At 64.8% G+C, this 57,671-nt stretch carries 49 protein-coding genes and 1 pseudogene (2 of these 50 only partly in view); 26 read left to right on the top strand and 24 right to left on the bottom strand.

All coding sequences use genetic code 11. From position 1 onward, the window contains the following. The 3 genes in view from H9K76_RS02435 to H9K76_RS02425 are tightly spaced (at most 24 nt apart) and all read left to right on the top strand, a layout consistent with a single transcriptional unit that may run on beyond the window. Positions 1–157 carry the 3' portion of an Hsp70 family protein gene (locus H9K76_RS02435; RefSeq protein ID WP_187598011.1) on the top strand. 1,745 nt of this gene lie to the left of the window's left edge, so 157 of the gene's 1,902 nt are visible here — the last part of the coding sequence; its start codon lies off the left edge, out of view; its stop codon occupies positions 155–157. 24 nt (positions 158–181) lie between these two features. Then, positions 182–814, top strand: coding sequence for a hypothetical protein (locus H9K76_RS02430; protein WP_187598010.1), 633 nt, complete (start codon positions 182–184; stop codon positions 812–814). Further along, positions 814–3,720: an Hsp70 family protein gene (locus H9K76_RS02425; protein WP_187598009.1), complete on the top strand. Its 2,907-nt coding sequence runs from the start codon at positions 814–816 to the stop codon at positions 3,718–3,720. Before H9K76_RS02430 ends, H9K76_RS02425 begins: the two co-directional genes overlap by 1 nt. A gap of 76 nt (positions 3,721–3,796) precedes the next feature. Here the strand turns inward: H9K76_RS02425 and H9K76_RS02420 are convergent, their stop codons facing one another. The 3 genes from H9K76_RS02420 to ruvA all read right to left on the bottom strand — a co-directional run bounded on the left by H9K76_RS02420 (position 3,797) and on the right by ruvA (position 8,144). After that, a complete protein-coding gene (locus H9K76_RS02420; RefSeq protein WP_187598008.1) occupies positions 3,797–5,710 on the bottom strand; it encodes a trypsin-like serine protease in 1,914 nt (637 codons plus the stop codon). A gap of 204 nt (positions 5,711–5,914) precedes the next feature. Beyond that, on the bottom strand, positions 5,915–7,408 hold the full coding sequence (locus H9K76_RS02415; RefSeq protein WP_187598007.1) for a trypsin-like serine peptidase: 1,494 nt from the start codon (positions 7,406–7,408) through the stop codon (positions 5,915–5,917). 163 nt (positions 7,409–7,571) lie between these two features. Further along, positions 7,572–8,144, bottom strand: a complete 573-nt coding sequence (ruvA, locus tag H9K76_RS02410) for a Holliday junction branch migration protein RuvA (RefSeq protein ID WP_187598006.1) — start codon at positions 8,142–8,144, stop codon at positions 7,572–7,574. A gap of 57 nt (positions 8,145–8,201) precedes the next feature. Between ruvA and H9K76_RS02405 the strand changes: the two genes are divergently transcribed. The 3 genes from H9K76_RS02405 (at position 8,202) to H9K76_RS02395 (ending at position 10,555) form a co-directional block, all read left to right on the top strand. Then, on the top strand, positions 8,202–9,155 hold the full coding sequence (locus H9K76_RS02405) for a PhoH family protein (RefSeq protein ID WP_187598005.1): 954 nt from the start codon (positions 8,202–8,204) through the stop codon (positions 9,153–9,155). Positions 9,156–9,181: 26 nt separating this feature from the next. After that, a complete protein-coding gene (gene ybeY, locus H9K76_RS02400; RefSeq protein ID WP_187598004.1) occupies positions 9,182–9,643 on the top strand; it encodes an rRNA maturation RNase YbeY in 462 nt (153 codons plus the stop codon). 147 nt (positions 9,644–9,790) lie between these two features. Continuing rightward, positions 9,791–10,555, top strand: a complete 765-nt coding sequence (locus tag H9K76_RS02395; RefSeq protein WP_187598003.1) for a sulfite exporter TauE/SafE family protein — start codon at positions 9,791–9,793, stop codon at positions 10,553–10,555. Between the two features lie 53 nt (positions 10,556–10,608). Here the strand turns inward: H9K76_RS02395 and H9K76_RS02390 are convergent, their stop codons facing one another. The 6 genes from H9K76_RS02390 to H9K76_RS02365 form a co-directional block, all read right to left on the bottom strand. Then, positions 10,609–11,517, bottom strand: coding sequence for a LysR family transcriptional regulator (locus tag H9K76_RS02390; protein WP_187598002.1), 909 nt, complete (start codon positions 11,515–11,517; stop codon positions 10,609–10,611). 108 nt (positions 11,518–11,625) lie between these two features. Then, the gene (locus H9K76_RS02385) at positions 11,626–12,789 is read right to left on the bottom strand and encodes an acyl-CoA dehydrogenase family protein (protein ID WP_187598001.1); all 1,164 of its coding nucleotides are present in this window, start codon (positions 12,787–12,789) and stop codon (positions 11,626–11,628) included. A 54-nt stretch (positions 12,790–12,843) separates the two neighbouring features. Then, positions 12,844–13,233 carry a cupin domain-containing protein gene (locus H9K76_RS02380; protein WP_187598000.1) on the bottom strand — a complete coding sequence of 130 codons (390 nt, stop codon included), beginning with the start codon at positions 13,231–13,233 and terminating at the stop codon, positions 12,844–12,846. A 6-nt stretch (positions 13,234–13,239) separates the two neighbouring features. Beyond that, entirely contained in the window at positions 13,240–14,226 is a 987-nt protein-coding gene (locus H9K76_RS02375; protein ID WP_425489662.1) for a Bug family tripartite tricarboxylate transporter substrate binding protein, read from the bottom strand. A 115-nt stretch (positions 14,227–14,341) separates the two neighbouring features. Then, positions 14,342–14,788 carry a D-aminoacyl-tRNA deacylase gene (gene dtd / locus H9K76_RS02370; protein ID WP_187597999.1) on the bottom strand — a complete coding sequence of 149 codons (447 nt, stop codon included), beginning with the start codon at positions 14,786–14,788 and terminating at the stop codon, positions 14,342–14,344. Position 14,789: 1 nt separating this feature from the next. Next, complete coding sequence (locus H9K76_RS02365) at positions 14,790–15,797, bottom strand: cation diffusion facilitator family transporter (RefSeq protein WP_187597998.1); 1,008 nt, start codon at positions 15,795–15,797, stop codon at positions 14,790–14,792. Positions 15,798–15,931: 134 nt separating this feature from the next. Here H9K76_RS02365 and H9K76_RS02360 point away from each other — a divergent pair, with 134 nt between their 5' ends. Next, a complete protein-coding gene (locus tag H9K76_RS02360; RefSeq protein WP_425489661.1) occupies positions 15,932–17,398 on the top strand; it encodes an AMP nucleosidase in 1,467 nt (488 codons plus the stop codon). Positions 17,399–17,465: 67 nt separating this feature from the next. Here H9K76_RS02360 and H9K76_RS02355 read toward each other — a convergent pair. Next, a pseudogene (locus tag H9K76_RS02355) lies at positions 17,466–19,060 on the bottom strand (GMC family oxidoreductase). A gap of 129 nt (positions 19,061–19,189) precedes the next feature. Here H9K76_RS02355 and H9K76_RS02350 point away from each other — a divergent pair. From H9K76_RS02350 to H9K76_RS02335, 4 genes are all read left to right on the top strand, one after another. Continuing rightward, positions 19,190–20,038 (top strand): 3-hydroxybutyryl-CoA dehydrogenase, encoded by an 849-nt coding sequence (locus tag H9K76_RS02350; protein WP_187597996.1) that lies wholly within the window; start codon positions 19,190–19,192, stop codon positions 20,036–20,038. A gap of 191 nt (positions 20,039–20,229) precedes the next feature. Then, the gene (locus H9K76_RS02345; RefSeq protein ID WP_187597995.1) at positions 20,230–20,991 is read left to right on the top strand and encodes a metallophosphoesterase family protein; all 762 of its coding nucleotides are present in this window, start codon (positions 20,230–20,232) and stop codon (positions 20,989–20,991) included. Between the two features lie 4 nt (positions 20,992–20,995). Continuing rightward, positions 20,996–22,465 carry a bifunctional serine/threonine-protein kinase/universal stress protein gene (locus H9K76_RS02340; RefSeq protein WP_187597994.1) on the top strand — a complete coding sequence of 490 codons (1,470 nt, stop codon included), beginning with the start codon at positions 20,996–20,998 and terminating at the stop codon, positions 22,463–22,465. 49 nt (positions 22,466–22,514) lie between these two features. After that, positions 22,515–23,522, top strand: coding sequence for a serine/threonine protein kinase (locus H9K76_RS02335; RefSeq protein WP_187597993.1), 1,008 nt, complete (start codon positions 22,515–22,517; stop codon positions 23,520–23,522). Between the two features lie 14 nt (positions 23,523–23,536). Here H9K76_RS02335 and H9K76_RS02330 read toward each other — a convergent pair whose 3' ends face one another. From H9K76_RS02330 to htpG, 4 genes are all read right to left on the bottom strand, one after another. Next, positions 23,537–24,316 carry an ankyrin repeat domain-containing protein gene (locus H9K76_RS02330; RefSeq protein ID WP_246475257.1) on the bottom strand — a complete coding sequence of 260 codons (780 nt, stop codon included), beginning with the start codon at positions 24,314–24,316 and terminating at the stop codon, positions 23,537–23,539. A 41-nt stretch (positions 24,317–24,357) separates the two neighbouring features. Next, complete coding sequence (locus H9K76_RS02325; protein ID WP_246475255.1) at positions 24,358–25,047, bottom strand: exosortase H-associated membrane protein; 690 nt, start codon at positions 25,045–25,047, stop codon at positions 24,358–24,360. Between the two features lie 51 nt (positions 25,048–25,098). Continuing rightward, entirely contained in the window at positions 25,099–25,719 is a 621-nt protein-coding gene (gene xrtH, locus H9K76_RS02320) for an exosortase H (RefSeq protein WP_187597992.1), read from the bottom strand. A gap of 253 nt (positions 25,720–25,972) precedes the next feature. Next, positions 25,973–27,922, bottom strand: a complete 1,950-nt coding sequence (htpG, locus tag H9K76_RS02315) for a molecular chaperone HtpG (protein ID WP_187597991.1) — start codon at positions 27,920–27,922, stop codon at positions 25,973–25,975. A 728-nt stretch (positions 27,923–28,650) separates the two neighbouring features. Between htpG and H9K76_RS02310 the strand changes: the two genes are divergently transcribed. From H9K76_RS02310 to H9K76_RS02295, 4 genes are all read left to right on the top strand, one after another. After that, positions 28,651–29,178 carry a Csu type fimbrial protein gene (locus H9K76_RS02310; RefSeq protein ID WP_187597990.1) on the top strand — a complete coding sequence of 176 codons (528 nt, stop codon included), beginning with the start codon at positions 28,651–28,653 and terminating at the stop codon, positions 29,176–29,178. Between the two features lie 60 nt (positions 29,179–29,238). Continuing rightward, positions 29,239–30,018, top strand: coding sequence for a fimbrial biogenesis chaperone (locus tag H9K76_RS02305; protein ID WP_187597989.1), 780 nt, complete (start codon positions 29,239–29,241; stop codon positions 30,016–30,018). 196 nt (positions 30,019–30,214) lie between these two features. After that, positions 30,215–32,458: a fimbria/pilus outer membrane usher protein gene (locus tag H9K76_RS02300; RefSeq protein WP_187597988.1), complete on the top strand. Its 2,244-nt coding sequence runs from the start codon at positions 30,215–30,217 to the stop codon at positions 32,456–32,458. Positions 32,459–32,465: 7 nt separating this feature from the next. Continuing rightward, positions 32,466–33,491 (top strand): Csu type fimbrial protein, encoded by a 1,026-nt coding sequence (locus tag H9K76_RS02295; RefSeq protein WP_187597987.1) that lies wholly within the window; start codon positions 32,466–32,468, stop codon positions 33,489–33,491. 8 nt (positions 33,492–33,499) lie between these two features. On the opposite strand, the gene H9K76_RS02290 is transcribed toward H9K76_RS02295, so the two are convergent. The 4 genes from H9K76_RS02290 to H9K76_RS02275 all read right to left on the bottom strand — a co-directional run bounded on the left by H9K76_RS02290 (position 33,500) and on the right by H9K76_RS02275 (position 38,182). Then, positions 33,500–34,579 carry a pseudouridine synthase gene (locus H9K76_RS02290; RefSeq protein ID WP_246475253.1) on the bottom strand — a complete coding sequence of 360 codons (1,080 nt, stop codon included), beginning with the start codon at positions 34,577–34,579 and terminating at the stop codon, positions 33,500–33,502. Between the two features lie 73 nt (positions 34,580–34,652). After that, positions 34,653–35,477, bottom strand: coding sequence for a Crp/Fnr family transcriptional regulator (locus tag H9K76_RS02285; RefSeq protein ID WP_187597986.1), 825 nt, complete (start codon positions 35,475–35,477; stop codon positions 34,653–34,655). 114 nt (positions 35,478–35,591) lie between these two features. Further along, positions 35,592–36,380, bottom strand: a complete 789-nt coding sequence (locus H9K76_RS02280) for a general secretion pathway protein GspB (protein ID WP_187597985.1) — start codon at positions 36,378–36,380, stop codon at positions 35,592–35,594. An 8-nt stretch (positions 36,381–36,388) separates the two neighbouring features. Continuing rightward, on the bottom strand, positions 36,389–38,182 hold the full coding sequence (locus H9K76_RS02275; RefSeq protein WP_187600414.1) for an AAA family ATPase: 1,794 nt from the start codon (positions 38,180–38,182) through the stop codon (positions 36,389–36,391). Positions 38,183–38,480: 298 nt separating this feature from the next. Between H9K76_RS02275 and H9K76_RS02270 the strand changes: the two genes are divergently transcribed. The 8 genes from H9K76_RS02270 to H9K76_RS02235 all read left to right on the top strand — a co-directional run bounded on the left by H9K76_RS02270 (position 38,481) and on the right by H9K76_RS02235 (position 48,490). Then, complete coding sequence (locus H9K76_RS02270) at positions 38,481–40,406, top strand: AMP-dependent synthetase/ligase (protein WP_187597984.1); 1,926 nt, start codon at positions 38,481–38,483, stop codon at positions 40,404–40,406. Between the two features lie 26 nt (positions 40,407–40,432). After that, positions 40,433–41,221, top strand: coding sequence for an ABC transporter ATP-binding protein (locus H9K76_RS02265; protein WP_187597983.1), 789 nt, complete (start codon positions 40,433–40,435; stop codon positions 41,219–41,221). A 23-nt stretch (positions 41,222–41,244) separates the two neighbouring features. Then, positions 41,245–42,174 (top strand): branched-chain amino acid ABC transporter permease, encoded by a 930-nt coding sequence (locus H9K76_RS02260; protein ID WP_187597982.1) that lies wholly within the window; start codon positions 41,245–41,247, stop codon positions 42,172–42,174. A gap of 35 nt (positions 42,175–42,209) precedes the next feature. Beyond that, positions 42,210–43,286, top strand: coding sequence for a branched-chain amino acid ABC transporter permease (locus H9K76_RS02255; protein WP_187597981.1), 1,077 nt, complete (start codon positions 42,210–42,212; stop codon positions 43,284–43,286). A gap of 98 nt (positions 43,287–43,384) precedes the next feature. Next, positions 43,385–44,695, top strand: coding sequence for an ABC transporter substrate-binding protein (locus H9K76_RS02250; RefSeq protein ID WP_187597980.1), 1,311 nt, complete (start codon positions 43,385–43,387; stop codon positions 44,693–44,695). Positions 44,696–44,906: 211 nt separating this feature from the next. Next, positions 44,907–45,716: an ABC transporter ATP-binding protein gene (locus tag H9K76_RS02245; protein ID WP_187597979.1), complete on the top strand. Its 810-nt coding sequence runs from the start codon at positions 44,907–44,909 to the stop codon at positions 45,714–45,716. Between the two features lie 166 nt (positions 45,717–45,882). Continuing rightward, on the top strand, positions 45,883–47,130 hold the full coding sequence (locus H9K76_RS02240; RefSeq protein ID WP_187597978.1) for a phenylacetate--CoA ligase family protein: 1,248 nt from the start codon (positions 45,883–45,885) through the stop codon (positions 47,128–47,130). 370 nt (positions 47,131–47,500) lie between these two features. Continuing rightward, the gene (locus H9K76_RS02235; protein ID WP_187597977.1) at positions 47,501–48,490 is read left to right on the top strand and encodes a tripartite tricarboxylate transporter substrate-binding protein; all 990 of its coding nucleotides are present in this window, start codon (positions 47,501–47,503) and stop codon (positions 48,488–48,490) included. A 127-nt stretch (positions 48,491–48,617) separates the two neighbouring features. Here H9K76_RS02235 and H9K76_RS02230 read toward each other — a convergent pair whose 3' ends face one another. Both H9K76_RS02230 and H9K76_RS02225 read right to left on the bottom strand, forming a co-directional pair. Beyond that, positions 48,618–48,956 carry a DUF1840 domain-containing protein gene (locus tag H9K76_RS02230; protein ID WP_187597976.1) on the bottom strand — a complete coding sequence of 113 codons (339 nt, stop codon included), beginning with the start codon at positions 48,954–48,956 and terminating at the stop codon, positions 48,618–48,620. Between the two features lie 55 nt (positions 48,957–49,011). Next, entirely contained in the window at positions 49,012–50,310 is a 1,299-nt protein-coding gene (locus tag H9K76_RS02225; protein WP_187597975.1) for a class I SAM-dependent methyltransferase, read from the bottom strand. A gap of 424 nt (positions 50,311–50,734) precedes the next feature. On the opposite strand from H9K76_RS02225, the gene H9K76_RS02220 reads away from it, so the two are divergent. Next, positions 50,735–50,905 (top strand): hypothetical protein, encoded by a 171-nt coding sequence (locus H9K76_RS02220; RefSeq protein WP_187597974.1) that lies wholly within the window; start codon positions 50,735–50,737, stop codon positions 50,903–50,905. 218 nt (positions 50,906–51,123) lie between these two features. Here the strand turns inward: H9K76_RS02220 and H9K76_RS02215 are convergent, their stop codons facing one another. Further along, on the bottom strand, positions 51,124–51,789 hold the full coding sequence (locus H9K76_RS02215) for a DNA-3-methyladenine glycosylase I (protein ID WP_187597973.1): 666 nt from the start codon (positions 51,787–51,789) through the stop codon (positions 51,124–51,126). Positions 51,790–51,843: 54 nt separating this feature from the next. Here H9K76_RS02215 and H9K76_RS02210 point away from each other — a divergent pair, with 54 nt between their 5' ends. After that, a complete protein-coding gene (locus H9K76_RS02210; protein WP_187597972.1) occupies positions 51,844–53,022 on the top strand; it encodes an aminopeptidase in 1,179 nt (392 codons plus the stop codon). A gap of 159 nt (positions 53,023–53,181) precedes the next feature. Here H9K76_RS02210 and H9K76_RS02205 read toward each other — a convergent pair whose 3' ends face one another. From H9K76_RS02205 to H9K76_RS02195, 3 genes are all read right to left on the bottom strand, one after another. Beyond that, the gene (locus tag H9K76_RS02205) at positions 53,182–53,439 is read right to left on the bottom strand and encodes an acyl-CoA-binding protein (RefSeq protein WP_187597971.1); all 258 of its coding nucleotides are present in this window, start codon (positions 53,437–53,439) and stop codon (positions 53,182–53,184) included. Positions 53,440–53,572: 133 nt separating this feature from the next. Continuing rightward, positions 53,573–54,682 carry a M14 family metallopeptidase gene (locus H9K76_RS02200; protein WP_187597970.1) on the bottom strand — a complete coding sequence of 370 codons (1,110 nt, stop codon included), beginning with the start codon at positions 54,680–54,682 and terminating at the stop codon, positions 53,573–53,575. Between the two features lie 123 nt (positions 54,683–54,805). Then, positions 54,806–56,014, bottom strand: coding sequence for a M20 aminoacylase family protein (locus H9K76_RS02195; RefSeq protein WP_187597969.1), 1,209 nt, complete (start codon positions 56,012–56,014; stop codon positions 54,806–54,808). Positions 56,015–56,319: 305 nt separating this feature from the next. Between H9K76_RS02195 and H9K76_RS02190 the strand changes: the two genes are divergently transcribed. Next, a protein-coding gene (locus tag H9K76_RS02190) for a molybdopterin-containing oxidoreductase family protein (protein WP_187597968.1) crosses the window boundary here: on the top strand, positions 56,320–57,671 show its 5' portion. Its footprint extends 784 nt past the window's final position; 1,352 of the gene's 2,136 nt are visible here — the first part of the coding sequence; the start codon lies at positions 56,320–56,322; the stop codon falls past the right edge of the window.

The following is a 57,671-nucleotide window of genomic DNA, read 5'->3' as shown; positions in this document are numbered from 1 at the left end:
CGTGACACTGCTCGCCCGCGTGACCGACATCGGCACGCTGGAGCTGAATGCCGTGCCCGTGGGCGGCAGCGAACGCTGGAAGGTGGAGTTCGACGTGCGCGCCGAAGCCTCCGGCGACATCACTGGCGAAGCTGCCTCTACTTCGCCCGCCATCTGACCCGCCAGACACTCAAGCGCCACCATGCACTCCGCACTGCTCGACAGCCTCGTGTATCTGGACAGGGACTTCGTCGCCGATCGCTACGAAGCCTGGTCCGGCCAGAGCGCCCAGACCACCCTCTCGCGCATTCCTGCTCAAGGCACTCCGGGTCATCCGACCGGTGTGCCCATGCTGCCGTTTTCCGCGGGAACCGGCACGCAGGAAACGCGGGCGTACGCCGTCTCGACGCGGCACATGCTCGGCGAACTCTGGCCCGAACTGGCCCGGCAGCCCGCGGTCAACGTGAGCGAGTACGCCGAGCGCTCTGCCACCGAATTCGGCTGGGTGCAAGGCACGCTCTCCACCTTTCAGGTGCGCAGCAAGACGCAGCGCGACGGCCAGGAGGTCGCTGTCCCCCAATCGAGCCACTTCCAGCTGCGCGGGCTCGAGCATGGGCGCTACGTGGACCTCATCACCACGCCCGACTACTTCGCCTCGGGCTTCGGTGCGCTGCTGCCTCTGCAGATGACGCTGCTCGCCAGATTCGCACTGCCGGTATGCATGTACCTGCGGCTGCTGCCCGCGCGCGACCACGCCGACAACTGGATTGCCGTGCCGCTCGTGATCGTTGAATCCCGCCCCGCGCTTCTGCGGGACATCCAGGCTCTGTACTGATGACAAACGCCCCGGCCGCAGCCCGCTTCGTGGTCGGCATCGACCTGGGCACCAGCAACACGGTGGCGGCATTCGCGCCCCTCGCAGACAGGGGTGGCGGCATCGAACTGCTGCCCATTGCACAGCGTAGCGCGGCCGACGAGATCACCGAGCAATCCTTGCTGCCCTCCGTGCGCTACCACGGCGCGGCAGGCGAACTGGGCGATGCGACGTGGCAGAAGCCGTGGCCGGCCCTCGGAGCCGATGCGCAGCATCCCGCGCTCATCGGCCGATGGGCGCGCGATCTGGGCGCCGCCGTACCATCGCGCCTGGTGGCCAGCGCCAAGAGCTGGCTTTCGCACGGCGGTGTGGACCGCAGCGCCGCCATCCTGCCCTGGGGCGCCCCGGAAGAGGTACACAAGATTTCGCCGGTACAGGCCTCTGCCGGCTATCTCGCGCATGTGAAGGCCGCCTGGAATGCACGGCACCCGGATGCGCCGCTGGCGCGCCAGATCGTGGTGCTCACCGTGCCTGCGTCGTTCGACGAAGGCGCGCGCGCGCTCACGCTGCAGGCGGCGGAGCAGGCGGGCCTTCCACGAGTCCATCTGCTGGAGGAGCCCAAGGCGGCGTTCCACGACTGGCTGGTGCTGCAGGGCGAGCAGCTCGCGCAGAGGCTCAGGGACAGCCGGCTCGTGCTGGTCGTCGACGTGGGAGGTGGCACCACCGATCTCACGCTGATCCGCGTGGAGCACGACGCCTCCCAGGCTCGCGCCCATGCACTGCCCACGCTCACGCGCATTGCCGTCGGCGAACACCTGATGCTGGGTGGCGACAACATGGACCTGGCACTGGCGCATCGCCTCGAGGCACAGTTCCTGAACGCGGGCGAACAGCGGCTGGCTCCCGCGCGATTCGCCCAACTGGTGCAGCGCTGCCGCCTCGCCAAGATCCAGCTGCTGGCCGCCGACGCGCCGGACTCCGTCTCCGTCACGCTGCTTGGCAGCGGCTCGCGGCTGATGGCGCAGACGCGCTCCGCGGCGCTGTCGCGGGACGAGGTGCGATCGTGGATCGTCGAAGGCTTTCTGCCGCTGGCGGCCCGCGGCGACGTACCGCAGCGGCGCCAGGGCGCGCTGCGCGGCTTCGGCCTGCCCTACCCCGCGGATGCGGCAATCTCCCGGCACCTCGCGCAGTTTCTCGCGCAGCACGCCCGGGAGGAACTGCCCGACACGGTGCTGCTCAACGGCGGCGTATTCCATGCGCATGCGCTGGTGGAACGCCTCACGCAGCAACTGAGCACCTGGCGCGGCGATGCCGTGCGCGTTCTGCACAACCCGCATCCCGACTGGGCCGTGGCGCGCGGCGCGGCGGCCTATGGATTGACGCTCGACGAAGCCGAAAAAGCCCGTGAGGCCCAGGGCGCGCCCGCCGTGGCACTGCCGCGCATCGGCGGCGGTGCCGCGCGCAGCTACTGGCTGGTGCTGCGTGGCCAGGACAAGGCAGGGAGCTTGCCGCAGGGCCTGTGCCTGCTGCCGCGCGGCACCCAGGAAGGCACGCGCATCACGCTCACTGGGCGGCGCTTCGCGCTGCGGCTGGGGCAGGCGGTTCGGTTCGACATGGTCGCAGGCAACCACAGCGACCAGGTGTTCCAGGCCGGGCAACTGCTCGATCTGCAGGGCGACGGCTGGGTGCAACTGCCCCCGCTCGCCACCGTCCTGCAGCCGCCCCATGGCGCGCAGGACAACCGCGACCATCGCAGCTCCGTCGAGGTACAGCTGCAGGCCTGCATGACGGAGGTGGGCACGCTCGAAGTGCGCTGCATCGCTGTCGACGGCACGCCACAGAACACAGGGGAACATTCGGCACAACAAGCCCTGCAGCAGCAGTGGCTGCTGCCGTTCGACCTGCGCGCACAGGCCCCGGACGTCACAGGCGACGATGCGCATGATGGCGCGATGGGCCGCGCGATAAGCCGCCAGTCCGCAGCCCGGCAGGCGGCCATTGCACAGATCGAGCGCATCTTCGGCAATCTGGCGCAGGACGTGGGCGCCAAGGAAGTACGGCAACTGCGCCAATCGCTGGAGCGAATCCTGGGCCCCCGCGAAAGCTGGGACGCACCGCTGCTGCGCGCGCTGTTCGATGCGCTCCTCGCACGCGCCAAGCGCCGCCGCAGATCGGCCGAGCATGAGCGCGTGTGGCTCAATCTGGCGGGCTGGTGCCTGCGGCCCGGCGTGGGTGCGGAACTGGATGCATGGCGCATCGAGCAGGTCTGGCAGCTCTACGAGCAGGGCATCGCACATGCCAGGGACGCCGCCAACTGGACCGAGTGGTGGGTGTTCTGGCGCCGCGTGGCCGCGGGCCTGAACGAGGCACAGCAGATGCAGGTTCTCGAAGACGTCGCGGGCCAGATGCAGAAGGCTGTGCAGCAGACCACGCAGCGCAGCGGCGGCAAGTCAACACACGGCAGCTACGAAGACATGCTGCGCCTGTTCGCCGCGATGGAAGCCGTGCCGTGGCAGTACCGCCAGGAGATGGGCCAATGGATGCTGGGCCGCCTGCAGCGCGCGGGCGAAACCCCGCAGACCTGGTGGGCCATCGGCCGCCTTGCGGCGCGCCTGCCGCTAGCGGCCAACGCCCATCTCACGATGCCGCCACAGGCCGCCACCGAGTTCCTCGACGCCACGCTGACCGAGGACTGGCGCCGCAACGAAACCGCCATGTTCGCCGCTGTGCAGATCATGCGCATGAGCGGCGACCGAGCCCTCGATTTCCCCGACGCGCAGCGCGAGCAGGTGCTCGCGAAGCTCAGGGCATCGGGTGCACCGGCGCGCTGGATTCAACTGGTGCAGAGCGTGCAGGACATGGATGCCGATGACCGCAAGCGCAGCCTGGGCGACAGCCTGCCGCCGGGGCTGACCTTGCTGCACTGATGGAACGTCCGAAGGCCTGAACGCGTAGGGGAACCAAGGCGCGGGGCAGGCCGGCATGGCCCGGCCCCGGCATGGTTCACGGTGTGGTCCAGATGTAGTACGCGATCGCTTCGTAATGGAAGTCCTTGAACTCGGCGATCACGAAGTCGCGCTCCGCAGCGCTGGCCGAATAGAAATGCGCTCCGGTCTTGACGTTGTAGAAGCGGTAGATCGGCGTGGCCGTATTGCCCGGGCCGGTCTGCGCATACCAGGCCGGTGCCTCGTACTTGAAGTCCTTGAAATCCGAGATCACATAGTCGCGCTCGGGCTGGCTGATTGTGTAGAAGTGCGCGCCGGTCGTGGCGTTGTAGAAACGGTAGACGGCACTCATGCCCGCCGTCGGTTGCGGGTAGGCATAGAACACGGCGTTCTCGTACTGGAAGTCCGGATACGCGCTGATCACGAAGTCGCGCTCGGGCGCACTGATCGTGTAGAAGTGCGCGCCGGTCTTCACGTTGTAGAAACGGTAGACGGCGGAGCGTTGGCCGGTGCCGGGCGTGGGCGTCGTGGGTTCGGCCCAGAGCCACTGCCGGATGGCCGGATAGACAGCGTCGAACCGCGCATAGAAGGTGTAGGACTGGCCGGTCGTGCAGACGGCGTTGCCTGCCGTGAGCGTGCCCGTGAGCTTGCCGCCCACGAACATGCCGGAGCCGCTGCTTCCGCCTTCGGTCGTGCCCTGGAGCCAGCGCACGCGGTAGTAGGTGCCGTTCATCGACGTCGCGCTATCGCTCACGCAGCGCACGCCGCCGAGTCCGTTGGACGTGCAGTTCGCTGCGCCATCCAGGAGTCCAAGGCTCACTTTCAGCAGATCGCCGCGCGGGTGGTGGATACCGACCACCGGTTCGTTGCGTGTGCGGCTTGCAGAGTCCCAGCCCGCGAATACCGCGCCTGCGGGAGGCGCATCGTTGAGCCGCAGCAGCGTGGTGTCGGGAGTCTCCGCGCCATACAGGAAGGTGGCGCCATTCTTGAGCGTGCGCGTGGCCGAAGAGAGCACCTTCGCATTGCAACTGGGCGAGCGGTAGAACCAGTAGGTCTGCAGCGTCGAGGCCACGGTCTGGTCGGCGATGCAATGGTTGGCCGTCAGAAAGTACGGCGTGGCGCTGCTCGCCTTGTCGTTGACCAGCGTACCGGTACACAGGTAACCGCCTTCAGCCGTCACATAGATCATGCGCGCCACGGCATTGCGCTGCGCGTCATATTGGTCGTAGCAGGTGGCATCGAGCTCGCAATAGGCGGACTCGCCGATCTTGGCTTCCGATGCCTGCGGCTGCGTGCTGCCGTCATCGATCGGCAACGACAGGTTTTCGTAGAAATGCAGTACCGATGGGATCGACATCTGCACGGTGCTGGCAGGGATACCCGGCGGCAGCTCGATTTCGAGCGTGATCTCTTCGCCATCCACTCCAGGCGTCCACCAGGTACGGCCTGCAGGGGAGTTGTCGCCCGCCCGCTGGTTGAGCTCCAGCGTCTGCAGCACGCGCTGGCCTGCGATCTGGAATGCTCCCTCGCGCTGCCCCTGCGCATACACGCGCAGCAGGGCGCTGCCGGGCAGCTTGTCGATCTGCACGCCCAGGCGCACGCCGAAGGCGCCACGCGTCACGAAGCTCACGGCGGCCACCTGGCCACCCTGGGACAATGTCTGCCATTGCAACTGCCTGCCAAGTGCTCCGACGTCGGCCGTCGCCGTGCTGGCACGCTTGGCGCCGACCTGCAGCATGCCTTCGCGTGGCGGGGTGGATCCCGCCTTGTCCGGCACCCATTCGCCGAGGTCCACCCGTGCGGGCGCAACCTGCACCGCAAGCGCCTTCTTCGTCAGCGGGACGAACTCATCGGGCGTATCGGCGGGCTGCACATAGGCCTCGACACCGTCCTGCGAACCCGGCCCCCATGAAGGGAACGCCACCTGGGCCATCGCGACCCCCATGAACAGGGCACACAGCCCCGATACCATGGCCGCCCTGCCGGCCTTAGACAAGGCGCTCTTTGACGCGCTACGCATGGGGACTCCTCCGCTGTAATAAATGCAACAAATGATTCTATATCGTCGATAGCCAGCAAGCCCGGGGGCTACGGCCATCGACGATCCGACCCATCAATGCATGGGCAACGGGGAGCGCGACGTCATCACGTCAGGTCATTCGGCCGATTCGTGCGCTCAGGGATTGAGCCACTGCTTGATGCTGGCGCGATAGGACAGATCAAAGCGGCCGTAGTAGTCGCTGCCGGTCGGGTTGCTGCAGGATGCGCGGCCGCCATACAGCTGCCCCATCACGTAGCGCTGGTTGCCGATGCCGAAGAACGCGGCCGAGCCGCTGCTTCCACCCTCGGTCGTGCCCTGGCTCCACTTCACCTCGTAGAAGGTGCCGCTGGCGTCGTTCACATTGCTGCAGCTGTCGTCAGCGCAGACACCGAGCCCGTTCACCTTGCCGAAGCTGATCTTTTCGAGATCGCCCTGCGGATGGTGCAGTCCGACAACGCCGGAGCCTGCAGGCACGGTGCCGCCATAGAACGATCCCGCATAGAGCACGCCGGCCGGTGGCGCCTCGTTGAGCCGCAGGAACGAGGTATCCGTGCTGACCGTGGCGTACAGCAGGGTCGCACCCTTGGTCAGCTGTCTTACGCCCGTGCCCACGGTGCCCGCGTTGCAGGCGGACGCGCGATAGAACCAGTCGGTCATCAACGTGGCAGCCTTTGCCTGTGTGTTGATGCAATGATTGGCGCTCAGGAAGTAAGGCGTGCCGCTGGACTTGGCGTCGTTGAGCAGCGTGCCCGTGCAGTAGTAGCCCCGGCCGTCTTCCGCGGTGTACCGCATGCGCGCCACGGAGCGCGCCTGGGCCAGGTAGTCCGGCTGGCACATCGCATCGATGTTGCAGCTTGCAGAACCTGCCTTCTCTTCGATCAGTTTCTCCATCTGTTCGGCGCTGTGCGTGAAGTGGGAGACACGCGGCACGGCGACCTGCACATCGGCCACGTTGGCGCCCGCCGGTACCTCGATCTCCATCACGGTCTGCGCGCCGCCGAAATCGGGGCTCCAGTAAGTGGTGGCTGTCTGCTCATCCGCCCCGCTGTCCCGGATGCGCTGCGCCTGCGCTGCAAGCTCGGCGGCGGTCATCTCGGTGGCAGGGCCGCCTGCCGCGCCATAGAAGCGCAGCGTCGCGCCTGCGGGCAGTCGCGTGACCCGCACACCCAGGCGCACGCCCTGCGCCGTGGGCGACTCGAATGCGATCGCAGCCAGCCGGCTGCCGCCGGAGGTGGGCTGCCAGTTCAACAGGGCTTGCGTGAGCGGCACCGTGGCGGCGGCCGCCACATCCCGACTCACCGCCATCTGGATCGGTGTGCCGGGTCGGGTGGCATCGGCCGCTGCTGCGGCCTCGGTCTTCTGCAGCAGATTGTCGGCAGGCGCCGAGAGAGCCACCTTGCGGATGAACGGCGCCCCGGCCAGGCCCTGCACGGACGGCCCGGCCTGCGACTTCAAGTCGGCGGAGACCGACTTGGTCTGGGTGTCATAGGGCTCGATGCGCTCGGCCAGATTCGGCTGCGACGGAGTCGTGCCGGGATCCGTGTTGTCGTCACCGCCTCCACCACCGCCGCATCCGGCTATCGCCAGGACCAGTCCGCCTGCTACCCACCAATGTGTCTGCTTTGCCATCACTTACTCCTATATGACGGCTTGATTATTCAATACTTCTTTGATGCTCCGCAGACGATGCCCGACCCGTTACGCAGGAGTACGGGGTGAACGTCCACCATCGTTAACAAACTCGCGCGACCTCGGGCAGCGGATCGCAGGCTGCGCGCCGTGCCGGCAGCGATCATTTGGCCAGCGATTTCAGGGCCATCTTGATGCCTTCGCTCACCCCGATGTCGGCCGGCAGTGCCTTGAGCGCAAGCGCCGCCTCCTTGTCGTTGTAGCCCAGCGCCAGCAGTGCCTGCAGGATGTCGGCCTGATCGTCATTGACTGCCTGCGCCTTGATGCCGGTGTCCGCGCCCAGCTTGCCCTTGAGCTCCAGCAGCAGGCGCTCCGCCGTCTTCTTGCCGATGCCGGGAACCTTCACCAGGCGCCCGGCCTCCTGCAGCGAGACCGCCTGCGCCAGGTCCCCCACGCCCATGCCCGAGAGAATCGACAGCGCGGTGCGCGGCCCCACGCCCGAAATCTTGATCAGCTCGCGGAATGTCTGGCGTTCCTCGTGCGATCCGAAGCCATAGAGCAACTGCGCATCCTCGCGCACGATGAACTGCGTGAGCAGCGCCACCCGCTCGCCGATGGCGGGCAGGTTGTAGAACGTGCTCATGGGCACCTGCACCTCGTAGCCCACGCCATGGCAGTCCACCAATACCTCGGGAGGGTTCTTTTCCAGCAGGGTGCCGGTCAATTTGCCTATCATTGGAATCCTTTGCCGCGAAATGCGGCGCAATAACCGAACAATAACCAAATTATCCGCGTGATCCTGCGCCACACCTTCACCCCACACAACAACCTCCGCCTGACCCATCTGTGCGGCCCCGCAGACGCGCACCTGCGCACGATCGAGGATTCCCTCAAGGTCAAGATCGCGCATCGCCACGAGCAGTTCAAGGTCGACGGCCCCAAGGCCAAGGCGACCGAGGCCATGGAGCTGCTGCAGGCGCTCTACGAACTCGCGGATCGACCGATCAAGGAAGAGCAGCTCCAGCTCATGCTGGCCAGCGACAACTCCATGCTGGACGAGGGCAACGTGGACGGCGGCATTTCGCTGACCACCCGCCGCGCCGACCTGCGCGCACGCACGCCCACGCAGTCCACCTACCTGGAGAACATCGCCAGCCACGACATCACCTTCGGCATTGGGCCGGCGGGCACCGGCAAGACCTACCTGGCCGTTGCCTGTGCGGTCGACGCGCTGGAGCGCAGCCACGTGCAGCGCATCGTTCTCACGCGGCCTGCCGTCGAGGCGGGCGAGCGCCTGGGGTTCCTGCCCGGCGATCTCACGCAGAAGGTCGATCCCTACCTGCGCCCGCTGTACGACGCGCTCTACGACCTGATGGGTTTCGACAAGGTCCAGAAGGCCTTCGAGCGCAACCAGCTCGAGATCGCACCGCTGGCCTTCATGCGCGGGCGCACGCTGAACAATGCCTTCATCATCCTCGACGAGGCGCAGAACACCACGCCCGAACAGATGAAGATGTTCCTCACCCGCATCGGCTTCGGCGCCAGGGCGGTGGTCACCGGGGACGTGAGCCAGATCGACCTGCCCAAGGGCGCGATGAGCGGCCTGATCGATGCGGAGCGCGTGCTCAAGCGCGTCAAGGGCATTGCGGTCACGCGCTTTACCAGCGCCGACGTGGTACGCCATCCACTGGTCGCGCGCATCGTCGATGCGTATGACGCACAGCGCAAGCCCGGCGCGCGCGGCTGAAGAGGCATTGCAGAGAACCGCATACCATGTCACTGAATCAACTCACCCTCTCCCTGCAGTTCGCCAGATTCGACGGCGCGGCGGACCACCGCGCCGTGCTCTCGCGCAGCAAGGTCACGCGCTGGATCCGCCATGCGCTGGCCGTCGACGCGGAGATCACCGTGCGCATCGTCGGCAGCGAGGAGGGGCAACGGCTCAACCGCGAGTTCCGCCACAAGGACTACGCGACCAATGTGCTGACCTTCGACTACCAGCAGGAACCCACGGTGCTGGCCGACCTCGTGCTCTGCGCCCCCGTCGTGGAACGCGAGGCGAAGGAGCAGAACAAGTCCCTGGAAGAGCACTACGCGCACCTGCTGGTGCATGGCACGCTGCACGCCCAGGGCTGGGACCACGAGACCAGCGCCGAGGATGCCGATGAGATGGAGGCCTACGAAACCGACATCATGCAGGAGCTGGGCTTCGAGGATCCCTACGCTGCGGGCTGAGGCGCCGCAGCGGCAGTGTTAAGCAGTAGTGCGCCCAGGTTGCATAACGCAGACCCGATCTGCGCCTAACATCCATGCATCATCGCGCCCCGCTGTGCCCATCGAGGGCGCGGGCCTGATCACCATCACAACGAGAGACGACAACGCATGGATTTCTTCAGCCACTGGGGCCTGCTGCTCTTCGCCGCCTTCGTGGCCGGCGCACTCAACTCGGTGGCCGGCGGCGGCAGCTTTCTGACCCTGCCGGCGCTGGTCTTCACCGGCGTGCCGCCCGTGGTTGCCAACGCCACCGGGACCGTGGCCCTGTTTCCGGGCTATGTGGCGGGTGCCTGGGGATTCCGCGAGGACATGCAGCCGCCTCCAGGCCTGTCGATGCGCACGGTGGTGATCGTCTCGCTGATCGGTGGCATGGCCGGCGCCGCACTGCTGCTGTTCACCCCCGACGCCGTGTTCCGCAAGGTCGTTCCCTGGCTGCTGCTGGTGGCCACGGCCATGTTCGCCTTCGGACCGCAGATCCGCGCCTGGGCGGCCAAGGAAGCGCATCCCGGCCAGCCCGCCTCCGCCGTCAAGGGCATGCTCGGCATGCTGGCGGTGGCGGTGTATGGCGGGTATTTCAATGGCGGCCTGGGCATCCTGCTGCTGGCGCTGTTCGGCCTGCTCGGACAGACACAGCTCAACGCGATGAACGGCATGAAGAACCTGGTCTCCGCCCTGCTCACCGCGATCGCGGTGGCCATCTATGCGGTGGGCGGGCTCGTGCAGTGGCAGCAGGCGCTGGTGATGATGGTGGCCGCGACGCTGGGGGGATACATCGGCGCGCGGGTCGCACGCAAGCTGCCGGCGGCCTGGCTGCGCTGGGGCATCGTGGCGACGGGGCTGGTGATGTCCATTCTGTTTTTCCTGCGGGGCTGAGCCCGCCCGGCAGTCTCCAAACCGCCTTCTCGCGAACCGGTTTCACCGGGTTCCTATGAGCCGGATCGCGGCCCGTCCGTCAGGGTCAGGCATTCCCGGACCGTCTCGATGAGCGCCGACAGCAGGGCCCGGTCATCATTCCTGCGCCATGCCATGATGGCCGGCGTCTGCATCCTCACCCCGCGCAGCGGCACGAACCGCACGCCATTGATTCCTGCGCGCTCCATGCACGCAGGCACCAGCGCCACGCCGCACCCCGTGGAGACCAGCGCCACCACCGTGAGCCACTGCCGCGCCGCGTGCGTGGTGCGCGGATGGATGCCGGCCTGGTGCATGCATGCGATCACGTTGTCGTAGTTGGCCGGCGACACATCGCGCGCGAACATCACGAAGTCCTCGTGGGCCAGTTGCTGGAGATCGAGGTCGGCATCGCCCGCCAGCGCATGGCTTTGCGGCAGGCAGGCCACCAGCGTCTCCGACTCGAGGGGCAGCAATTCCAGCTCGTCCGGTGGATAGCCGATGTTGAGGAAACCCACGTCGATGTCGCCCGATGCCAGCGCCCGCAACTGCTCGCCGGTGGACATCTCGTGCATGCACAGCTCCACCTGCGGCCTCCTGAGCTGGAACGCATTGCAGTACTGCGGCACGTTGCGATAGACCATCGATCCGGTGATGCCCACGTCAAGCCGGCCCTCTGCCCCCTGGGCCACGCTGCGCACCACATCGGCGGCGCGCTGCATCTGCGCCAGCACCTTGCGTGCCTCCAGCAGGAAGGCATCGCCCGCAGGCGTGAGCATGACGTGCTTGGCATCGCGCTCCACCAGGACCACGCCCAGGTCTTCCTCCAGCGTCTTGAGCGCGGTAGATAGCGGCGGTTGGGTGATGCACAGCCGCTGCGCCGCGCGGCCGAAGTGGCGCTCCTCGGCCAGCACGACGAAGTAGCGCAGCAGATGGGTTTTCATGAACGCGATATCTTGCATCCATCCCGCGTTTTTGCCCATGCGCTGCGAACTGGCGTTTTCCCGGACGTGCTTCACGATGGCTGTGCTCCGCGTGCTCCAGGCATGCTCTCAGTACGACTTGGGAAGCCCCAGTACCTTCTCCGCGATGAAGTTCAGGATCATCTGCGGACTGACGGGCGCGAGCCGTGGAATCCACGATTCGCGCATGTAGCGCTCGACGTGGTATTCCTTCGCATAGCCCATGCCGCCGAGCGTGAAGATCGCCGCCTCGCATGCCTTGCCGCAGGCCTCCGCCCCCAGGTATTTGGCCGCGTTGGCCTCCGCTGCGCAGGGCAGGTGCCGGTCGTAGAGAAATGCGGCCTTCTGCACCATCAGATGCGCCGACTCCAGCTGCATCCACGACAGCGCCAGCGGGTGCTGGACGCCCTGGTTCTTCCCGATGGGCCGGTCGAACACGACGCGCTCGTTCGCATAGCGCGAGGCCTTTGCCAGCGCCGCACGCCCCAGGCCCACGGCCTCCGATGCGATCAGGATGCGCTCGGGATTGAGCCCGTGCAGGATGTAGGAAAACCCCTTGTGCTCCTCCCCGATGCGGTCCTCCACGGGAATGCGCAGGCCATCGATGAACACCTGGTTCGAATCCACGCACTTGCGCCCGAGCTTGTCGATCTCGCGGATCTCCATGGTGCTGCGGTCAACGTCGGTATAGAACAGGCTCAGCCCCTCCGTTCCCGCGCACTCTTCAACAGGCTTGGTGCGCGCGAGCAGCAGGATCTTGCTTGCCACCTGTGCGGTGGAGATCCACACCTTCTGTCCATGCACGACATAGTGATCGCCACGGCGCTCGGCGCGCGTCCTGAGCCTGAGCGTGTTCAGCCCCGCGTTGGGCTCGGTCACACCGAAGCAGGCCTTGTCCCGGCCCGCGATGAGCGGGGGCAGCCAGCGGCGCTTCTGCTCATCGGAGCCGAACACCACCACCGGGTGCAGCCCGAAGATGTTCATGTGCACCGCCGATGCGCCCGACAGGCCCGCACCCGTGGCCGCGATGGTGTGCATCATCAGCGCGGCCTCGCTGATGCCCAGGCCCGCGCCTCCGAACTCTTCCGGCATGGCGATGCCCAGCCAGCCCGCATCGGCCAGCGCCTGGTGGAAATCATGCGGAAAGCCACCTTCGCGGTCCTTGTTCAGCCAGTAGTCGTCATCGAATGGAGCACACACGCGCTCGATGGCGTCGCGTATCTGCTCCTGCTGCTCGTTCCAGAGAAAGTCCATGCTCTTATTGCTCCACTCCACCAATCCGTCGGGCTACGCTCGCCTCAGCGGCTTCTATGGCTGCTGCCGCCTCACCCGCGCCGGGTTCTCCGCATACGGAGGGCTGTAGATCACCAGCAGGCGCACCGGCGTGTCGCTCGTCACCCGGAAGACATGCATGCTGTCCTCCGGGAAGAAGCAGGTGTCTCCAGGCTCCATGCCGAAGCACTCGCCCTCCACCTCGACCTCCGCCGTGCCCTCGAGCAGATAGCACGCCTGCTCCATGCCGGGATGCGCGTGCGGCAACGCACCACCGCCCTTGTCGAGCGTGCCCAGCACGACCTCCATGTGCCTCGCGCCGACATTCGCCGCGCTGATGAGCCTGCGGTTCACCGTACCGTGGTGATTGGCCGGGCTGTAGCCCTCGATGTCGCTCTCGCGGACCAGAAATCGGGGTCGGGACATGCCGCGTCACTCCTTCTCGATGCCGGCCTGCTTGATCAGCTTGCCCCAGTAGGCGAGCTGATCATTCACATAGGCCGCGAACTCCTCGGGCGTGCGGGTAGGCCACACCTCGAACCCGACTCCCGCCAGTTGCTCCTGGACGGCCTTGTCCGCCAGGATCACCTGCAGCTCGGCGTTGATGCGGTTCACCACCTCCCTGGGCGTGCCGGCCGGCGCGAAGATGCCGTTCCACGAGGTGAGGTCGAAGCCGGGAAGCGTCTTCGCGATCGGCGGCACGTTCGGCAACAGGCGGGACCCCTTCGCCGCTGTCACGCCGAGCGTGCGCACGCGGTCGGTCTTGAGCATGCTCCAGCTCGATCCCAGGTCGGCCACGTACATCTGGATCTGATTGCCCATCAGATCGGTCAGCGCCTGCGGGCTCGACTTGTACGGCACCTTGGTCATCTGCGTCCGGGTGACGTACTTGATCGTCTCAGAGGCCACTTCCGACGTGCTGTTGGGCGTGCCGTAGGAAAGCTTGTCGGGATGCGCCTTCGCGTAGTCGATCAACTCCTGCACGCTGCTCACCGGCAGCGCCGGATGGACCACCAGCGCAAACGGCAGTTCGCCCACGCGCGTGATCGGCGTGAAGTCCTTGACGGGGTCGTACTTGAGACTCTTGATCAGCCAGGGATTCGCCGAATGCGACGTGTTCGTCGTCATGAACAGCGTGTAGCCATCGGGCTTGGCCTTCGCCACGAACTGGGCGCCGATCTGCGCGCTGGCGCCCGCGCGGTTGTCCACGATGACCGACTGCTTCAGCCGTTCGCCCAGCTTCAGCGCCACCACGCGCGCCACCGCATCGGTACCGCTGCCGGCCGCGAAGGGCACCACCAGCGTGATCGGTCCGGCCGACGGATAAGGCGCCTGCGCCCATGCCAGCGGCGCTGCCAGCAGCGCCGCGCCCGCCGCAGCGAACATTCTCAGGAAAGCGGAACGCTTCATCATCTTCATGGGCTTGTGTCTCCTTGGAGTGAACGCCGTGTGTCCGGCATCCACTGCATGGTCAACCCATCAAGCATTCACGTCCAATTGCTTTTGGATCTTCGAGAATTCGTTTCGGAAATGATCAGGCGTCGCGCATGGTCATCGGAATCGTCACCGGCCCATCATTGATGAGGTGCACCTGCATGTCGGCGGCAAACCGGCCGGTCTGCACCACGGGATGGGCCGTACGGGCCTGCGCCACGAAGTACTCGTACAGGCGCCGCCCTTCGTCCGGCGCCGCCGCATTCGTGAAGCTCGGCCGATTGCCGCCCCGCGTATCGGCAGCCAGCGTGAACTGGCTCACCACCAGCAGGCCTCCGCCCACGTCCTGCACGCTGCGATTCATCTTGCCCGCGTCATCGGTGAAGATGCGCAGCTTGAGGATCTTGGCCAGCAGCTTGTCCGCCAGCCTGTCGTTGTCGCCCTGCTCCGCGCACAGCAGCACGAGCAGTCCCTGTCCGATCTGGCCGACGACCTCGCCAGCGACCTCCACACGTGCCTCGCGCACGCGTTGCAATACCGTGATCACTTCACTTTCCTTCTGAATCCGATGGTTCCCGTCCCTGCTCCGACCCCAACCCTTGTGCGTTGCGGGACTCCACGGTCTCGAAGACAGTGGCCTGGCCGAGTGGCAGGATTTCAATGGCCGCGCGCAGATGGGGCACGGCCTGCATGAGGGCAGCCTCCACCTCGGTGCGCAGCTGCGCCGCCCGGCCCAGCGTCCACTCCGCAGGAACATGCATGTGCACGTCCACGAAATTGCGGCCGCCAGCGCGGCGCGAGATCAGGCTGTCAAAACGCACGGCACCCTCGCTGGCCACGCTGCGCTCGTCGAGCACGGCCTGCACGCGCTGCAATTGCTCGGACGGCAGCGCCTCATCCATCAGGCCTTGCGAAGACTCCCATAGCATGGAACCTCCTTCGCGCAGGATGTTGAGCGCCACGAGAATGGCCACCACCGGATCGAGCCAGTGCCATCCCGTCCATGCCGCGCCGGCCAGCCCGACCAGTACGCCGGCCGAGGTCCAGACGTCGGTCAGCAGGTGCCGCGCATCGCCTTCCAGGGCCTTGGAGTGGTGCACGCGCGCCGCACGCAGCATGTACCAGGCCAGCACGCCATTGCAGGCACTGCTGAGCACCAGCAGCACCGAACCCCAGCCGACCTGCTCAAGCTCCTGCGGATTCAGCAGCCGCGAGACCGAGGCCCAGAGAATGGCGATGCTCGCACCGATGATCAGGATGCCCTCGAAGCCCGAGGAGAAGAATTCCGCCTTGTGGTGGCCGTAGGGATGGTCCTCGTCCGCAGGGCGCCTGGCGATCGTCACCATTGCCAGCGCAAACACCGCCCCCGCCAGATTCACGAAGGACTCGAGCGCATCGGACAGCATGCCGACGGAACCCGTCACCCACCAGGCCAGCGTCTTGAGCACAATGGTCAGGATGGCAACGCCCACCGAGACCTTGAGCAAGGTACCGGGTGTCATCCAGGCAGGGACGGCCGTGCGGGCGGCGGGGCTGGGTTCTTGCGCGTTGGGCATGCACCGGATTATCACCAGCATTGCCGGTTGCTCGCCGGCGCGGTGAATTTCCGCCACGCCGCCCGTGAAATGTCCCGGTGCATGCGAATGTCATCCGGGCGTGGACAATAGCCATCCATATGTCATCCATTCCCATGTACACAGAACCGACGCAGCACACCGATCCGGCCGACGCGCTGGCGCAGGTGCAGCGCATTTATCAACAGCAGATCAATCTCCTGCGCGATGCGATGCAGCGCTTCGTTGCAGGGGAGACACCCGTGGAGCATGTTCGTGCTTACTATCCGTTTGTGCGAATGCAGACAACCACAGTGGCTCGCAAGCCCTCCCCGTTCGCCTACGGATTCGTCGAAGGGCCGGGCCGCTACGAGACCACGCTCACACGTCCCGACCTGTTCGCCAACTACTACCTCGAGCAGTTCCGCCTGCTGCGCGCCAGCCACGACGTGGAGCTGGAGGTGGGACTGAGCTCGCAGCCCATCCCGATCCATTTCTCGTTCGCAGAGCACGACCACATCGAAGGCTCGCTCACGCCCGAGCGCCGCATGCTGATGCGCGACGTGTTCGACCTGCCGGACCTGTCCGCCATGGACGACGGCATTGCCAACGGCACCTGGGAACCCAGGCCGGGCGATGCACAGCCGCTGTCCCTGTTCACGGCGCCGCGCGTTGACTACTCGCTGCATCGCCTGCGCCACTACACCGGCACGCAGCCCGAGTGGTTCCAGAACTTCGTGCTGTTCACCAACTACCAGTTCTACATCGACGAGTTCGTGCGCCTGGGCCAGGCCGAGATGGCCCGGGAAGACAGCGAGTACATCGCCTTCATCGAACCCGGCAACGTGGTCAAGCGCCGCAAGGGCCTGGCATCGAAGCCCGGCGACGAGCTCGGCGTGGCGCCGCCGCGCCTGCCGCAGATGCCGGCCTACCACCTCGTGCGCGCGGACGGCAGCGGCATCACCATGGTCAACATCGGCGTGGGCCCGGCCAACGCCAAGACCATCACCGACCACATCGCGGTGCTGCGGCCGCACGCATGGATGATGCTCGGCCACTGCGCCGGACTGCGCAACAGCCAGCAGTTGGGCGACTACGTCCTGGCCCACGCCTACGTGCGCGAGGACCACGTGCTCGATGAGGAACTGCCCCTGTGGGTACCGATCCCGGCCCTGGCCGAGATCCAGATGGCGCTCCAGCAGGCCGTCGCCGACGTGGCCCAGGTTCCGGAAGACCAGCTCAAGCGCATCATGCGCACGGGCACCGTCGCGAGCACCGACAACCGCAACTGGGAGCTGCTGCCAGACAACATGCCCCAGCGCCGCTTCAGCCAGAGCCGCGCCGTCGCACTGGACATGGAAAGCGCGACCATCGCGGCCAACGGCTTCCGCTTCCGCGTGCCCTATGGAACGCTGCTGTGCGTCTCCGACAAGCCGCTGCATGGCGAGATCAAGCTGCCCGGCATGGCAAACCACTTCTACCGCGAGCGCGTGGACCAGCACCTGCGCATCGGCATGCGTGCGGTGGACATCCTGCGCGAAGGCGGAACGCAGCGCCTGCACAGCCGCAAGCTGCGCAGCTTTGCGGAGGTAGCGTTTCAGTGACAGGTGCGCGTGCCGTTGCCGCCATGCCCCTGGCGAGCCCGGTGCGCCACCAGCACCGTCAGCGCCATCACATGTCGCGCTGACGAATCAGGTCCACGGCCTTCTCCGCAATCATGATCACCGGCGCATTCGTGTTGCCGCTGACGATACGCGGCATGATGGATGCGTCCACCACGCGCAGGCCGTCGATGCCGTGCACCCTCAGCTTTGCATCGACCACGTCCATCGGGCCGGAGCCCATCCGGCAGCTTCCGACCGGGTGGTAGATCGTGTCGGCGTAATCGCGGACGTAGGCGGCGATCTCCTCGTCGCTTTGCGCGTTCGCCGAGTACGCCAGCTCCTGCCCCCCGAAAGCCTGCAGCGCGGGCTGCGAGAGAATGGCCCGCATCAGCCTGACCGCGCCGATCATCTTGTGCATGTCCTCGGGATCGGAGAGGAACGCGGGATCGATCAGCGGCGGCGCAAGTGCATCGGCGCTGCCCAGGGTGACACGTCCGCGGCTGCGTGGCTGCAGCAGGCACATATGGCATGAATAGCCGTGCCCCCATACCGTCTTGCGCCCGTGGTCGATGAGCTTGCCGACCACGAAGTGCAATTGCAGGTCGGGGATCGCTTCCTGGGGGCTGCTGCGCAGGAAGCCGCCGGCTTCGGCGAAGTTGCTGGTAAGCATGCCGGTGCGACGCGATTTCCACTCGAACACCGAACGCATCAGGCTGGCGGTCCCCCAAGGGACATGCCGAAGGACTGGCGATTCGATGGCGTGTCCACCACCGTCACGATGTCCGGGTGATCATGCAGGTGCTCGCCCACACCGGGCAGGTCGTGCACCACGTCGATGCCCAGCTTCTGCAGCATGGCCCCCTGGCCGATGCCCGAGAGCATCAGCAGCTGGGGCGAGAAGAAGGCACCGCCGCACAGCAGCACCTCGCGCGTCACGCGCTCGGAATGCACCGCCCCATCCTGCCAGTACTGCACGCCCACCGCACGGCGACCCTCCATGAGGATGCGCGTGACCTGGGCTCCGGTGACCACCTGCAGGTTGGGCCGCGTGGGCACGTGGGGCGTGAGATAGGCCTTGGCGGCGCTGAAGCGCTCGCCGTTGCGGTGCGTGACCTGGTACAGCCCCACGCCCTCCAGGCGCTCGCCGTTGAAATCCGGGTTGCGTGCATGGCCGGCCTGCACGCCCGCCTCGACAAAGGCGTGCGCCAGAGGGTTGGGACTGCGCAGGTCGGTCACGTTGAGCGGGCCGCCCGTGCCATGCCATGCATCCGCGCCTCGCTCGTTGTTCTCCGCCCGCTTGAAATAGGGCAGCACGTCGCTCCACCCCCATCCGGCATTCCCCTGCCCGGCCCAATGGTCGTAGTCGCTCGCATGCCCGCGCGCATAGATCATGGCGTTGATCGAACTCGATCCCCCCAGCACCTTGCCGCGCGGCTGGTAGCCCCGCCTGCCGCCCAGGCCCGCCTGCGGCGTGGTGCCGAGCCGCCAGTTATGGGTGCCCGTCCTGGCCATGACACCCAACCCCGCGGGGCAGTGGATCAGCGTGCTGTCGTCGCGTCCCCCCGCCTCGATGAGACAGACGCGCACCTGGGGATCCTCGCTCAGGCGCCCCGCGAGCACCGAGCCTGCCGAGCCGCCTCCGATGACGATGTAGTCGAACATGTGACACCTGTCTCCATGGCTGATGGGTATCCGTCCAAATTTGCCGATAACATCCATGGTTGCGCTGCAGCAACCATCGCGGCACTGAATTTAGCTTCTTATTCTTCTCATCCACAAGGCAGACTTTATATGACGATTTCTACAGTAGGCATCATCGGCGCCGGCACCATGGGCAACGGCATCGCGCAGGCTTGCGCCGTTTCGGGCATCGATGTGGTGATGGTGGACATCTCCGAAGCTGCCGTGCAGAAGGGCATCGCCACCGTGAGCGGCAGCCTCGATCGCCTGATCAAGAAGGAAAAGATATCGGAAGCCGACAAGGCCGCGGCGCTCGCCCGCATCAAGGGCTCGACCAGCTATGACGACCTGAAGGCCGCGCAGATCGTGATCGAGGCCGCCACCGAGAACTTCGACCTGAAGGTGAAGATCCTCAAGCAGATCGACGCGCTGGTCGCGCCCGAGGTGATCCTCGCCTCCAACACCTCGTCGATCTCCATCACCAAGCTGGCCGCCGTGACCAGCCGTGCCGACCAATTCATCGGCATGCACTTCTTCAACCCGGTGCCGATGATGGCGCTGGTGGAAATCATCCGCGGCCTGCAGACGTCGGACGCCACGCACGACACCGTGAAGGCGCTCTCCGAGCGCCTGGGCAAGAGCCCCATCACCGTGAAGAATGCCCCCGGTTTCGTGGTCAACCGCATCCTGGTGCCCATGATCAATGAGGCCTTCTTCGTGCTGGCCGAGGGCCTGGCAACGCCCGAGGACATCGACGCCGGCATGAAGCTCGGCTGCAACCAGCCGATCGGCCCGCTGGCGCTGGCCGACATGATCGGCCTCGATGTGTGCCTGGCCGTGATGGATGTGTACCTGGAGGAGTTCGGCGACAGCAAGTACCGCCCCTGCCCGCTGCTCAAGGAAATGGTGGCGGCGGGACGCCTCGGCCGCAAGACGGGCCAGGGCGTCTACAAGTACTGATCTGATCAGGTGCTGATCACCTGCTGGTGCTTTCGGTCGGTGTCATCACCTGGGCCCACCCCCCTCTTGCAAGAGACCCTGCCGCGGATGCGCCGGCCAGCTCACCGCGAATGCACCAGTAAACCACTTGGGAATGCAAGCCGGATATCAGCGGGAGCCCTCATGATGTACGGGAGACAACGGACGTACCCATGAAATACGCGCTCCTCGCCGATCTGCACGCCAACCTGCAGGCGCTCGATGCCTGCCTGGAACACGCTCGCTCCCTGGACGTTCAGCAGTTCGCCTTCGTAGGCGATCTCGTCGGGTATGGCGGCAACCCCGCCGAGGTGCTCGACCGCGTCATGGCGCTGGCATCGGGCGGCGCGCTGTGCGTGCGCGGCAACCATGACGAGGCAGCGCTTTCCCCGCCCGAGATCCCCCGGCTGGTGCAGGATCTCGGGTCGGCCTGGACGCATGCGCAGCTCAAGCCCCTGCACCTGAGCTTCCTTGAGAACCTGCCGCTCACCACGCGACTCGAGCAGGACGTGCTGCTGGTACATGCCAGCGCCGACGCGCCCGGAAAGTGGCACTATGTGGAGGACAGCAGCGCTGCGGAACGCAGCATGCGCGCGGCCGCCGAGCAGGATCCGAACATCCGCTACGTATTCAGCGGCCATGTGCATGTACAGGCGCTGTACTTCCTCACGCCCACCGCCAAGCTGATGCGCTTCGCGCCCGAGCCCGGGGTTGCCGTGCCCGTGCCGCCGCATCGCCAGTGGCTCGCGATCGTGGGCTCCTGCGGCCAGCCGCGCGACAACGATCCGCGCGCAATGTACGCCCTCTACGACAGCGACGCTGCCACCATCACCTTCCATCGCGTGCCCTACGACCACATGGCGGCGGCCGCCGCCGTGCGGGCCACCCGGTCGCTGCCGGCCTACTGGGCCGACCGGCTCGAATGGGGCCATTGACCGCATGAAGTTGCTCACGCCAGGGACCGAGATCGACGGATTCGTCATCCACGAGTGCCTGCATGCGGGAGGCATGGCGCACATCTACCGAGTGACCCACGCCGACGATGCGCGCGAGCCGGGCTTTCCCCTCGTGATGAAGATCCCGCGCATGGCCTCGGGCGATGGCGCGGAAAACATCGTGAGCTTCGAGGTCGAGTTGCTGATCCACCCCGCGCTCTCGGGACCGCATGTGCCGCGCTACGTGGCCGCGGGCGACCTGATGCGGCTGCCCTATATCGTCATGGAGTACATCAGGGGCACCACGCTGCAGCAATGGATGGAAAACCATCCATGCGCCGGCATCGACGAGATCGCCCTGATCGGCAACGCCATGGCGCTGGCGGCCCACAGCCTGCACCAGCAGAATGTCTGCCACCTCGACCTCAAGCCGGCCAACGTGCTGTTGAAGGACGACGGCACGGCCGTGCTGCTCGACTTCGGGCTCTCCTGCCATGCCCACTACCCGGACCTGCTGGCCGAGGAGATGCGCAATGCCGTGGGTTCGCCCGCATGGATCGCGCCCGAGCAGATCGTGGGCGTGCGGGGTGACGTGCGCAGCGATGTGTTCGCCATCGGCGTGATGCTCTATGAAATGGCCACCGGCGAGCTGCCGTTCGGCGCACCCACCACGCAGGGCGGCATGCGCCAGCGCCTGTGGATGGTGCCCGCGCCGCCGCGCCAGTTGCGCGGCGATGTGCCGACGTGGCTGCAGGAGGTCATCCTGCGCTGCCTCGAGCCCGAGGCGGCGCAGCGCTATCCATCCGCCGCGCATCTGGCCTTCGACCTGTCCCATCCCGAACATGTGCCGGTCACCGACCGCGGCGAACGCAGCTCGGGGCCCGGCGCAGGCTCGCAGCTCAAGCGCTGGATCAAGGCGGCGGGCATGCAGTACCAGCCCAGTCCCCTGCCCAAGGAGCAGATCGAGGAGGTGCCGATCCTGATGGTGGCCGTGCCGCACGAGGATGTGAGCGATGCCACCATGTATTCCCTGAGACAGGCCGTGAACCGCTCGCTCGGTATCCGGCCCGGCGCGCGGCTGGCGTGCGTCACGGTGATCTCGCCATCGGCCAGCAGCGCCACCCGGCACGAGCGCAGCGAGACCACGTTGCACCGTCGGCATCTTGCCCGCCTCAAGCAGTGGAGCGCCACCCTCAACCTGTCCGGCCACAGCGCGAGCTGCCATGTGCTGGAGTCAGGCGACGTGGCCCAGGCCATCATCCGTTATGCGCGCGGCAACCAGGTCACGATGATCATCATGGGAGCGGCTACGCACGGCCTGCAGATGCAGCGCTTCATGGACACCGTGCCGATCCGCGTGGCGCGCGACGCGCCCTGCACCGTCATCCTGGTCAAGCAGCAATTGCCCTTCGAAGCGCTGGCCGCTGCACCCTCGCCCGACGATGCAGTGCAGGCCGATCAGGACACGCGCTGAGGAGTCCCTCCTCGCCGCCGGACGCCGTGCTGCGGCGACAATAGCTGCCATGCACAACGACACCTCCGCGCAGCATGCGTATTCCGCGCTCACACCCGACCTGGTTCTGGACGCTCTGGCCGGGCTTGGCATGTACGGGGACGGCCGCCTCATGGCGCTGGGCTCGTACGAGAACCGCGTGTACCAGGTGGCGCTCGAGGATGGCGAACGCGTGGTCGCCAAGTTCTACCGTCCCGGTCGCTGGAGCGACGAGCAGATTCTCGAAGAACATGCATTCGCTCTCGAACTCGCTGGAGCCGAAGTGCCGATGGTTGCACCGCTCGTCACCCAAGGCAGGACGCTGCATCACCATGCAGGCTTCTCGTTCTCGGTGAGCCCCTGGCGCGGCGGGCGAACGCCGGAGCTCGACGATTTCGAAGTGCTCGAATGGATCGGTCGCTTTCTCGCGCGCATCCATGCCGTCGGCGCCCAGCGCCCATTCGCGCTGCGCCCCCCGCTCGACCTGCAGACGTTCGGAGTCGACAGCCGTGACTGGCTGCTCGGCCAGAACATCATCCCGCTCGACCAGGAATCGGCGTGGCGCAAGGCCTGCGACGAGGCGCTGCAGATCATTGCGGACAAGATGCAGGACACGCCCTGCGCGGCGCTGCGCATTCATGGCGACGTGCATCCGGGCAATGTGCTGTGGACGCCTCTCGACGACCAGGGACGCGGCGGCCCGCATTTCGTCGATCTCGACGACGCGCGCATGGGGCCTGCCGTGCAGGACCTGTGGATGCTGCTGTCAGGCGAACGCCCCCAGCGCACGGTGCAACTCTCCACACTGGTCGATGGCTACGAGCAGTTCCGCAGCTTCGACCGCCGGGAACTCGCGCTGATCGAGCCCCTGCGCACGCTGCGCCTGATCCACTACAGCGCCTGGCTGGCCCGGCGCTGGAGCGATCCGACCTTTGCAATCAACTTTCCGTGGTTTGGCTCGAGCGACTACTGGCGCGGCCAGATCGACATGCTCATCGAGCAGATGGAAGCCATGCAGGAAGACCCCCTCGTGGTCTAGCAGCGTGTCGCATTCTAGCGGGCACCCGCTGCCGTGAGAATCTCCACCATCTCGCGCTGCCCGCGCTGCCTTGCATGCGCGAGCGGCGTCACGCCATCCTTGTCCGCCAGGTTCACATCGGCACCCGCCTTGATGACGTCGCGCACGATCTGCTGATGCGGCTCGCCGCCGTTCGCCAGCACGATGGCCTCGATCAGGCAGGTCCAGCCGAGGTTGTTGACATGGTTGACGTCCACGCCCGCATCCATCAGCGCCTTGGCCGTCTCCACATGCCCGCGCTCGCAGGCCGGAATGAGGGCCGTGCCACCGTAGCGGTTGGTGCTCTTGAGATCGGCACCGCGCGACAGCGTCATGCGCAGGATCTCGAGACGCCCGCGTGCCCCCGCGAGCAGATAGGCACTGTCCTGCATCCTGTTCTTGGTGTTCACATTGGCGCCGCCAAGGATGAGCGAGCGCGCCACCTCGATGTGATTTTCAGCCGTGGCCAGCAGGAGTGGCGTGTTGCCATCGGCATCCTGCACGTTCACGGGTGCCCCCTGCGCCAGCAGCTTGCGCACCGCGAATTCGTCGCCGGTGCGCGAGAACTTGAGCAGTTGCTCACCCAGCGCCTTGGCATGGACGGCCTTGCGGTGTGCGGTTTCCGTCACTGCAGCGGCCGCCTGCTGATGCGTCTCGCCGGTGGTGGCGTGCACCGCCTGCTGCGCCGCGGCTCCGGAGGCGCCCGCCAGCGCCGACACGGCAACCGCCGCCATCCACCCCGAACCCACCGCCTGCCGCCATCCTGTCTTCTGCATCAACCCTGATCTCCTTTTGGCCTCTTGAATCCATTCAACCATCAGCGCCTGGCCGCGCGTGGCGACTTGCCCGCCATCGACTGCTTCCAGCCGTTGACGATCACATCCGCAAAGAACTTGCGGTCCAGCAGCAGCCAGATCAGCACCGGTGCCAGGGTAGGCAACACAAGCACGCCCACCTGGTAGCCGAACACGATGGACTCGACCTGCCAGGTGTCGACGCGCAGCGTGCGAATATCGAGATTGGCGGCCACGATCACCTGCATGAGCAGATACATCACCAGGCTGAACGCCTGGATCGGCAGCAGCAGCAGGTAGCCGATGACCGCCTTCTGAATGCGTCCCGGAGCGCGCTTGGCCGCGTAGGCGGCTGCGATCAGAGCCAGGAAGATCGGCAGGCCGAATGCATAGCGCCCCGGGTCCGCCTCCACATAGACGTCGGCGACGCGGCCGCCCGTGTTGGGCACCACCACGTTCACGCTGGTTTCCACCTCAATCTTGCCGGGCTGCTTGTTCACGCCGCGCACCCACATCGGCGCCACCTGCTCCAGCGCGAAATGCGAGACCACCGCCACGGGGTAGGAAGTCCATGGGGTGATCTTGGTCCAGATCAGTGTGAACACGACCATGCATGCGAACGCGAATCCCACGAATCTCACCAGGGTCTTCTTGTCCCGCGCCGGCTTGCCTGTGTCTTCAGCGGACAGGACCTGTGTCGTCTGCTCCGTCATCTTTCGCTCCTCCATCCCTCAACGATATGGTGACTTCGTGCCGTCATGATGTCAGACGGAAGGCCTGGGCCGTACATGCGGCGACAGATCCAGCGAATGGCTGACAGACCCTTCGCCATGGCCCATGCGCGGTGCGGAGGGCACCAGCGGCGGTGCTGGCGGCTCATCGGACGGCGGCGGCTCGTTGGCCTCGCGCTCCTTCGCTCCCGCGCGCACCCACAGCAGCCAGACGATCAGTACGTCCAGCATGATCAGGCCCTGCCAGAGGAATTCGTGCGCGAAATTGAACACGGACATGTTCCACTGGCCCAGGTAGAACAGGCTGATCACGCGCACCACGTTGAGGGCCTGGATCGCAATGAAGCCGTACACGAAGCCCTTGAGCTTGTGCTTCCAGCTCGACGGAAACGCGATGATCGCGGCAAACAGCACGATGCAGGCCTCGATGCCGTTGCAACCGGCCTCGATCGACACGCCGAATCCGGTGGCGGTGTTCCACAGCACCTTGCCCTGCGCACTGGCCGTCTCGTCGAACCACACCACCAGCGACGAACAGATCTTCGCCAGGGTAGCCGTCCACGGCAGGACGATGTGCTGCTGAACCCAGTTCAACATGTTCAGCCCGAACAGGGAGAGCTGAATCGACAGAAACAGAAGAAAGAAGCGCAACATATCGGTGGTGGCTCCCGCAGGAGCATGTGTACGTACTACGACTTTTCACAAGGCATAAAAAAATGCCGTGCAACGCAAGGTTACACGGCATTCTCGTTCAAACCGCCGGATCAGGCCACCTCCGACGATTGTTCAGGGTTTTGCCGCGGGCGAACAGGTGCCCACGCCCAAATAACACCGCAGAAAAACAAAAAAGCCGCCATCCAGCAAAGACGGCGGCCTCGGGGGCAAGAGGTTTCAGGCCCTCGCCCTGTTACACCAGCAAGGCATTCACCCGCTTCACATACGCGGCGGGGTCTTCCGGCATGCCGCCTTCCGCAAGCAGCGCCTGGTCAAACAGGATATGCGCCAGGTCGTTGAAGTGCACAGAACCATCCAACTTCTTCACGAGCGGATGCTCCGGATTCACTTCCAGCACCGGCTTCTGCTGGGGGACCTGCTGACCCGCCTGCTTGAGCATGCGCGCGAGCTGCGCGCTCATGCCGCCGTCCTGCACCACGATGCACGCCGGTGAATCGACCAGTCGTGTGGTCACACGCACGTCCTCCACCTCGTTCTTGAGTGCTTCCTTGAGCTTGGCCAGCGTCGGCTTGAAGGTTTCGGCGGCCTCTTCCGCAGCCTTCTTTTCAGCCTCGTCCTGCAGCTTGCCGAGATCGACCGCGCCCTTGGCCACCGATTGCAGCGGCGTGCCGTCGAATTCGTGCAGGTAGTTCAGTGCCCACTCGTCCACGCGATCGGTCATGAGCAGCACTTCGATGCCCTTCTTCTTGAACACTTCCAGCTGCGGGCTGTTCTTCGCCGCGGCCGGGGTATCGGCGGTGATGTAGTAGATCGCCTCCTGGCCTTCCTTCATGCGCGCCTTGTAGTCGGCGAACGAGACCGTCACGCCATCGCTGGTGGACGATGCGAAGCGCAGCAGCTTGGCGATACGCTCACCGTTGCCGAAATCCTCGCCCAGGCCTTCCTTGAGCACAGCACCGAACTCGCTGTAGAACTGCGTGTACTTGCCTTCCTTGGCCTTGTCGTCCTCGCTGACCACGTCGACCACATCGCCTTCGGTCGCCATCGCTTCGTGCCTGTCGTGCTTGGCCAGGTCTTCGAGCATGGAGAGCACGCGGCGCGTGTTGCCGTCGCGGATCAGGCGCACGTCACGGCTTTCCTGCAGCAACTCGCGGCTCACGTTCAGCGGCAGGTCTGCGGAGTCGATCACGCCCTTCACGAAACGCAGATACGTAGGCATCAGCGCCTCGGCGTCGTCCATGATGAACACGCGCTTCACGTAGAGCTTGATGCCGGCCTTCTTGTCACGGTTCCACAGATCCATGGGCGCATGCGACGGGATGTACAGCAGCTGCGTGTACTCGGTGTTGCCCTCCACGCGGTTGTGGCTCCAGGTCAGTGGCGCTTCGCTGTCGTGGCTGATGTTCTTGTAGAACTCGATGTACTGCTCGGGCGTGATGTCCTTCTTGGGACGGGTCCACAGGGCGCTGGCCTGGTTGACGGTTTCCCACTCGCCGGTCTTTGCCATGTCGCCCGGCTGGTCGTTCTCGCCCTCCTTCCATTCTTCCTTTTCCATGAGGATGGGCAGGCTGATGTGGTCGGAATACTTGCTGATGAGCGCCTTGAGCTTCCAGGTGTTGAGGAACTCCTCGGCATCCTCGCGCAGGTGCAGCGTGATGCTGGTGCCGCGCTCCTTGCGGTCGATGGCCTCGACCTCGAAGTCGCCCGAGCCACCGCTCACCCAGCGCACGCCCGCGCTCTCGGGCAGGCCCGCGCGACGCGACTCGACGGTGATCCGGTCGGCCACGATGAAGCCCGAATAGAAACCCACGCCGAATTGGCCGATGAGCTGCGAGTCGGCCTTCTGGTCGCCCGAAAGCTTGCTCATGAAGTCCTTGGTACCGCTCTTGGCAATGGTGCCCAGGTTGTCGATGGCTTCCTGCTCGCTCATGCCGATGCCGGTATCGGCAATGGTCAGCGTACGCGCCTTCTTGTCGAATGAAACGCGCACCTCGAGCTGGGGCTGGTCTTCATAGAGCGAGGGGTTGTTCAGGGCCTCGAACCGCAGCTTGTCGCAGGCATCGGACGCATTGGAAATCAGCTCGCGCAGGAAGATTTCCTTGTTGGAGTACAGCGAATGCGTGACCAGATGCAGCAGCTGCGCAACCTCGGCCTGGAAGGAATGGGTGTGTTTGTTGGTCATGGGTGGATGCAGAAAAGTCTCTCTTCGATGCCGCGCCGCCTGTGCACGGGCATCTCCTTGCAGATGCATCGGGGCCATTGCAAACGCCATGAAGGGGCCGCAATGCACGCCGAGCTGGCCTGTGAGATGGGGACGAAGTGTCGTACTTCAAGCCATCTTATCGATTTCATGATTTTTCAAATTCGATAGAAATATTCTTTTTTATATTGCGTTACACATGAAACAAGAAAGGCTGTATCGGCACTCCAACACGTACCATTTTTCGCCTTTGTCGCCCCAACGACAGGTTGATTTGTATCAGTGAATCGTGTCGGCAACACCTTCAAGATACGCTCACTACTAAGGTATGGAAAGTGATAAACAGGGAAAAAATTCAATGACATCAACACCCTATGCTGTTAATTTTGACAAATCAAATTTAGCAAGCTATTGTTATTTACTTTTAGAAACAAATGTTATGTAACCCAAGGTCATCCGTTTGTCGTACATTCGCGTTGCATCTGAGTCTGACGATCCAAATCTTTTGAGCAATAGCGTTTTACTAATTTTTTGCACGGCCGAAATTCCCCGGCCGTGCTCAAAATAGGGAGCAGGAGCGGCAGACGGAGGCCATTTCGGTCGGGGAAGGGGTTGCAGCTTGCAATCTCGCCGGCGTGTGTCCAACTGCACCTCGTTGCTGCCAATGCAGGGCAGACGAAGGGTGAATTTCTTTTCCGTGGAGTTTTTTTATGTCTCTCACCCGTTTTGCACTGATTGGCGCAATCGCCGCCGCGTCCTTGGCTTCCGTGGCTCCTGCGCAGGCCGCTTCCGTCAACCAGACTTTCAACGTCAAGATCACCATCGTGTCGAAGTGCGTGTTCGGCACGACAACCATTGCCGATATCGACTACGGCACCAACCACGTTCCCACCGTCCTTGATGCGTCGCAATCCAATCTGGGTGGACAGACATCGTTCACCGTGCAATGCACCAAGACAACGCCCTACAGCATCACCATGCAGCCAGCCGGCGCCAGCACCACGGGTACCGGCACGCTGAAGGGCCCGGGCGGTGACACCATTGCCTACTCGCTGTACCAGGATGCCGCGCACAACACGCCGTGGGGCACCACCACAGGCACTGGCGGCAATGCATTGGGCGGCACGGGCACCGGTCTGGTGAGCAGCGCCATCAACGTGTACTCGCTGATCCCGACCATCGGCACTGTGCAGCCTGGTACCTACACCGACCTGGTGACCGTCGCCATCGTCTACTGATCCCGGTGCGGGACCTGGGTCCCGCAGACAGCCTTTTCTACCTAGCTCTGCCCCACTCCCATGGCGAAAAAGTGCCCCTACGCTTTGCGCCGCTCCGTTTTCGCCCTCTGGGGCCTCGGTGCGATTTTTCTGTCATCCCCGGCCAACGCCGCGGGGTTGGAGGTGGCGCCCACCACGTTGCAGATCGAGCCTTCGCAAAACGCCAACGGCATCACGCTGAACAATTCAGGTGCTCTGCCCTTGCGGGCCCAGGTTCGCGTGTTCGAGTGGACTCAGAAAGACAACCGTGATCTGTTGACTCCAACCACGGCACTTACCGTCAGCCCGCCCATGCTGCAGATCGCCCCCGGCGGCACACAATTGCTGCGGGTGATACGCACCTCTCCGCCGGTCGCCGAAGGCCAGGAAGCCGCCTATCGGCTGATCATCGACGAGCTGCCTCCGGCGGAGTCCCCCGCACCAGTCAACGCCGAACCGACGCCGCCGACCAAAGCGACTACCGCGCTGACATTTTTGATGCGCTATTCCTTGCCTGTCTTCCTGGGCCCCGAACCCCACCCGACGATAGGGACGCAACTGGCCTGGACAGTGGAGAAGACGCCCAAAACTTGGACATTCAAACTCAAGAACAATGCTCCGACGCGTGCGCAAATAGCCGACATCGAAGCCATCACCGCCGATGACAAGCGCATCAAGCTGGCCAATGGCCTGCTGGGCTACGCACTCGCTGGACAGACCATGGAATGGTCCGTGCCCGCTCCCGTGACCCAGCAGCGCATCGTCGGCTATGAGGCGTTGATCAACCGCTTCACGCAGGCGCTCAATGTGTCTTCGCCGTAGTCGCTGCGCGGGGAGCCTTGCTGCCGCAGCCATGGTGCTGGCGATTCCCTGGATGGCTCCGAGCAGCTGGGCTGCAGGTTCGCAGACCATCGACGCATCAGCCTTGCCGCCCATCGAACCGCCAAGGCAGCAAGCCGCGACTCTGTCGCAAATGGCGCTGTATCTAGCGGTGCGTCTCAACACCCGGGATATGGGGATGCAGCCCGCCCAGCTGCGAAGCGATGGCCTATGGATGCTGCGCGACACACTCCTCTCCATGGGCCTCAAGCCAGATGCCTTGAAAGCCGCCAGCGGCCTGGACGACGGCTGGATTGCGCTGACTGCCTTGCGCGATGCCAACGTGAAATTCGACGCCACACAGCAAGCCCTGGTGCTGACCGTACCGTTTGAGGACCTGGGCTGGAGCCGCACGGAAATCGTCACCCGCAACACCCAGGAGCCACGTGCAAGCGCCTCACCGGGTGTATTGGTGAACTACGACCTTTTTGGCTACACCAGCCAGCACAGCCGCGCTCTCAATGCCGCCACCGAAACACGCCTGTTCCGCGCGAATTCGGTACTCAGCAATACCTTGCTGACCACCTACACACAGAACAACAGCGCGGTGATGCCCCTTGGTGGCCAGGCTGAAAAGTTCAAGAACGTACGCCTGGACACGACGTTCAGCCAGTCGTTTCAAGAGGACATGGTCACGCTGCGTGTGGGCGACCTGCTCTCCGGCGCACTGCCATGGACTCGTGCCACGCGCATGGGCGGCATCCAGATCGCACGCAACTTCGGATTGCAGCCCTACCGCATCACCACGCCCGTGCCCGCGCTCATGGGCACCAGTGCGGTCCCCTCCGACATCGCGCTGTACATCAACGGAGTGAAGCAATACCAGGGCAATGTGCCCGCCGGACCATTCACCCTGAACACGGTACCGGGCATCAACGGGCAGGGCAATGCGCAAGTGGTGCTGACGGACGCGCTCGGGCGCAGCACCACGCTGCAATACAGCCTGTACAGCTCCCCGCAACTGCTGGCCAAGGGCCTGAGCGACTGGTCCGCCGAGCTGGGTTGGGTGCGCAAAAACTATGGCATCGCGTCGGCAGACTACGGATCCGACGTCGTCGCCAGCGGCTCGTACAGCTATGGCCTGACCGACCGGCTGACCGTGCAGGGACACAGCGAGATCGCCCCTCATCTGGCCAATGCGAGCAGCGGCATGGCGTGGCAACTTGGCTCACTGGGCATTGTTTCGGCCGCAGCAGGCGCGAGCTCCTACCAGGGAAAAACCGGCACGCTGATGCAGCTGGGTCAAAGCTGGACCGGTGAGCGGTATTTCACCAATCTCCAAGGCACCAAGGCTTCGGAGAATTTTCGCGATGCGGCCTCACTCTATGACACCACCCGCGTCAAGGCCTCCGCCCGCGCCATGGTGGGCTACACCCACCCCACCATCGGCAGCATCAGCGTGGGCGCCATCTATCTGCGCAACTTCAACGAAGCCGCGCAGCGCTACGCAACCCTGGGCTGGAGCCGAAGTTTCTCCAATCGGGGCTACATGAATTTCAGCCTCAACCGCAACCTCGATGACAGCAGGCTCAGCAATCTGCAGTTCACTTTCAACTGGTATCTGGATGAGCGAACCACGTTGGGCGGCGCGGTGTCGCATCAAGCCGGAGAAAACACCTTCACCGCCACCGCCAGCCAGAGAACACCCGCCGAGGGCGGCTGGGGGTGGAACGCGCAGGCCCAAAGCGGCACGGGCGGCGGAGGCCTTGCGCGCGTGGACTACCGGGGCCAGAGCATCGAGGCCAATGCCACCGTCTCGCGCCTGGGCGACACCACGTCGGCAGGCCTGGGGGCCAGCGGCGCCTTCATTCTGATGGACGGTCATGCCTTTGCGAGCCGCCGCGTGTCCGAAGCCTTTGCCGTGGTGACGACCAGCGGCATACCCGATGTGCCCGTCCTGCGGGCAAACTCGGTGATTGGCCACACGAATGCCGATGGAGTCATGCTGGTGCCGCAACTGGGGGCCTATCTCAACAACAAGATTTCGATCAACACCATGAACCTGCCCGCACAGACCAAGGTCCCGGTGGTCGAGCAACAGGCCGTACCCACGGATCGTGCGGGCGTGCTGGTGAAGTTCGACATCCAGAGGCTGCGATCGGCCACGGTACTCATCAACGGCCCGGACGGCCAGCCCTTGCCGCTGGGCACCCTGGTCACGCTCAAGAGCCTGGATGCCAAGCCCGACCCATCAGGCAACGCCGCGCCCGTATCGAGCATGGCAGGCTATGACGGCGCGACCTACTTCGAATCCATGGCGCTGGAGAGCCGCCTGGACGCCTATCTCCCTGATGGCAGCTCATGCCGGCTCACCGTTGCGTGGCCTGACAGCGGCCCCAACACGGTGCCGGTCATCGGCCCCCTCCCATGCGAGAGGAAGTGACACCAGCATGTTGAATTCATTGCATCAACGCATCCGGCAAACCGCACTGGCACTCATCGCCGTCTGTGCGGTGTGGCTGCTGACGCCCTCGACCGCCCACGCGCAGAACGTCAGTTGCACGGCGACGACCAGCCCCAGTACGCTCAATGCGGGCTCCATCATTCCATGGAGCTCTTCAGCCTATTCGGCAACTGGCACGATTTCAGTGAGTTGTTCAAACAACAGCATTTTCAGAGCCTATGTTTCCGTGTGCCTGAGCATTGGAACCGGAGATGCAGGCCTGACATTCGCCAATCGCCAGATCACCACCTCGGGGGGCACTTCAGGCTCCGCTCTGGGCATCGGTATCACCACGAACAACACCTACTTCGGGTCGTACTTCGACAACTACTCCGCCATCCAGATTCCGACGCAGTACATGGGGGCATACAGCAACGCCAGCTTTGGCGCAGTGCCAGTAACCGTGACGGTCAATGCAGGGCAGGTGACCGCCCCAGTCGGTTCATATAGCAGCGCCTATGGAGGAGGTCACACGGCGGTCTCCATTGCAACGAGCAGAAACAACTCCGGTGTTTCCTGCGCATCCACCGGCGCCTCGGGGCCGACGTTTCCTTTCACCGCCGCCGCCAGCGTACCAAGCTACTGTGAGTTCACCGCCAGTACCATCGGAGACATGAACTTCGCGGATACCACCGGTATTCTGGATGGTGCCAAGTCCTCCTCCACCACTCTGGGCGTGCGCTGCACAAAAAGCACTGCCTACACCATCACCTTACGTCCATCCAACAACAACACCGGCGGAAATGGGCAGATGAAAGCTGTTGGCGCTCCCAGCAACACCGATACGGTGCCGTACTCGCTTTATCAGAACAGCAATGGCACAACGCCTTGGGGCAGCCTGGCCGCCAACGATTATGCAGGCACAGGAACGGGCAATCCCGTAGCGTTGATGGTCTACGGCATCGTGCCGGCCAACCTCAACGTCACCCCGGGCACGTACCGGGATTCGGTGACGGTGACAGTCACCTACTGAATCAGCTCTCAGAACTTCTCGTTCGCCCCCAGGTACCGCCACTCCCCCACCGGCAGATTCCCGAGCGTGATCCTGCCGATGCGGATGCGCTTCAGACCCACCACCTTCAGCCCCACCAGTTCGCACATGCGGCGGATCTGGCGCTTCTTGCCTTCGTTGAGCACGAAGCGCAGCTGCTCAGGGTTCTGCCAATCGACCTTGGCGGGCTTGAGCTTCTGGCCGTCGAGCGACAGGCCGTGGTTGAGCAGCGCAAGCTGCTCCTCTGGGAATGCCGAGCGCACGTCTTGCTCGACGTCGCCGTAGATCACCCGCACAAGATATTCCTTGTCGACCGTGGAGTCCTCGCCAATGAGCTGGCGCGCCACGCGGCCATCCTGCGTGAGGACCAGCAGGCCCACCGAATCGATGTCCAGTCGTCCACATGGCGCGATACCGCGCAACTGGCCCGGGGTGAAGCGGGTGCGGCTGGTGTCCTCGCGCCAATGGGTGCGCGGGTTGATCAAGGCAACCGCCGGCGTATGGCCGTCTTCGGCCTGGCCGCTCACGTAGCCCATGGGCTTGTTCAGCAGGATCGTGACCTGCTGCTCCTGCTGGCCCTGCGCCTGGCGATCGACCTCGATGCGGTCGGTGGGCAGCACCTGCAGGCCCATCTCGGCCACCTGGCCGTTCACGCGCACCCAGCCCTTGGAGATCCAGTCATCCGCCTCGCGGCGCGAGCACAGTCCCAGATCGGCCATGCGCTTGTTCAGGCGCAGCGTGTCCGAAGGCTCCTTGCCAGCAGCAGATGGCAGGTTGCCGCGTACGGGAATGCCAGCCGCCGTGCGCGTCATGCCGGGCTCGGCGGCTGGCCGTCCCCCCGAGGACGCCGACCAGGTGTTGCCACGCGGCTTGGGAGTGAACGCGGGCCGGCCGGATGATGGCTGCGAGGCGGGTGGCGCATTCCGTGCGCCGGAGCGGCTGCCGCCAGGTACGGGGGCGCGCGGCGCATCGCCGGCTTGGGCGGACGGGCGCTTGAGCGCAAGGCGCTGCCGCGCTGGTGCGGCATCCGGCTGCGGCACGGAGGGAGAATGGGATGGCTTTTCGGGCATCCCCGTATTGTCTCAGAGCGTGCCCGCGGTCGCGCGGTCGCTCAATCGCGCGTCCGCGCCGCACCACGCCTCGTCAGGCGATCTGCACCGAGGCTCCGGACGTATCCACAATGTCGCTGAGCATGGCCGCCGACGGCACGCTGCGCCGCATGCGCCGCCCCCCTCCCGCGCCAGAGTGCGCTGCCTGGTGCGTGAACAGGCTGGTGCGCAGCGCATGAAGATCGAGCACGCGCACCCCGCCATATTCCACGCTGATGGCCTGCTGCGCTTCCAGGGTGGAAAGCGCCTCGTTCACCCGCTGGCGCGACAGGCCCACGATGTAGGCCAGTTCCTGCTGCGTGATGCGCAGGATCTCGCCCACGGCCGGGTAGAGCACCGGATTGAACAGCGCCGCCAGACTGCGCGCGACACGCACATCGGGATTGCCCATGCGGTCGATCTCGCGCGCGGCGATGAACTGGCCCAGGCGTTCATTGAGCTGGTTCATCACGAAGCGGTTGAAGCCGATGGAGTGATCGAGCAGCCAGTGGAAGGTGTCGATCGGCACGCCCGCCACCACGCTCTTGCGCAGTGCCTGGATGTTGTAGCGATAGGGCTCGCGCTTCATCGCCGTACCTTCCCCGAACCAGCCGCCGGGTGGCACGCCCGTGAAGGTCATGGTCAGGCCATCGGCGTTGTCGGCGCTCATCTTGAGCAGTCCTTCGACCAGGCCGAACCAGTACGTGACAGGTCGACCCAGGCGGCAGACATAGTCGCCGCGCATGGCGTCGCCGACGACGAGAGTGGTCAGTGCGCGCTCACGCTCGTTGGCGTTGAGCAGGCGCAACCAGGGAATGCCATCGACCTCGTGGGCGGTGGGCGGGCGACGGCGTTGATGCAACGAGACTTCCTGGCTCATAGAGCGCGAGCATCGCTCAGCCACCTTGCAGGTGCCAGCGGGATAACCCCATCGCGTTGCGTTGCCGCAGCGCGGCAATGCGCAGCCGCACATGCCTGCTCGCAACCCATCACGTCACGGCAGCGCGTAACGGTAGCCGCGGAATGCCCAGATCGTGCGTGCGTTCTCGATGCGCTCGAGCACCAGGCCAGGCCCTGCCGATTCGCCCTCGTGAAGCACCTGGCCGTTGACAATCACCATGCGATATTTGGGATTGCTCGAGTAGGTGATGCCGGCCAGTTGCAGGTTGGGCAGTTGCTCACGCACCGCGGGGGGCAGATTGGCCATGGTGTAGACCGGCCCTGCGACCGCAGCGGCAGCAGGGGCCGCTGGTGCCGGTGCAGCAGCGGTAACCGGCGCTGCCGCAGGCTCCTGTGGCGTCGGCAGCGGCGGCTTCGCTGCGTCCTGCCGCGCGGGCTTGGCCGGCTCGACACGCCTGGTGGCGGGGACCGGAGGCGCGGGTGGTGGAGGTGGAGGCGTCACATCCACGAAGACCGGTGCCGGCTTCGGCTCCGGGGCTGGCATGGTGGATGGCGCAGGCGCAGCCACGGAAGCCGGCTCTGCGGCAGGCGCAGGGGCCGGAATCGAAGCCGCGGACGTGGACGTGGATGTAGCAGGCTCCGGCGCCTTCGCGACCACGACAGGCTCTCGTGATGAGGTTCTTGGGGAAAACTGCAGCCATGCAAGTGCACCTGCCGCCACCACCGCAACGGCCGCAATCGGCCACGCACCGCGATGGCCGCCGCTGCGCGGAGCCTGCTGTACGGGCTGCGGCACGGAAGCCGCCGGGGTATGCAACCCAGGCACGGAGCCCCTGCCGCGTTCTGCTTGTGCGCGTCGCAGCGCATCGAGGATGTAAGACATGGGTTAACTCAAGCTCCCGTACGCAGGCGAGGTTCGGTCACACCGGCCGCGCGATTCAACAACATCAGGGTCAATGGTCCGGCCTGGCCATCGGGCGTGATGCCCTGCGCCAGCTGGAACTGCCGTATGCGCTCGCGTCGCACGGCCGCAACCTTGGCCTTGCCCTGGGGCGCCTTCGCCAGATCCTTGTCGTCCGTGCGAAGCAGGTGGGCCAGTTGCTGGTCCAGCCACGCGAGCGCCGCGGGGCTGGCGTTGGGGTCGACGCCGTCGGCCAGTGCCTGGGGAGCGCGCCACAGCGTGGTGATCTCGCCATGCCAGAGCGTCGCCAGCTGACTCACCGGCAGCACGATCTGCGAGCCGTCGACGCCGTCCAGCCATGCGTTCTCTTCATTGAGTCCCTGCAGGACCGCATTGGCCCGGAGGGGCTGCCCGTCCGCGTTGCTTGCCACCAGGGTCAGCATCACCGGACGGTTGAGCTGGCGCACCAGGGCAAGCCCCGCCTTGCGATTGCGATAGCACTGCAGCCCCTGCCGCGACAGGGCCGGGCAGGGGTCGGCACTCTTGCCCGTCAGGTAAAGGTTCCAGTTCTGCGCCAGCACCTTCCAGGCGGAGAAGTCGTCGGACGCTTGCGCCACGAGGAAGGCCTGCAGCTCGGCGGCATTCGAGACGGCCGGAGCACCCGGCTGTTCTGCGGATGCCGGCGCCGAGGTGGCGGCGGGAGTGGACGCCGGTGCGGATGAGGGCACCGCGGCGGGAGCAGGTCCGGATGCGGACGAAGTTGCGGTTGCAGTTGCAGGCGCGTGCCCATCGGCCGAAGACGTTGCAGGCTCCGTCGCGGCCTGCAGCGCAGCGGAGGCCGGTGCGCGTTCACCGCGCAGCAGCCACCCTGTCCCGCCGGCAACCAAGGCCAGCGCCAGGGCCCCGGCAGGCCACCATGCGGCCGTGCGGCCCGGTGCCTCGGCCGCGCTGGAAGGCTTGCTGCGCACGCCGAACACCTCGCGCGCGGCCTGCCGCACCACCGTGTCGGAAACCTCCCGGGCACCCGCCGAGTAGGCGCCCAGCATCGCGCGGTCGCACAGCAGGTTGATGCGTCGCGGAACCCCGCCGGTCAGCGACTGGATGCGCTGCAACGCCTTGGTGCCGAATGGCGAGGGGCCTCGCAGGCCTGCCACCGCAAGCCGATGTGCGATGTACTGGCGCGTCTCCGACAGGCTCAGCGCCTCGAGGTGATAGCGCGCGATCACACGCTGCGCCAGTTGCTCGAGCGACGGGTCGGCCAGCATGTCGCGCAGCTCCGGCTGGCCGATCAGGATGATCTGCAGCAGCTTGCGCTCGCTGGTCTCGAGGTTCGTGAGCAGCCGCAGCTGCTCCAGCACGTCGGGTGCAAGGTTCTGCGCCTCATCGATGATGAGCACGTTGTTGCGCCCCTTGGCATACGAGTCGAGCAGGAAGGCGTTCAGCGGATCGATGCAGTCCTTGACCGTCTCCATGCCCGGCACCGCTGCCGCATGTGCCACGCCGAACTCATCGCAGATCGAGCGCAGCAGCTCCTGCACCGTGAGCTTGGGATTGAAGATGTAGGCGACGTTGCAGTGATCCGGGATCTGCTCCAGAAAGCAGCGGCACACGGTGGTCTTTCCGGTGCCGATCTCGCCGGTGAGCAGCACGAAGCCGCCGCCCGCATCCAGTCCGAACAGCAGATGCGCCAGCGCCTCGCGATGGCGCTCGCTCATGAACAGGTAGCGCGGATCCGGCGCAATGGAAAAGGGCTGGTGCTCCAGCCCGAAAAACGAGGCGTACATGGTGTCGAGGATACAGGCAGCGTGCATCAGCGCCGTGAAGGTACGGCAGGAACTTGCATGCACAGGACACTGGCTGGAAAGGCGCAGCGAAACGTCATCTCGGTAAACCAGTCATTTTTGATCATTGTCATAGGTGCCACCTACGGCAGGGTAAGACCCGTGAGGACTAACCCGCAAATTGTCAACGCCAAGACATATTGGCGTCAAAGTCATATCTACTATTGGACACATCTTGATGGACACGCTCTTCCATTGCATTGAAGGAGCCCATCTGTTCACCAACCGCATAGGTACAGGAATGAAGACAACGTTCCCCCATTTGATGTTGCGACATGCCGCCGAGAGGCCGGACGCCGCAGCCTTGCGCGAGAAAGAGTATGGCATCTGGCAGACCTGGAGCTGGCGCCAGGCCGCAAGCGAGGTGCGCCAGATGGCCTGCGGCCTGCTCGCACTGGGGTTCGAGCGTGGCCAGAACCTGGCCTTCGTGAGCGACAACCGCCCGCACCTGTACCTGGGCTTCGTCGCCGTGCAAAGCGTCGGCGGCGTGCCGATTCCGCTCTACCAGGACGCCGTCGCGTCCGAGATGAACTTCGTGATGAAGGACGCGGAGATCCAGTTCGCGTTCGTCGAGAACCAGGAGCAGGTCGACAAGCTGCTGGAAGTGCGCGAGTCGGTGCCCGGCATCCGCCACATCATCTACGACGATCCGCGCGGCCTGCGCAAGTACGATGCTCCGGGCCTCATCAGTACCGAGGACCTGATGAAGAAAGGCGCCGAGTGGGATCGCGCGCATCCCGGCGAGTGGGACAAGCTGGTCGATCGCATCGAGCCCTCCGACGTCTCCGTGATCCTCTACACCTCCGGCACCACCGGCACGCCCAAGGGTGTATGCCAGACGCATGCGAGCTTCGCGGGATCGGCGCAGGGCGCCATCGAGGTGGACAACCTCAACCCGAACGACAACGTCATCTCCTACCTGCCACCCGCCTGGGTGGGCGACCACCTCTTCTCGGTCGCGCAGTGGCTCACCGCCGGCTTCACCATCAACTGCCCCGAGTCCGCCGCCACGGTGAACATCGACCTGCGCGAGATCGGCCCCACGTACTACTTCGCGCCGCCGCGGGTGTTCGAGGGCATGCTGACGTCGGTGTCGATCCGCATGGAAGACGCCGCCCGGCCCAAGCGCTGGCTGTTCGAGCAATGCATGCAGCTCGCGCGCCGCGTGGGCTCCGACATCCTCGACGGCAAGCCCGTGGGCGCGATGGACCGGCTGAAATACAAGCTGGGCGACATCTTCATCTATGGCCCGCTGCGCAACGTGATGGGCCTGTCGCAGATCCGCGTGGCCTACACCGCCGGCGCCGCCATCGGCCCGGATCTGTTCCGCTTCTTCCGCTCCATCGGCATCAACCTCAAGCAGCTCTACGGCCAGACCGAGACCTGCGCCTATGTCTGCATCCAGCGCGACAGGGCGGTCAAGCTCAACAGCGTGGGCCGCGCGGCGCCCGGCATCGAGCTCAAGATCGCCGACAACGGCGAGGTGCTGGTCAAGGGCGTTTCCGTGCTCAAGGAGTACTACAAGCGCCCCGATGCCACGGCTGAGGTGATCGACGAGAACGGCTACTTCCACACGGGCGACGCGGGCGTGCTCGATGCCGATGGCGACCTGCGCATCATCGACCGTGCCAAGGACGTGGGCAAGACCAACAGCGGCGCGATGTTTGCGCCGAACTACATCGAGAACAAGCTCAAGTTCTTCCCGCAGATCAAGGAGGCCGTGTGCTTCGGCAACAAGCGCGACCAGGTCTGTGCGTTCATCAACATCGACTACGAGGCCGTGGGCAACTGGGCCGAGCGCCAGGGCATGCCCTACGGCGGCTATGTCGACCTGGCCACCAAGGAGAAGGTGATCGCCCTGATCGCTGACTGCATCGGACAGGTCAACAAGGATCTTGCCGGCGAGCCCGGCATGGCCGACACCCAGATCGCGCGCTTCATCGTGCTGCACAAGGAACTCGATCCCGACGACGACGAGCTGACCCGCACCCGCAAGGTGCGCCGCAACTTCATCGCCGACAAGTATGGCGTGCTCGTCGATGCGCTTTACGGCGGAAAGACCGAGCAGTACGTTGAAACCCAGGTGAAGTTCGAGGACGGCCGCAAGGGCAGCGTGAGCGCCACGCTGAAGATCACGGGCGCCGCCCTCCACAAGGCCAGCGCCTGAGCCGCAACACGAGGCAAGCACCCATCATGAGCAACGACAAGAAGATTGGCGATGTCATCCTGGACATCAAGAACATCAGCCTCAGATTCGGCGGCGTGAAGGCGCTCACCGACATCTCGTTCAACGTGAAGGAGCATGAGATCCGCTCCATCATCGGACCGAACGGCGCGGGCAAGAGCTCCATGCTCAACTGCATCAACGGCGTGTACACGCCGAGCGAAGGATCGATCACCTTCCGCGGCAAGACCTTCGACCACATGAACAGCCGCCAGGTGGCCGAGATGGGCGTGGCGCGCACGTTCCAGAACCTCGCGCTGTTCAAGGGCATGAGCGTGATCGACAACATCATGACCGGCCGCAACCTCAAGATCAAAAGCAACATGCTGCTGCAGGCGCTGCGCATCGGCCCCGCGGAACGCGAGGAGATCCGGCACCGCGAGTTCGTCGAGCACATCATCGACTTCCTTGAAATCCAGGCCTTCCGCAAGACCCCCGTGGGCCAGCTGCCCTACGGCCTGCAAAAGCGCGTGGACCTCGGGCGCGCGCTCGCCATGGAGCCGCAGGTGCTGCTGCTCGACGAGCCCATGGCCGGCATGAACGTCGAGGAAAAGCAGGACATGTGTCGCTTCATCCTCGACGTGAACGACGAGTTCGGCACCACCATCGTGCTCATCGAGCACGACATGGGCGTGGTGATGGACATCTCGGACCGCGTGGTCGTGCTCGACTACGGCAAGAAGATCGGCGACGGCGCGCCCGACGATGTGCGCAACAACGAAGACGTGATCCGCGCCTATCTGGGCACGAGCCACTGAAGCAAGACAGGGAGACACACGAAATGGCATTCTTTCTGGAAACCCTGTTCGGCGGCCTCATGGCGGGCATGCTGTACGCGCTGGTCGCGCTCGGCTTCGTGCTCATCTTCAAGGCCTCGGGCGTGTTCAACTTCGCGCAGGGCGCGATGGTGCTGTTCGCCGCACTCGCCATGGCGCGCTTCGCGGAATGGATTCCGCAGTGGACCCGCATCGACAACAAGATCGTGACCACCACGGCGGCGTTCATCCTGGCGGCCTGCGTGATGTTCATCGTGGCCTGGGTGATCGAGCGGCTGGTGCTGCGCCACCTCGTGAACCAGGAGGCAGCAACGCTGCTGATGGCGACACTGGGCATCACCTACTTCCTCGAAGGCGTGGGCCAGACCATCTTCGGCAGCGAGATCTACAAGATCGACATCGGCATGCCCAAGGACCCCGTATTCCTGTTCGACTCCGTCTTCGAAGGCGGCGTGATGGTGAACCAGGAAGACATGATCGCCGCCGTGATCGCCGCGGTGCTCGTGGCCCTGCTGTCGGTGTTCTTCCAGAAGACCAAGACCGGCCGCGCCCTGCGCGCGGTGGCCGACGACCACCAGGCGGCTCAGTCCATCGGTATTCCGCTCAACCGCATCTGGGTGATCGTGTGGTGCGTGGCAGGCGTGGTGGCTCTGGTCGCCGGCATGATCTGGGGCTCCAAGCTCGGCGTGCAATTCTCGCTGACCACGGTGGCGCTGCGCGCCCTTCCCGTGGTGATCCTCGGCGGCCTGACCTCGGTGCCCGGCGCGATCATCGGCGGCCTGATCATCGGCGTGGGCGAGAAGCTGTCCGAGGTCTACCTCGGCCCGTTCGTGGGTGGCGGCATCGAGATCTGGTTCGCCTACGTGCTTGCGCTGGGCTTCCTGCTGGTTCGCCCGCAAGGATTGTTCGGCGAGAAGATCATCGATCGCGTTTGAACTGCGCCAACAACTAAAACGATCAGGAGAAATTCATGTTCTATCGTGAAAACGGCCAGTTCAAGACGAGCTACAAAGCCGACCAGCAAGTGTTCCCCATCCTGCAGGACAAGATCGGCGTGTGGCTGCTGATTGCTGCAGCCTTCATCGTCGTGCCGATGTTCGCGGGCGACTACTTCTACCAGGCGATCCTGATTCCGCTGACCATCATGTGCCTTGCCGCCCTGGGCGTGAACATCCTGGTGGGCTACTGCGGCCAGATCTCCCTGGGCTCGGGTGCGTTCATGGCGGTGGGGGCCTACGGTGCCTTCAACTTCATGGTCCGCATCCCCGGGATGCCGTTGGTCCTGGCACTGATCCTGGGCGGCCTGTGCGCCACCTTCTTCGGCATTCTGTTCGGCCTGCCGAGCCTGCGCGTGAAGGGCCTGTACCTCGCCGTCGCCACGCTGGCCGCGCAGTTCTTCTCCGACTGGATGTTCCTGCGCATCAAGTGGTTCACCAACGACTCGCCATCGGGCTCGGTGTCGGTGTCGCACCTGAACTTCTTCGGCATCCCGATCGAGTCCGCGATGTCTGAATACCTGTTCTGTCTCGCCGTGCTGGTGGTGATCGCGATCCTGGCCAAGAACCTGGTGCGGGGCGCCATCGGCCGCGAATGGATGGCCATCCGCGACATGGACGTGGCCGCCTCCGTGATCGGCATCCGCCCGATGTACGCCAAGCTCTCCGCGTTCGCCGTGAGCTCCTTCATCATCGGCGTGGCCGGCGCACTGTGGGCCTTCGTTCACCTGGGCGCATGGGAGCCGGCGGCCTTCTCGGTGGACGTGTCCTTCAAGCTGCTGTTCATGGTCATCATCGGCGGCATGGGCTCCATCATGGGCAGCTTCTTCGGCGCGGCCTTCATCGTGGTGTTGCCCATCGTGCTGAGCCTGGTGCTGCCCGCGATTGCCGGAGCATTCGGCTTCCAGATCTCGACGGCGGGCATCTCGCATGCCGAGTTCATCATCTTCGGTGCGCTGATCGTGTGGTTCCTGATCGTGGAGCCCCACGGCCTGGCCAAGCTCTGGTCCATCGGCAAGCAGAAGATGCGCGTCTGGCCGTTCCCGCATTGATGATTGGATGCAAGTAGTTCGTGTGTGCAAGTAGTGCGCGTGCTGCGCAAAAAGTTAGCTGAGTCAGTTAGTCCTTTTACTTCTCAAGGAGACAAACCATGAAGTTCACTCGTCTGGCATTGGCTGCCACCCTGGTCGCTGCAAGCGCAGGCTTCGCCGGCAGCGCATTCGCCCAGGAGCAGTTCATCCCCCTGTTGTCCTACCGCACGGGCGCCTATGCACCCAACGGCATCCCATGGGCCAACGGCAAGCAGGATTACCTCAAGCTGGTCAACGAGCGCGACGGCGGCATCAACGGCGTGAAGCTCGCCTTCGAAGAGTGCGAAACCGGCTATGCCACCGACCGCGGCGTGGAATGCTACGAGCGCCTGAAGAGCAAGCCCTTCGTCGCCGCCATCGACCCGCAGGCGACCGGCATCACCTTCGCGCTGACCGAAAAGGCCCCCGTCGACAAGATTCCGCTGATCACGCTGGGCTATGGCCTCTCGATCGCCAAGGACGGCAATGCCTTCCAGTGGAACTTCCCATTCATGGGCAGCTACTGGACCGGTGCCGACATCCTGATCCAGCACATCGGCAAGAAGGCCGGCGGCCTGGACAAGCTCAAGGGCAAGAAGATCGCGCTGATCTACCACGACAGCCCGTTCGGCAAGGAGCCCATCCCCGTGCTGCAGGAACGCGCCAAGATGCACGGCTTCGAACTGCAACTGCTGCCCGTGACCGCACCCGGCGTGGAGCAGAAGGCTACCTGGCTGCAGCTGCGCCAGAGCCGTCCCGACTATGCGCTGCTGTGGGGCTGGGGCGTGATGAACTCCACCGCGCTCAAGGAAGCACAGGCCACCGGATTCCCGCGCGACAAGCTGTATGGCGTGTGGTGGGCAGGTGCCGAGCCTGACGTGCGCGACGTGGGTGAAGGCGCCAAGGGCTACCAGGCCCTGGCTCTGAACGGCTTCGGCCAGAACACCAAGGTCGCGCAGGACGTGCTCAAGTACGTGCACGAAAAGAAGGCCGGTTCCGGCCCGCGCGATGAAGTGGGCTCCGTGCTGTACACGCGCGGCATGATCATCTCCATGCTGACCGTGGAAGCCATCCGCACCGCACAGGAGAAGTTCGGCAAGGGCAAGCCCATGACCGGCGAGCAGGTGCGCTGGGGCTACGAGAACCTGAACCTGACCGAAGCACGGCTGAAGGAGCTGGGCTTCGACCAGGTGATGCGTCCGCTGAAGACCTCGTGCAGCGACCACATGGGCTCGACCTGGGCACGCATCCACTCCTGGGACGGCAAGAACTGGAACATGGGCAGCGACTGGTATCAGTCCGATGACAAGGTCATCGAACCGCTGATCAAGGAGCATGCCGACAAGTACCTGGCGGACAAGAAGATCGCCCGTCGCACGGATTGCAAATAAAAAAGCACCCCCTGAGGCGCTTCGCGCCTTCCCCCTCTCTCGCTTCGCGGGAGGGGGACACCGCCAGCGCGGCGGTTGCTGGCGTGGCCTGCTCCGCGGCCTTCTGTCCGTCAAGGTAGCAGGGAATTCAAGGGATTGCGCCAAGTGCGCAATCGAAAGCCACTCCCGCAGTGGTTTCCGATTGGGTGAATGGCTTTGAAAAGGCTCGAACATGGAAACGAAAAACATCGTTCTCAACGTCAACGGCATCGAGGTGATCTACAACCATGTGATCCTCGTGCTCAAGGGCGTCTCGCTGCAACTGCCTGAAAAAGGCATCGTTGCACTGCTGGGCGGCAACGGCGCGGGCAAGACCACGACGCTGCGCGCGATCTCCAATCTGCTCAAGGGCGAGCGCGGAGAAGTCACCAAGGGAACGATCGAGCTGCGCGGCGAACGCATCGAGAATCTCTCCCCGGCCGACCTCGTCAGGCGCGGGGTGGTGCAGGTCATGGAGGGTCGCCACTGCTTTGCCCACCTGACCATCGAGGAGAACCTGCTGACCGGCTCGTACACGCGCACCAGCAAGGGGGAGATCTCCGCCAATCTGGAGAAGGTCTACAACTACTTCCCGCGCCTGAAGACCCGCCGCACTTCGCAGGCGGCCTATACCTCGGGCGGCGAGCAGCAGATGTGCGCCATCGGCCGGGCCATCATGTCCAACCCCAACATCATCCTGCTCGACGAGCCATCGATGGGTCTCGCGCCGCAGATCGTCGAAGAGGTGTTCAACATCGTCAAGGACCTCAACAGCAAGGAAGGCACGACCTTCCTGCTGGCCGAGCAGAACACGAACATGGCGCTGAAATACGCCGACTACGGCTACATCATGGAAAGCGGCCGCGTGGTGATGGATGGAGCTGCCAGCGATCTCGCCAACAACGAGGACGTCAAGGAGTTCTACCTCGGCGTGGGCGGGGGCGAGCGCAAGAGCTTCAAGGACGTCAAGAGCTACAAGCGCCGCAAGCGCTGGCTTGCATGAAACACCCCCTGAGGCGCTGCGCGCCTTCCCCCTCTCTCTACGCGCTGCGCGCTACGGGAGGGGGACGCAGCCCTCGCTGCGGGGCGGCCCTTGCTCGGCCGCTCTCGCCTGTGCCTCGCCCATTGCAGGCACCTTGTATGCATCTTCACCCACCGGATTTGTTGCCATGAATGCCTTCTACGACGCGCTGGAGACGCGCACACCCGACGAACGTGAAGCGGCCCTGATGGCCGCGTTGCCCGCGCAGATCGCGAACGCGCAAAGCCGATCCAAGGCGTTTGCGGAGATTCTGGCAGGCGTGGACGCGGCCTCCGTCAACAGCCGCGAGGCCCTGGCCAGGCTGCCCGTCACGCGCAAGTACGAATTGCTCGAGCGCCAGCAGCAACACCGCGACAGCGACCCCCTGGGCGGTTTCAGCACGCTCGCGTTCGGCGCCCAGATGCCGCGCGTGTTTGCCAGCCCCGGCACCATCTACGAACCCGAGGGAACACGGAAGGATTACTGGCGCATGGCACGCGCGATGTACGCGGCCGGTTTCCGCCCGGGCGAGCTGATCCACAACAGCTTCAGCTACCACTTCGTGCCCGCGGGCTCGATGATGGAGACAGGTGCGCATGCGCTGGGCTGCACGGTTTTTCCTGGCGGCACGGGCCAGACCGAACAGCAGGTGCAGGCCATGGCCGAACTCAGGCCCGCGGGCTACATCGGCACGCCGAGCTTCCTCAAGATCATCATCGAGAAGGCAGGAGAGCAAGGCGTGCAGCTTGCCAGCGTGACCAAGGCGCTGGTGTCGGGCGAGGCCTTTCCCCCGTCGCTGCGCGACTGGATGAGCGAGCGCGGCGTGGCCGGCTACCAATGCTATGCCACGGCCGACCTCGGCCTCATCGCCTATGAGACCCAGGCGCGCGAGGGCCTGGTGCTCGACGAAGGTGTGATCGTCGAGATCGTGCGCCCCGGCACGGGCGATCCGATTCCCGAGGGCGAAGTCGGCGAACTGGTGATCACCACGCTCAACGCGGACTACCCGCTGATCCGCTTCGGCACCGGAGACCTCTCCGCCGTGCTGCCGGGCCAGTGCCCCACGGGCCGCACCAACACCCGCATCAAGGGCTGGATGGGACGCGCCGACCAGACCACCAAGGTGCGCGGCATGTTCGTGCACCCTGGCCAGGTCGCCGCGGTCACCAAGCGCTTCCCGCAGATCACGAAGGCGCGCCTCGTGGTGAGCGGTGAGATGGCAAACGACCAGATGAAGCTCGTCGTCGAGACCACCGAGACCGCTCCGGGCTTTGCGGGACTCGTGGCCGATGCGCTGCGCGAGGTGACCAAGCTGCGCGGCGAGATCAAGATGGTGATGCCCGGCACCCTGCCCAATGATGGCAAGGTGATCGAGGATGCCAGAAGTTATAAGTAATTAGGTGTCACCCCCTGAGGCGCTTCGCGCCTTCCCCCTCTCTCGCTTCGCGGGAGGGGACGCAGCCAGCGCGGCGGGGCGGCCCTTGCGCGGCTGCCGCTGGCATGGCCTGCTCCGCGGCCTTCTGATATCCACTGCCCTGAAGACTTTGGCACCATGCCCTGGCTCTTGCTTCGCGGGAAGGGGAGGCACAGCCAGCACGGCGCGGCGCGGCGTGACTTCACCTTCCGGCAACGTGTTAAGTACCTCGCATTCTTTAAGCCTTGCAAGAGGATTACGTCAAGCAGAAAAGCCCTTGCTCTCAGTGATTTCCTTGATGCAGGGACATGAGTTCATTTCTATGATGGCGCCCTCATTCATCAGGATCATCATGAAGACAATTTTCAAATTCGCCGTGGCTGCCGCGGCCGTCGCCGCAGCGTTCGGTGCTTCCGCAGAGGGCTATCCCGAAAAGGGCAAGACCATCACCATCGTGGTTCCATTCACCGCCGGCGGCCCGACCGACCGCGTCGCGCGTGACCTGGCCGAAGCGCTGCGCAAGCCGCTGAACGGCGCCACCATCGTCATCGACAACACCGCAGGCGCGGGCAGCTCCATCGGCATGGCCAAGGTTGCGCGCGCGGCTCCGGACGGCTACACGCTGCTGCTCAACCACATCGGCATGTCCACCGTGCCGGGCCTGTACCGCAAGCTGCCGTTCAATGTCGAGAAGGACTTCGAGTACCTGGGCATCATCAACGACGTTCCGATGACCCTGGTCGGCAAGCCCACGCTGCCCGCCAACAACTACAAGGAACTGGCCGGCTGGATCGAGGCCAACAAGGGCAAGATCAACCTGGCCAACGCTGGCATCGGCTCCGCATCGCACCTCTGCGGCCTGCTGTTCCAGAGCGCACTGAAGACCGAAATGACGCCCGTGCCCTACAAGGGCGCCGCGCCTGCGATTGCCGACCTGATGGGCAATCAGGTCGATCTGCTGTGCGACCAGACCACCAACACCACCCAGCAGATCGCCGGCAAGAAGGTGAAGGCCTATGCCGTGACCACGCCCAAGCGCCTGGCCACGCCTGAGCTGAAGGACCTGCCGACGCTGCAGGAACAAGGCCTGAAGGGCTTCGAAGTGACCATCTGGCACGGCCTCTACGCGCCCAAGGGCACGCCGGCCGCCGTGATCAAGACGGTGAACGATGCGCTGAAGGTGGCGCTGAAGGATCCGACCTTCGTGAAGAACGAAGAGGCGCTGGGCGCGGTGATCGCCAATGACGATCGCCTGACACCCGAAGGCCACAAGAAGTTCGTGATCAGCGAAATCAACAAGTGGGGCCCGATCATCAAGGCTGCCGGTGCGTACGCCGACTGATGCCTGAGACAGGTCTTTTCTTCGGGGCAGCCGGGCCTGGTGACGGCCTCCCCGAGGCAAAGCCTCCATAAAAAAACGGTGGGATCGCAGGATCCCACCGTTTTTTTTATGAGCGCGCGCCGGTCGACTACCAGATCACGTCATTGTTCTCGGCTGCACTGCGGCGCAGCATGTCGATGAACGGCACGGCGCGCTGGCGCAACTCGATCACCTCGCCTTCGTTCACCTGCTGGTCATCCTCGTTCGTGCTGGCGTAATCCGGGGCCTTGTCCTTGTCGGCACGCCCCAGGTTTTCGGCGGCATCGACCGCTGCCTCCAGGGCAGCAATGGCGCCAGGGATCTGCGCCACGGTAACGATGCCGTGCTGCCCGTCGGGGTCCTTGCCGATGATCTGCAGGATCTGGCGCGCGGTGGGCTCCAGCATGATGAGGTCGGCGGTGGATCGGGATTTGAACTTGTAGAGCATCTGGGCTTTCTTCTTCCAATGAGTGTCTGGGAGTGAGCGGACCGGGGCCTGCGGCCTACCTGGTGCCCGCGTCCCCTGCAGGAGGCCGCGGCGCGTAGATGTAGTCGCGGGTGAAAGGATAAACCGATTGCGCACCGGGCAAGGTACCGGAATGCAGATCGCCATCGGGGCGGGCCGCCAGCATCTGGTGCAGGGCGATCCAGCCGCGCTCGAAACCCAGCGCGCAGCCTGCCAGATAGAGCCGGTACGCCCGCAGCGCCTTGCCGCCCTTGTCCTCTCCGTACTGCGCATTCAGGATCCTCGAGGCTTCGCCGAGCTGCGCCTCCAGCGCATCGGACCACGCCCAGAGCGTCTTCGCATAGTGCGGGCGCAGGTTCTCGGTGTCGACCATCTCCAGGCCGCCCACCGCCATGTCATGCTGGACGGTGCTCACATGCAGCAGTTCGCCGCCGGGGAAGATGTAGCGTTCGATGAAATCACCCATGCCGGCTCCGAGCTGCGCATTGTCCACTCCGCCCGCCGTGATGCCGTGGTTCATGAGCAGCCCGCCCGGGCGCAGCAGGTCGTGCACGGTACGGAAATAGCCCGCCATCTGGGCACGCCCGACGTGCTCGAACATGCCCACCGAGGCGATCTTGTCGAATGGGCGATCGGTCTTGAGCTCGCGGTAGTCCACCAGCTTCATGCGCACACGGCCGGCCAGGCCCTTGTCCTCGATCAGTTGCTGCACGTGGGCGTACTGGTTCTTGGACAGCGTGATGCCGGTCGCATCCACGCCATAGTTCTCCGCAGCCCACAACAGCAGGCCGCCCCAGCCCGCGCCGATGTCGAGGAAACGCTCTCCCTTCTGCAGGTTCAGCTTGCGGCAGATGTGGTCGAGCTTGGCCTCCTGCGCCTGGGCCAGCGCAAGATCGGGTGTGCGGTAGTAGGCGCAGGAATACACGCGCCGCGGGTCGAGCCACAGCGCATAGAAGTCATCCGACAGGTCGTAATGGAACTGGATGTTGCGTGCGTTGTGCGCCACCGTATGCGCGGCCATCGAGCGCGCTCGCTGGACCACGCGCTGCCACCAGTGGTTGCCCGTGCCGCTGGTCGGGTCGAGCTTGAGCAGCGCAGCCGCCGCCGCCATCAGCTGCCGCATGTTGCCTTCGATGGCTACCCGGCCTTCCACAATGGCCGCGCCCACATTGCCGATCTCGCCCATGGCCAGCGCCACCATCGACAGCCGATCCTTGAAACCCAGCCGCACATCCGCATTCCGCGAACCCAGCTGCTTGCCGTCTGGCAACTGGACCTGCACAGACACCGGCGACTGAGCCAGGCTGAGCTCAAGCGACTTCATCAAATCCTTCACACCGATCCCCCGCAAAGTGATCAAGGTCGTTAAGAAGCCTCTGCAAAACTCCCTGCCATCGTCTGAACGCGGCCTCGGGCGATCCGCGGCGTTGTCTTTTTCGTCAATAGCTACTGCTATTGCCTTCAAAAGACGCCTTGCGGCTCATCCCGATCCGCGCCCAGCCGATTGGCGAGGGTTCTGCCGAGGCTCCTTAATTCTTCTAGGGGAAACGTGCAACAGTCAAGGGTTGCTGTCTGACATGGCAGTCGGCAAAACTCCGACACGCCAGCTACACAAGTGTCACATTTTGCCCTCAAGGCGACAGGAAAACCCGGTATTTCAGGCACGTCCGGACCACCGAAAAAGCCCGTTTTTGACCGCTGATGCCACAAATATGGCCTAATAGCGGGTTCATCCGATTTTTTCTCTAGAGGAGCCAGTCATGGGCAACAAGATCGTTACAGAAGCAGACCGCAAGCGCAGTCCCCGTCCCACCCCGCTGCCAGGCATGCCCGTCGCCACCGGCGGCCGTGGCCAGCGCGTGAGCCTGGAGCGCGGTGTCGCTACCCGCAGCAAGAAGAACCCCGGCAAGCGTCCCTCCAAGGGCGGCTGATCTTCTGCAGCACATTCGCATCGCGCCTGAACGCTGTTCGGGCGCCGTGCGGATGACGCGCCGTACCTTGCGCGCCCCTCCTACCGGCCTTCCCGTCGTTCTTTCTTTCGCCTGATTCCGCTCTCCGGATCTCCTGCGTGCAACGCGCAGAACGGCTCATCCAGCCGATCCTCATTCCCGGCGACCCACACCCTGCTGACGCCCTGCTCTCCTGACCATCACCCGAATTTCGGCATGGTGAAGTTCACACGCGCCTGCTCGGCCGCCTGGTGGACATGGCAGCCCGCGATATGGTCATTGACCAGCCCCATGGCCTGCATGAAGGCGTACATGGTGGTGGGCCCCACGAAGCTGAAGCCGCGCTTCTTGAGATCCTTGGACAGCGCCTGCGACGCGGCCGTGGCCGTGATGGCGCGCACGGCGTCATAGGTATTCAGTGCCGGCCGGTCTTCGGCAGCCCGCGGGGCATAGCTCCAGACATAGGCGCCGAGCGACCCGAACTCACGACGCAGCTCCAGCACGCGGGCGGCATTGTTGATCGCCGACTCGATCTTGCCCCGGTGACGCACGATGCCGGCATCGGCCAGCAGGCGAGCGATGTCACTCTCGCCGAAACGCGACAGCTCCTCGGCCTCGAAGTTGGCAAAGCCGGCGCGAAATGCCTCCCGCTTGTTGAGGATGGTGATCCAGCTGAGCCCCGCCTGGAACCCTTCGAGGCAAAGCTTCTCGAACAGGCGTCGCTCATCGTCCACCGGGAATCCCCATTCGTGGTCGTGATAATGTTTGTACAGAGGGGATGCCCCGCACCAGAAGCAGCGCGGCTGCCCGCTGTCATCGGTGAAAAGTCCCGCCACGGGTGCTGGAGTTTGCTTGGTATCGGCCATGCCCCATTGTGCCGCGAATGGGCCGTGAATCCGAGAAATACTGTACATCCATACATGAAATATCTCATTCCCCGCAGCCTGCCGCACCTTCTGGCCTGCCTGGGTGCCACGGTGGCGCTCTGCGGATGCGCCTCCACCATGGAGGACAGCACGCTGGGCTACTACTGGCAGTCGTTTCGCGGGCACATGTCACTCATGAACTCGGCCAAGCCCATCGACGACTGGATCGGCGACCCTGCCCTCAAGCCCGCCCTGCGCGAGCGACTGGAACTGGCACGGCGGGCGCGCCGCTTCGCCGTGGACGAACTCGCCCTGCCCGACAACGCCAGCTATCACCGCTACGCCCAGCTGGAGCGCAGCGCCGCCGTCTGGAACGTCGTGGCCGCGCCGCCGTACTCCCTCAGGCTGCACACCTGGTGCTTCCCGGTGACGGGCTGCATCGGCTACCGCGGCTATTTCGCCGAGGCGGACGCGCGAGCCGAAGCGCAGCGAATGCAGCAGGCAGGCCTGGAGGTGAGCGTCTACCCCGTGCCTGCGTATTCCACGCTGGGCTACTCCAATTGGATGGGTGGCGACCCCATCCTCAGCACCTTCATCGGCTGGCCCGAGGGCGATTTCGTCCGGCTGCTGTTTCACGAGCTGGCCCATCAGGTGGCCTACGCTTCGGGCGACACCGGCTTCAACGAATCGTATGCCACGGCCGTGGAGCGGCTGGGCGTTCAGCAATGGCTGCGCGAGCAATCCACACCAGCGGCGCAGGAGGAGTTCAACGCCAGCGAGCAGCGCCGCGCGGAATTCCGCGCGCTCACGCGGAGCACGCGGGAGGCGCTCGAGAACGTCTACAGGAGCGCCGCTCCTGCCCAGGCCAGCAATGACCACCCGGCCCTTGCAGCCGGAAAACAGCAGGCCATGCAGGCCTTTCGCGACCACTATGCGCAACTGCGGGAACGCTGGATCCGCGAGGGCCACGCCCAACCGGGGCAGTTGGCCGCTCTTGACCGCTGGGTACGTGACGCCAACAACGCGGCCTTCGGGGCGCAAGGTGCTTACGATGACCTGGTGCCCGCGTTCCTCACGCTGTTCGAGCACGAGGGGCGTGACTGGCAGCGCTTTCACGCTGCGGTGAAGCGGATGGCGCGGGCTGATGGGGAGGAGCGCAAGGCGGCGCTGGAGGAGCTGATGCCTGCTTCCTCGTCCGGGGCTCGATCGCTGGGCTTTTCTCGTGCCCCGTAGGGGGTTCTGTTGTGTCTTTTAGCGTGGAGGCCGGGAGTGCCCAGGCCTCTACCCCAAAACAAGGCAACAGGACCCAACAAGAACAGAGAACAAAAAAAGCCGCCCCCAAGGACGGCCCCACTGAAAACTCGATACGAGAAAGAGAACCTCAGCAGTTCATCAACCGCGCAGAGACTCGATCAGATCAATGTACTGCTGCTTCGCATCATCCGAGCTCGTGTCCTTGAGCTTCTCCCACGCATCCCACTTGGCCCGCCCAACGATATCCGAGAAGCTCGGCTTCTTCTCGTCGTTGTCGCCCACGGTTGCCTGCTTGTACAGCGCGTAGATCTTCAGCAGCGTCGGATTGTCGGGACGCTCGCTCAGGAGCTTGGAGTTGGCGACGGCGGTTTCGAAATGCGTGTTCAGATCGGACATGGTTGTCTCCCGGATTGGATGATGATGGCGATAACGGCGGCGCTCAGGCTGCCGGTTCGCTCCAGTGTATCCAAGTTTCCACAAAATACGAACGGTCGTGCTATTTTATTTTGCAACACCGTCCGCAGTGCATTCAATCGGATGCAGCCAAGCCATCCACGGCCTGGAACATCGCCTGTCGCGCCTGGCTGATGACCTGTCCCTTCCAGCCATCCGAATCGTCATAGAACGCCTTGCGCATCTGCGCACGGATCTGCGCCACCAACGCCTCGTCGGCTGCGGCCTCGGGGTGCTTGTGCAGCCAGTGGTCGCCACGCAGCGCCTGCAGCACCTGGATGGCGGGCTCCGTGCCGAACTCCAGCGCGATTCCCGTGAGCTCGGCCTGCGGGCATTCCTGCAGCATGCAGCCGTGCATTTGTCCGTTCAGCTCGGCGGACGCGGAGCCCGCTCCTCCGGCCAGCGTCACGGGGGTGGTACCGTTGCCGCCCCACCAGCCTTCCGCGCGTTGCATGGATGCGCTGTCGCCCGCGCCGATATAGATGCGTTCGCAATAACCGAACGGACCCAGCCCCGTGTGCACGTCAAGCCAGGCGATGTGCCGAGCGCGGCTGCCGTAGGCTTGAAGAATGGACCGCAGCGTGCGGTGGCTCCAGGTGGGTTCGGCGCCGCCATAGAACAGGCCTGCCGGCCAGTCGTACTGGCCGCGGCTGATGATGGCCTGCAGCCGGGGTTCGCCGAGCTGCGCCACCATGCGCCCCAGTTCCGCTTCGTTCTGGAGATCGGGCGGCCAGCGTTCGGGCAGCAGGATCGGGTCGAGCTGCCCGTATTCGGGATTGGAGGGACGCGGCTTGCCGAAGTCGATGAAGTTGCGGTTCAGGTCCACGTTTTCCTGCGTGACGCGGCGCAGGAACGAGAAGCCATGCGGATTGAGCGCATGCACGTACAGCACCGCAATTCCCTCGGCACGCGCCTTCGCGCGCCATTCCTCATCATGCAGCGCGAACACCTGCACACCGCTGCCGCACAGCCCCTCGACACCGTGGCAGCCACTGCTCACGATCAGCAGGCGTTCCGCGTCGGGCGAGCCATCGAGCGCCACGTCCACCGCCAGTTCCTCGCCCTCCAGCCCCTTGAGCGGGTGGGGATACTGCTGAAGCTGCAGTCCGTTCGCCGCCACGCCGGCGATGAATCGGGCGCGGGCCAGCGCATAGCGGCCTGCGAAAGCGTCTGGAATCGGGATCATGCAAAGTCCTGACTGTGAATCGTCAAATCATCCTCCATGATGGATGGATCTCGTGAAACCGGCGTGGCACGGCCAGGGGCGCGCACCGCGTATTGCGCGCGGCACCGCCCTTTGCGTTTCGCCTTACTTGACCGTGGGATGGGCCAGCCACTGCTGGGCCAGTTGCACCCAGTAGGTGGCGCCCAGCGGAATGAGATCGTCGTTGAAGTCGTAGCTGGGGTTGTGCAGCGTGCACGGCCCCTCGCCATGGCCCATCTCGCGATGCGCGCCATCGCCGTTGGCGATGAAGCAGTAGGCTCCCGGCTTCTCGAGCAGCATGAACGAGAAATCCTCGGCGCCCATGGTGGGCTCCTGCACGAGAACGTTGTCCTCGCCGACGATGCCCTGCATCACCTTGCGTGCGAACTCCGCCTCGGCGGGCGAGTTGATGGTGGGAGGATAGTTGCGGTTCAGCTTGAAATCACAGGTCGCCTCGAAGGCCGCGCAGATGTGGTCCGCGACCTCGCGCATGCGGCGCTCCAGCAGATCGAGCATCTCGATGCTGAAGGTGCGCACCGTGCCCTGCATCTCGCATGAGTCGGGCACCACGTTGTTGGCCTCGCCCGCGTGGATCATGGTGACCGAGATGACGCCCGCCTCGATCGGCTTCTTGTTGCGGCTGATGATGTTCTGGAATGCCTGCACCATCTGCGCGGCGATCGGCACCGGATCGATGCCCATGTGCGGCATGGCGGCGTGGCTGCCCTTGCCGTGGATGGTGATGGTGAAATCGTTGCTCGACGCCATGACCGGGCCCGGGCTTACCGCGAAGCAGCCTGCCGCCATGCCGGGCCAGTTGTGCATGCCGAAGACGGCCTGCATCGGGAATTTCTCGAACAGGCCGTCGTTGATCATTTCGCGCGCGCCACCGCCGCCCTCTTCCGCAGGCTGGAAAATCAGATAGACGATGCCATCGAAATCGCGGTGCGTGGAGAAATGCTGCGCAGCCGCCAGCAGCATGGCCGTATGGCCGTCGTGCCCGCAGGCGTGCATCTTGCCCTTGTGCCGGCTGGCATGCTCGAAGGTGTTGAACTCCTGCATCGGCAGCGCGTCGATATCGGCGCGCAGGCCGATCGCGCGGCCGCATGCGCCATCATCCCGCCCCTTGACGATGCCGACGACGCCGGTCTTGCCCATGCCGCGATGGATGGGGATGCCCCACTCGGTGAGCTTGGCAGCGACGAGGTCGGCAGTGCGCACCTCTTCGAAACACAGCTCCGGATGAGCATGGATGTCGCGCCGGATGGCAGCGATGGATGCCGCTTGGGCAACGATCGAATCTATGACTTTCATGTGCAGGCTTCCTTCGGACCCGCTCGAGGCCTGCATTGCGGCCCCATGGCCACGGGCATTGCGCCGTCGCACCGTGACCGGATAGGGCCAGGGCGCCCGGCAGGTTTCACCTCGGTCAGGCTCCGTTTTGATCCCACAGTCTAGCCGGGCGTGGCCGCCCGCACCATCGGGTTCCTACCGCCCCGCCGCCATGGCATGACCATGGCCGCGAAAAGACGCCGAAAACGCGCTAGAGTGCGCCTTCTTACCCCTCCTGCTTGCGCAGGAAAGAAGAAACCCCCACGCACATTGTGACGAGCCAGAACATGCAGTCCTCGAACGCCGCCGTCCGCACCGTCAAGGGTGCCTGCCCCCATGATTGCCCCGACACCTGCTCGCTGGTGACCACCGTCGTCGACGGCGTGGCCACGCGCGTGAACGGCAATCCCGACCATGTCTTCACAGGAGGCGTGCTGTGCGCCAAGGTGAGCAAGTACACCGAGCGCACCTACCACGCGGAGCGCGTGCTGCAGCCGCTCAGGCGCGTGGGGCCCAAGGTGCCCGGCGAGCGCGGCCGCTTCGTCCCCGTGCCATGGGACGAGGCGCTGGCCGACATCGCGCAGCGCCTGCACCGCGTCGCCGCAAGCCACCCCGAATCCGTGCTGCCCTACAGCTACGCGGGCACCATGGGCATGGTGCAGGGCGAGAGCATGGACCGCCGGTTCTTCCACCAGTTGGGGGCGTCACTGCTGGACCGCACCATCTGCTCCACGGCCGGAGGGGAAGCATTGCTGCACACCTATGGCGCAAAGATCGGCATGCGCGTCGAGCACTACGCCGAAAGCCGCCTCATCCTGATCTGGGGCAGCAACAGCATCGGCAGCAACCTGCATTTCTGGCGCATCGCGCAAGATGCCAAGCGCAATGGCGCGCGCCTGGTGTGCATCGACCCACGCAAGACCGAGACCGCCGACAAGTGCCACGAGCACCTGCAGCTGCTGCCGGGCACCGATGCGGCGCTGGCACTCGCGCTGATGCACGAGCTCATCGTCAACGACTGGCTCGACCACGACTACATCGCCCGGCACACGCTGGGCTGGGAAGCGCTGAAGGAACGCGCCCTGCAGTGGCCGCCACGGCGCGCAGCCGAAGTGTGCGGCCTGCCCGAGGAGCAGATCCGCCAACTGGCGCGCGACTATGGCACCACGCCCCAGGCTGCGATCCGCGTGAACTACGGCGTCCAGCGCGCGCGAGGCGGCGGCAACGCCGTGCGCGCCATCGCCTGCCTGCCGGCACTGGTGGGCGCGTGGCGCCATCGGTCCGGCGGCCTGCTGCTGTCGTCCTCGGGCGCCTATCCGTTCCGGCGGCAGGCGCTGCAGCGCCCCGACCTGTTGGGAGAGCGGCGCCCGCGCACCATCAACATGAGCGCCATCGGCGACGCGCTGCTGCATGCGGGCGATGCGCAGTTCGGCCCACAGGTGAAGGCCGTCGTGGTCTACAACAGCAACCCGGTGGCGGTGGCGCCTGAATCGGCCAAGGTCGCCAGGGGGTTCGCGCGCGAGGACCTGTTCACCGTCGTGCTCGAACATTTCATGACCGACACGGCCGATCTCGCGGACTATGTCCTTCCCGCCACCACCCAGCTCGAGCACTGGGATATCCATGGCAGCTACGGCCA

It is taken from the genome of Diaphorobacter ruginosibacter, assembly GCF_014395975.1.
GTDB lineage: Bacteria > Pseudomonadota > Gammaproteobacteria > Burkholderiales > Burkholderiaceae_C > Diaphorobacter_A > Diaphorobacter_A ruginosibacter.
Note: the sequence above shows the minus strand (reverse complement) of the source record. Positions and strands in the feature narration are given on the sequence as shown.

Bases quoted from the DNA above. Each gene is read 5' to 3' on its own strand.
- H9K76_RS02330 (WP_246475257.1), bottom strand. From the start codon at position 24,316: ATGCAGAAGACAGGATGGCGGCAGGCGGTGGGTTCGGGGTGGATGGCG.
- H9K76_RS02425 (WP_187598009.1), top strand. From the start codon at position 814: ATGACAAACGCCCCGGCCGCAGCCCGCTTCGTGGTCGGCATCGACCTG.
- H9K76_RS02215 (WP_187597973.1), bottom strand. From the start codon at position 51,789: ATGGCCGATACCAAGCAAACTCCAGCACCCGTGGCGGGACTTTTCACC.
- htpG (WP_187597991.1), bottom strand. From the start codon at position 27,922: ATGACCAACAAACACACCCATTCCTTCCAGGCCGAGGTTGCGCAGCTG.
- H9K76_RS02390 (WP_187598002.1), bottom strand. From the start codon at position 11,517: ATGAAAACCCATCTGCTGCGCTACTTCGTCGTGCTGGCCGAGGAGCGC.
- H9K76_RS02360 (WP_425489661.1), top strand. From the start codon at position 15,932: ATGTACACAGAACCGACGCAGCACACCGATCCGGCCGACGCGCTGGCG.
- H9K76_RS02195 (WP_187597969.1), bottom strand. From the start codon at position 56,014: ATGAAAGTCATAGATTCGATCGTTGCCCAAGCGGCATCCATCGCTGCC.
- H9K76_RS02345 (WP_187597995.1), top strand. From the start codon at position 20,230: ATGAAATACGCGCTCCTCGCCGATCTGCACGCCAACCTGCAGGCGCTC.
- H9K76_RS02415 (WP_187598007.1), bottom strand. From the start codon at position 7,408: ATGGCAAAGCAGACACATTGGTGGGTAGCAGGCGGACTGGTCCTGGCG.
- H9K76_RS02310 (WP_187597990.1), top strand. From the start codon at position 28,651: ATGTCTCTCACCCGTTTTGCACTGATTGGCGCAATCGCCGCCGCGTCC.
- H9K76_RS02230 (WP_187597976.1), bottom strand. From the start codon at position 48,956: ATGCTCTACAAGTTCAAATCCCGATCCACCGCCGACCTCATCATGCTG.
- H9K76_RS02285 (WP_187597986.1), bottom strand. From the start codon at position 35,477: ATGAGCCAGGAAGTCTCGTTGCATCAACGCCGTCGCCCGCCCACCGCC.
- H9K76_RS02300 (WP_187597988.1), top strand. From the start codon at position 30,215: ATGCAGCCCGCCCAGCTGCGAAGCGATGGCCTATGGATGCTGCGCGAC.
- H9K76_RS02340 (WP_187597994.1), top strand. From the start codon at position 20,996: ATGAAGTTGCTCACGCCAGGGACCGAGATCGACGGATTCGTCATCCAC.
- H9K76_RS02350 (WP_187597996.1), top strand. From the start codon at position 19,190: ATGACGATTTCTACAGTAGGCATCATCGGCGCCGGCACCATGGGCAAC.
- H9K76_RS02205 (WP_187597971.1), bottom strand. From the start codon at position 53,439: ATGTCCGATCTGAACACGCATTTCGAAACCGCCGTCGCCAACTCCAAG.
- H9K76_RS02395 (WP_187598003.1), top strand. From the start codon at position 9,791: ATGGATTTCTTCAGCCACTGGGGCCTGCTGCTCTTCGCCGCCTTCGTG.
- xrtH (WP_187597992.1), bottom strand. From the start codon at position 25,719: ATGTTGCGCTTCTTTCTTCTGTTTCTGTCGATTCAGCTCTCCCTGTTC.
- H9K76_RS02240 (WP_187597978.1), top strand. From the start codon at position 45,883: ATGAATGCCTTCTACGACGCGCTGGAGACGCGCACACCCGACGAACGT.
- H9K76_RS02430 (WP_187598010.1), top strand. From the start codon at position 182: ATGCACTCCGCACTGCTCGACAGCCTCGTGTATCTGGACAGGGACTTC.
- H9K76_RS02295 (WP_187597987.1), top strand. From the start codon at position 32,466: ATGTTGAATTCATTGCATCAACGCATCCGGCAAACCGCACTGGCACTC.
- H9K76_RS02305 (WP_187597989.1), top strand. From the start codon at position 29,239: ATGGCGAAAAAGTGCCCCTACGCTTTGCGCCGCTCCGTTTTCGCCCTC.
- H9K76_RS02250 (WP_187597980.1), top strand. From the start codon at position 43,385: ATGAAGTTCACTCGTCTGGCATTGGCTGCCACCCTGGTCGCTGCAAGC.
- H9K76_RS02255 (WP_187597981.1), top strand. From the start codon at position 42,210: ATGTTCTATCGTGAAAACGGCCAGTTCAAGACGAGCTACAAAGCCGAC.
- ybeY (WP_187598004.1), top strand. From the start codon at position 9,182: ATGTCACTGAATCAACTCACCCTCTCCCTGCAGTTCGCCAGATTCGAC.
- H9K76_RS02290 (WP_246475253.1), bottom strand. From the start codon at position 34,579: ATGCCCGAAAAGCCATCCCATTCTCCCTCCGTGCCGCAGCCGGATGCC.
- H9K76_RS02220 (WP_187597974.1), top strand. From the start codon at position 50,735: ATGGGCAACAAGATCGTTACAGAAGCAGACCGCAAGCGCAGTCCCCGT.
- H9K76_RS02280 (WP_187597985.1), bottom strand. From the start codon at position 36,380: ATGTCTTACATCCTCGATGCGCTGCGACGCGCACAAGCAGAACGCGGC.
- H9K76_RS02265 (WP_187597983.1), top strand. From the start codon at position 40,433: ATGAGCAACGACAAGAAGATTGGCGATGTCATCCTGGACATCAAGAAC.
- H9K76_RS02200 (WP_187597970.1), bottom strand. From the start codon at position 54,682: ATGATCCCGATTCCAGACGCTTTCGCAGGCCGCTATGCGCTGGCCCGC.
- H9K76_RS02365 (WP_187597998.1), bottom strand. From the start codon at position 15,797: ATGCCCAACGCGCAAGAACCCAGCCCCGCCGCCCGCACGGCCGTCCCT.
- ruvA (WP_187598006.1), bottom strand. From the start codon at position 8,144: ATGATAGGCAAATTGACCGGCACCCTGCTGGAAAAGAACCCTCCCGAG.
- H9K76_RS02420 (WP_187598008.1), bottom strand. From the start codon at position 5,710: ATGGTATCGGGGCTGTGTGCCCTGTTCATGGGGGTCGCGATGGCCCAG.
- H9K76_RS02270 (WP_187597984.1), top strand. From the start codon at position 38,481: ATGAAGACAACGTTCCCCCATTTGATGTTGCGACATGCCGCCGAGAGG.
- H9K76_RS02260 (WP_187597982.1), top strand. From the start codon at position 41,245: ATGGCATTCTTTCTGGAAACCCTGTTCGGCGGCCTCATGGCGGGCATG.
- H9K76_RS02235 (WP_187597977.1), top strand. From the start codon at position 47,501: ATGAAGACAATTTTCAAATTCGCCGTGGCTGCCGCGGCCGTCGCCGCA.
- H9K76_RS02375 (WP_425489662.1), bottom strand. From the start codon at position 14,226: ATGAAGATGATGAAGCGTTCCGCTTTCCTGAGAATGTTCGCTGCGGCG.
- H9K76_RS02385 (WP_187598001.1), bottom strand. From the start codon at position 12,789: ATGGACTTTCTCTGGAACGAGCAGCAGGAGCAGATACGCGACGCCATC.
- H9K76_RS02380 (WP_187598000.1), bottom strand. From the start codon at position 13,233: ATGTCCCGACCCCGATTTCTGGTCCGCGAGAGCGACATCGAGGGCTAC.
- H9K76_RS02335 (WP_187597993.1), top strand. From the start codon at position 22,515: ATGCACAACGACACCTCCGCGCAGCATGCGTATTCCGCGCTCACACCC.
- H9K76_RS02245 (WP_187597979.1), top strand. From the start codon at position 44,907: ATGGAAACGAAAAACATCGTTCTCAACGTCAACGGCATCGAGGTGATC.
- H9K76_RS02275 (WP_187600414.1), bottom strand. From the start codon at position 38,182: ATGTACGCCTCGTTTTTCGGGCTGGAGCACCAGCCCTTTTCCATTGCG.
- H9K76_RS02325 (WP_246475255.1), bottom strand. From the start codon at position 25,047: ATGACGGAGCAGACGACACAGGTCCTGTCCGCTGAAGACACAGGCAAG.
- H9K76_RS02210 (WP_187597972.1), top strand. From the start codon at position 51,844: ATGAAATATCTCATTCCCCGCAGCCTGCCGCACCTTCTGGCCTGCCTG.